Genomic DNA, 57,671 nt, shown 5'->3' with positions numbered 1-57,671 from the left:
TTGCGATCTTTAGCTTAACGACCTTCCTCGGTATGCTCGTCTTTGCCTTACTGATTGGAACAGAGACGATTCTGCCGCTCTATACGCAGAATGTCAGAGGGTTATCAGCCCTTGATACAGGGCTGATCTTATTGCCAGGGGCTCTCTTTATGGGATTCCTATCGCCGATTATCGGACGAATTTTTGACAAAGTAGGCGGTAAAGGGCTGGCTCTAGGCGGATTTACGATATTAGCTGTCACTTCCCTGCCATTTATGATGCTCAGCCTTGATTCATCGATTACCCTCATTACAGTGGCCTACACACTTCGCTTAATCGGGGTTGGAATGATCATGATGCCGCTGACAACAGCCGGTATTAACTCGTTACCACCGCATTTGATTCCGCACGGGACAGCAATGAATAATACGATGAGACAAATGGGCGGCTCTATCGGGACGGCTGTGCTTGTCTCCATTATGAGCAGCTCTGCTGCCAATGCAGCATTATCCGATCCAATGAAGTCAGCCGTTCATGGCATGAATACGTCATTTATCGTGTCTGGTGCTATTGCGGTCATTGGACTCGTCCTTTCATTCTTCTTAAAAGAAAAACGTAAAAACAAAGTGATGAAGCAGGAGTTATCTTCTTCGTCCTCTTCTTCATAAAGACAAAGAGCTCGGCATATCGCCGGCTCTTTTTTCATCTATGCACACATAACGTCTTCCCCAAAAATACATTTGTTCATTCAGAGAAGAAAAACCTTGATAATTTGAAGAAAAGAGTTGATAATAGAAACTATTCAATTTGTGAGAAAATTTTTACTATAGGAGATGTATGCATTGAAGGTCGTTAAATTTGGTGGCAGTTCTCTTGCTTCTGGCAAGCAACTGCAAAAGGTATTTGACATTGTCACAGCAGATCCAGCTCGAAAAGCAGTCGTTGTTTCCGCACCAGGAAAACGGCATTCAACGGATACGAAGGTCACCGATCTATTAATTAGCTGCGGTGAACAATATTTACGTTTAGGTGAAGCACACGATTTACAAGAAGCTGTCATCGAGCGATATGCCTCGATTGCGGATGAGCTGGGGTTAGGTCATGACATTATTGACACCATCCGGCAAGATGTAAACACGTTATTACAGGCTGATTCTTCTCATCCTGAGCGTTATCTTGATGCGATTAAAGCAAGCGGTGAAGATAATAACGCAAAGCTGATTGCAGCCTACTTTCAGCATCAAGGCGTCGAAGCGCACTATGTGAATCCAAAAGAAGCCGGTCTATTTGTCAGCGACGAGCCTGGTCAAGCGCAAGTCCTTCCAGAATCGTATGATCATTTGTACAAATTAAGAGAACGCTCTGGCATCATTGTGTTCCCTGGCTTTTTCGGTTTTAGTCTAGCGGGTGATATCGTCACTTTTTCCCGCAGTGGATCAGACATTACCGGTTCCATTTTGGCAAATGGACTGAAGGCAGATGTGTATGAAAACTTTACGGATGTGGATGCAGTCTACGCCGTCAATCCAACGATCGTTCATGAACCAAAGGAAATCACAGAGCTGACATATCGTGAAATGCGTGAATTGTCCTATGCGGGTTTTTCTGTATTTCATGATGAGGCACTTATTCCAGCCTTTCGGGCAGGCATTCCTGTTCAGATTAAGAACACCAATAATCCAACGGCCAAAGGTACGAAAATTGTAAATCAACGGGATCATACGAATGGCCCTGTTGTGGGAATCGCATCAGACAATGGATTTTGCAGTATTTATATCTCCAAGTATTTGATGAACCGAGAAGTGGGCTTTGGACGTAAAGTGTTGCAAACGTTAGAGGAATATGGACTTACGTATGAACACGTGCCTTCTGGCATTGATGATATGACCATTATTTTAAGACAGGATCAGCTGGAGGAGCAGCAGATTGAACAAGAGCTTTTAGACCGATTAAAGCTTGTACTTGATGCAGATGAAGTCGTTCTAGAGCGGAACCTCTCGCTTATTATGGTCGTAGGAGAAGCGATGCGTCATAATGTTGGTACAACAGCAAGAGCGGCAAAAGCGCTGTCAAAAGCCAAAGTGAATATTGAAATGATCAACCAAGGCTCTTCAGAGGTGAGCATGATGTTTGGCGTCAAAGCGGCTCAAGAAAAAGAAGCCGTTCAAGCCTTATATGAGGAATTTTTCTCTATGTCCACGGTGCCTGTCTCCATTTAATCAGCAGACTGTCAGATCTCCGGATCGGCAGTCTTTTTGATCTCGCACGATTTGCGCATTAAAGTATATCTATTTCTCGTTTGATTTTGTATGATAGAGACAAATCAACTATTGTTCCGGCCATTGATCGGAGCTACAAGGAGTCCTAATCCATGCCTCGTCAACAACTATTAAAACAGTTTCGCAATTTTCATGATGCTTCTACAAGTATTTTAAACATGATGAGTCAATTCATTCATGTGAATACACTGTTTATTGCTAAAAATGATCAAAACACCAATCAGATTGTGAAAGTGCTAAATCAAGACGAGCAGCTTCTTGAAGAAGGGGAAGAAAATCCTTACGAGAAGACATTTTGCAAGCTGGCGGTCGATCATCGCGATACGCTGTTGATCCCTGATATCCGCTTGGACGAGCGTTCAAAAAACTTAGACGTCACGAAACAGCTGCAAGGCGGATCATTTATTGGGGTTCCCATCGATTTTACTGATGGTACGAACTATGGAACCATTTGTGGACTTGATCTAAGGCCGCAGCAATTTACAGAAGAGCATGTTCATATGTTTGAAACGATGGCATCTTTGTTGAGTTACGTCTTAGAACTCGACCAGGCCAATCGGCAGATTCAGCAATTATCTGTACCGATCGTACCTGTTGTTGACGGTGTCGCCGTGCTCCCTCTTCTTGGTGATATCGAAGAGACACGTGCGCAGCATATTTTAGAAACCATTTTACAGGAAAGCTACAGGCTGTCGCTCTCTCATTTGGTCATTGATGTTTCAGGGACAAAACGACTCAATGAACAAAGCATTCAATACTTGGTCAGCTATGCGCAAACGTTAAGACTTTTAGGCATTTCAGCTGTTTTAACAGGAATAAAGCAAGACCTTGCGCTAAATGCGATTCAATCGAATATTTCATTTAAAGACATCACCATTCGTAAGGATTTACCGCAGGCACTTGCTCATATCGGCCTAACGTTCTCCAAAACAGAATAAGTGATGATACACCAAAAAGGGCTAAACCGAGTTTAGCCCTTTTCTTCTTTTCAGCGTGATAGAAAACCTTTGCAGCCCTAGGAAAGACGAGTACCGGCGCGGAGCGAATTTCACATTCGTGAGCACCGGCACGCAGGACTGACACCGAATGCGAGGGTTTTTCTACACGCTGAGGCTAAACGGAGTTTAGCCCTTTTCCTGTGGGAGCGGTAAACGAATGATAAATGTTGTTCCTTTATGTTTTTCGCTTTTTAAATCAATCTGTCCGTCATGCAAGTCCACAAGCTGTTTGACAATTGACAGGCCAAGTCCGTATTCTCCGTATGGTGTATTCGTTCTCGAAATATCCGCTTTATAAAAACGTTCCCAAATGTGTTTGACTTCTTCAGGTGCGATGCCGATTCCCGTGTCTTCTACTTCAATGATCGTTTCCCCATTCTCTTCTTTCCCTCTCAAAGAAATACGGCCGCCTTCTGTAAATTGAATGGCGTTCTTTGTGATGTTGACGAGAATTTGAATGAGCCGGTCATAATCTGCGTATACCTTTTGTTCAGGGTGAACCTCTACCATGAGCTGATTGTTTTTCTCTTCAGCCATTCGGCTCAGCTGCTCCTTAATCACTTCAAACGTATCAATGAGTGGATAGTGAAATTTTTGAAGAGTGATTTGATTCGACCTGATTTTCTCATAATCCATATTTTCATTGACGAGACGCAACATTCGTTTTGTTTCATCAGTGATGAGCGCATAGCATTTCTCTTTCTCTTCTGCCGGCACATCCGCAGTATTCAGCCATTCGACCAATCCTCGAATGGTCGTCAGCGGTGTTTTCAATTCGTGAGACACATCCGCAATGAATTGGCGTCTCCGTTTTTCAAGCCGGTCAATTTCCTCTCTTGACCGTTGAAGACGATTGGCCATCATATTAAAATCCTCACCTAGTGTGCCAATTTCATCAAGGTGTTTGTTTTCAAGATGAATGTTGTAGTCACCATGCGCAATTTTCTCAGTTGCCTCTCTCAATTTTTTGATACGATTCACATGGAACTTCGACAGAAACAGACTGAGAATAAAGGTAATCGTCAATGCCACAAACACGATGATATATAAATACCGGTTCATTTGAGCAATCAACTCTTCTGCTCCTTGAATAGGAGCTATGAGCACCACCCCGCCCTTCAGCTTTCCGTCTTCCATGACAGGAAGTGCCACAAGTGATGCTTCTTGATCAAGCCGGCGTGAATCACTCCGCTTGACTATGATTTCTTCTCCTTTTGAGAGCTTTGCCCACAAATCCTTTGTGAGTAACGCTTCATGCGGCGGCATCTCTTGCTGCTGAGACAGCACAGTCCCTTTTTCATCAAAGACGAAAAAGCGAATTTGTCTTGTCGAGAGAATGTCTTCAAATGGACGAAGGCGGAAGTTCATCTCGGCTTTCGGCAGCTGCTGAAAATTCTGCAAAATTTCATTCCCATAAGATTTCATTTCATCCACTCTGTTTTGATAGGCCATATCTTTTACAAAATGAGACATGAGGGTGCTGATAATAATGATGGCGATGAGCAATAACCCAAGGTGACTAATCAGCAACTGGTAAAAATATTTAATCTTCATCGAACTTATACCCTACGCCCCATACCGTATACAGAAAGGGCTTAGGTCCGTCTCCGATTTTTTGGCGCAACCGTTTAATATGAACATCAACTGTTCGTTCATCACCATAAAATTGGTATCCCCAAATTTGCTCAAGCAATTGTTCTCGTGAAAATACTTGCCGAGGATGCTGTATAAAAAAGCACAGCAGATCGTATTCCTTTGGCGTTAAATTTTCGATCCGTTTCCCCTCTAGAAACACTTCTCTCGTTTTTTTATCTAACTGAAAATGTTCGGTCTCTAGCCGTTCACCCTCTTTCGCTCCTTCTTGAGTAGATGTTGTTTGAGCAAAACGTCGTTTCACTGCTTTGATTCTTGCCATTAAGGTGAGCGGACTAAAGGGTTTTGTCACATAATCATCTGCCCCAAGATCGAAGCCCAGCACCTGATCAGATTCCGTTTCCTTTGCTGTCAGCATAATAATCGGAACATCACTGATCTGCCGTACTTTTTGACAAATGGTCAGACCATCCATTGAAGGAAGCATGACATCTAAGATGAGCAGATCCCAATCCTCCTCTTGCTTAAATCGATTCAATCCTTCTAATCCATCATGGACGAATTCCGCTTGAAATCCTTCTCGTTGAAAAAACATATCCGTCATTGTACAAACACTCTGGTTATCTTCAATCATTAATATTTTCATCATCAGCCTCCGCTGTTGCCTTTGTTTTTCTTTATGTAGCTTTATTTTACATGTTCCTTCTCAAATCTCAATTGGATTGATACGATTTCATGAACTTATCATGCTTTGGTCATCTTTTATTCATACTTTTTGATGGAGTTGACATTTTGGGGAATCACATTGTTCTTTTTTAATATAGTAGAATGGCAAAATGAAGGAATTGCAGAGGATAGTCTAAGATGAGGACAGTGTCATTTACGTTCTTTCAGATGAAGAAGTCTCCCATTTAGTAAAAGAATGAAATGACACGCTTCCTGATCGTTATAAATGGTCTATATAAAACAGTTTGGAACTGGACATGCATATCGAGGGCGGTGTGCCCTAACGAAGCTAATTGTGATTTTCTATAAGGCACCCCATTTCGATGCGAATTTCCTTTTTCTTTATATCTTCATTTGAATAAGAGTTGACATTTAATCCAATCAGTTGAAAGCCATTTTTCAAATAAAACTGGATAGCTGGAAAATTGGATGATTGGGTTTCTAATACAATCATTCTAACTCTCAATTCACGAGCGCGTTTTTTTGCCATTTTAATGAAAGTGCTGCCAATACCTTTTCTTTTAAATTGTTTATCCACATATAAATCATGAATGAGTAATGTATTATTCCATTTCATGTGTTGAATGACTATAATTCCAGTTTCTTCACCATTCATCTCTGACACGTAAACCTCTGAATCCTCTTTATATGGATCGAAAATCTCCTCTTTTAGATTTTTTTTAACTGGCGCTTCAAATTCTTCTTCTGTAAGGGAGATGTTCCAACCATTGTGACTGGTTTCCAAATGAATATCATAGTATTTTTCAGATGTATATTGATAATATACTTGTTTTCCTTTAGGATAATTTTTTTGATAGATACGACGAATCGTTAACATTTCATACTCCCTTCATATCAATGATTTAAATCTTTAAACGTACTACTAAATTCGTCGATTTGCGATTTGATACCTTTAAAAATACATCTAAAAGATAAAACTCGTTTTGCCTCTGTCATAGAATAGGGTCGTTTTTAAATGTGATTGTTGTAGATCAAGATCAATTGTTACCTGACGAAGAGAATATCTTCTTTGACGTCATAGAGTGTATTCACTCTTATAAGAATAAAGACATTTAAAAAAGCTCATCTCCAAAGATGAGCTTTTTTCATATCACACGAGCAACTTCAGATAGGCAGCGTCATTTCCCTCTTCAACCGCCTGTAAAAGCTGCTTTGCCTTTGATGTGCTGGTGACGCTGCTTAACTTTTGTATGATGTCTTCTGTCGATAACGCACAGCCTGGTGCTCCCCGAGGAATATCGACTCGTTTGCTGATGATGGTGCCGTCAGATAAGGTGAGCTTTACAATCGTAAAACGTCCTTTTGGCACTGCGTCTGGATGGGGTTCTATCGTTTGATCATATACTCTATTCACCCGCTTCATCCATGTCCGCAGCTCTGGTGAAATGTTTTTTTTCGTAAAAGCATCCAGTGATAAAGGTTGTCCAAACACTGCTAGTGCGATGACATACTCGACACTAAATCGTCCCTCTTCTCCCGTCAAAGGTGTCCGCTCCGTGAGTGCGGCATCTCCGCCAGGCGGAAACATGACGTCGACCTGTACGATCTTCTTCTGTAAGGAAGAGTGTTCTTGTACTAATGACTCGATCGCATCGGCTGCATGATGCGCCGCTGAACAGAACGGATACACTTTAAACCATAGACCTGGCGACACGATACGCCATGCAGTGCCATATTCCTCTAGCAGACGTCTTTCCGCCAGTTTCTGATCCCCATAGAGAGAAAAGAAGCCCAGCTCCCCATCTAGAAGCGATTCACTCCCGCCAAAACCTGAGCAAGCTAAATCCATGGACCATACGGCGGTTTGAGCGGCGAGTCCAGCTTGTAATGGTTTCATATCAGTCCCAAACTGCTTTCGCATTCCAGCTGATTGCGCACCAGCAAAGCCGATCGCTTTCGCCAGCTCTTTCTGTGAAACTTGTTTCAAATAACCAATCGCACAGACCGCTGCAATGGCTCCGAGCGTTCCGGTATTATGCCAGCCCCGCTCATAATGCGACTTACCGATGGATTCACCTAGCCTTGCCATCACTTCGACGCCAGTAATGTAGGCTGCTAAAAATCGATCACCATATGCCTCACCGTCTGTCAGCTGGGAAAGCAAGGCCGGAATGATCACCGCACTTGGATGTCCTCTCACATCTGAATGCACATCATCATAATCAAGGGCGTGAATCAAGTAGCCATTTAGCATGGCTGCTGCTTGGCGGCTGACCTTCTTCCCTTGTCCAATGACGGGAATTTGAGCCGCGCCGCCTTCTTGTTCCACCAGCGCCATGAGCTTCTGAATCCCTTCATCCTCTTTTGCAGCAAGCGCTGCTGCCGCAGCGTCTAACAGACCGTTTCGAGCCATTTGAACGGCCTGTTGATCTTGCAACGGATCAGCAGAAAGCACTGCCTCTGCGAGCTGTTTCGTTAGTTCCATGTTCTTGACTCCAACGCCCGAACCGCAAGCTCGGAGAAGAAAGCAGCAGCGACTGGGAGTGCGTCTTCATTTAACGTAAAGGCAGGGTGATGCCATTCCTCGGTACCGCTTGTCCCCATCCAGACGAAAAAGCCTGGAATGCGTTCTTGGTAAAGAGCAAAATCTTCTCCGCCTGGTGACTGCTCTGCCTCCACTACTGCGAGATCAAGCGCTCCTGCCGTTTCTTCCACAACCTTTGTCAAACGCTCGTCATTCATCACAGAAGGCAAATACGGATGCCATTTCACTTCTGCCTTTGCTCCAAACCCTTCTGCGATACCGCTCACGATTTGTTTCATGAGATCTGGAATCATCGCTCTCACTTCAGGTTCAAACGTCCGAACGGTCCCTTCCATCTCGACGCGATCAGGTATCACATTCCATGATGTGCCGCCTTGAATACGTGTGATGCTGACAACCGCATGATGCAAAGAACTAATGCGGCGGCTGACAATTTGCTGTAGGGCGCTTGTGATCTGACCGCTGATGGCAATCGGATCAATTGTGTGATTTGGAATTCCAGCATGACCACCCGTTCCTTGAATGTCAATTTCAAAGCGATCGACGCTCGCCATTAATGCTTTTTCTCTTATCCCGATGGTGCCAACTGGCAGGTTAGGTTTATTGTGCATACCAAATATCGCATCCACTCCATTTAAGACGCCTGCCTCTATGACGTGTTTCGCTCCTTGCGCCACTTCCTCAGCTGGCTGGAACAAAATGCGCACTGTTCCCTTGAGCTCATGTTTCCGTTCATTTAATAGGACGGCCGCACCAAAAATCGAAGCGGTATGGAAATCATGACCGCATGCATGCATTTTTCCTTGTATCTTTGAAGAAAATGGTTCGCCAGATGCTTCTTCAATTGGAAGTGCGTCAATATCGGCTCTCAGAGCAATCGTTGGTCCCTCTTGTTCTCCTTTGATTTCACAAACGACCCCTGTTTGAAGATCTGGAAAATCGAGTACAGTGATCCCTTCCTCTTCTAACCAGCCTCGTAGTTTTTTTGTCGTTTCATATTCTTCAAATGCCAGCTCTGGATGCTCATGAAGCGCTCGGCGTATGTTAATTAAACGTTTGTTTAAAGCTTGATTTCCTAATGATTTCACTGATACTCACCCCTCTAAAGAGTAAAAAGCAGCTTATGCTTCTTCAGCCGCTGCTTCTTTTTGGATAAATCGTTTTGTTCGTTCATTCTTCGTTTCGTCAAATAGTTCGGTTGGCGTCCCTTGCTCAATGATATGACCATCTGCCATAAAAATGACATGATCTGCTACTTCTCTTGCAAACGCCATTTCATGTGTCACGATGATCATCGTTGTTTCTTGAATGGCAATGGATTTAATGACTTGAAGCACACCTGAGACAAGCTCTGGATCGAGTGCTGATGTTGGTTCATCCAGCAAAATCGCATGTGGATCAACCGCTAACGCACGGGCAATGCCAATCCGCTGCTGCTGACCACCGGATAGTGTGACCGGGTAGCTGTCAGCTTTTTGTTCTAGCCCTACTTGTTTCAATAGCTCCATGCCGATCTCATTTGCTTGCTGTTTTGTCATTTTTTTCGTCACAAGCAGTGACTCGGTAATGTTTTGCAAGGCTGTTTTGTTTTTGAATAAATTATAGTTTTGAAACACCATGGCCGTTTGCTGACGCAGGTGATGGGCTTCTTTACGTGTATATTTAGACGCATTCAGCTTCGCATCGCCAATTTCAATCGTACCTTCATCTGGCGTTTCTAATAGATTTAGACAGCGCAGCAATGTTGATTTACCGGAGCCAGAAGGTCCGATAATGGCCACAACCTGCCCTTTTTGCACGTCAAGATTAATTCCGTCTAAGACGACAAGGTCGCCGAATGATTTTTTCAAATTGGTGAGCTTGATCATGTCCACACCTCCTTAATTCCGGTAAGGTTTGCTGATTTTTCGTTCAAATAGGTCTTGTAGGAAACTATAAATGATGGTGAGCACCCAATACACAATGCCAACCGCTAAATACGTTTCAAAGTACTTATAGTTGGCCGATGCAATCATTTTCCCTTGCGCAAACATTTCTGCCACCCCAATGGTAAAGGCAAGCGATGTTTCTTTTAAAAGACCAATAAAGGTATTCCCCGTCGCTGGAATGGCATTTCTGACGGCCTGTGGGAAAATAATTCTGACGTAAGACTGCCATCTTGTCATGCCGACAGACAGGCACGCCTCAAGCTGCCCTTCATCCACTGAATTAAGAGCCGCTCTAAAAATTTCTGCTAAGTACGCTGAGTTTTTAATACTTAAACCGATAATGACCGCTGTTAAGGCATCCATTGAGGTCATCGCAGGGAATAGCTGCGGAAGACCAAAATAAATGAGAAAGAGCTGAACCAAAGTTGGAACCGCTCTGAAAAAAGAAATATACAGCTTGGCAAATTGGTATAAGACAGGTATCCGGTTTTTCGTTATAAGCGCGAATACCACACCAATGATAATGGCAAATACCATGGAGACAATCGCCATGAAGATCGTTATCGGCAAGTATTGAATCAAGGTTGGAAAAACCGTCACCATATACTGCCAATCAATGTGATTCATGTCTGCTTTTCACCGCCGCTGTTGTTATTTTTTAATCGGCACTGTGACATCGTCTTTGAAATATTTCTCAGACAATTTCTTCAGTGTTCCGTCTTCTCTTAATTCTTTGATCGCTTTATTGAATTCTTCTCTTAGCTTGTCGTGCTTTTCATCTTTGGCAAATGGGTAGCCGACTTCTTCATATACGATTGGGTTGCCGACGATTTTGAGTGGAAGTCCTGTTTTTTCAATTTGAGCTAACAAGACACTGCGTCCGTTGACGTAAGCATCTACACGGCCATTTGCAACTTCATTTAAGACACCGTCTTGTGTTTCATATGTTTTGATGTTGATTTTCTTGTCTGGGTCTTTGCTCTCTAGGTTTTTGGCATGGTTTGAGCCAAGAACAGCCGCCACCGTTTTTCCTTTTAAGTCGTCAAGTCCTTTAATGTCCTTGTTGTCCTTCTTGACAATGATTTGTGTTCCTGCGTATGCATACGTATCTGTAAAGTTGAACGTTTGTTTACGCTCATCTGTAATCGCAACTTGGTTTGATACGGTATCCAGCTTACCAGATGTCAGCTGGCCCATCAGTCCGCTGAATTCACTCAGCTGCCAGTCTAGTTTGTAGCCTAGCTTTTTCGCAATGGCTTCTGTGACCTCGACATCAAATCCTACTAGTTTGCCGTTTTCTTTATAAGCAAATGGATAGCTTTGGCCTGTAGCGCCCACTTTAAGCACTTTCTCATCTTTGCCTTCACTCTGATTACCCCCGCCGCATGCCGCTAACACCGCAAGCATTGCCGCAAATAGAACAACTAGCCACTTTTTGTTTTTCATGTTCGTACACCCTTCTTTCCTCTTATGGTTGTGTAATATCTGATCTTAATTGTTTTTTAAAGTAAATGGTGATATGACCTTTGCCTAGATCCTTTTCACCTGCTCTGACATAGCCTTTACGCTCATACATGTCCATGAGCCACGGATGCTTATCAGCTGTCCCAAGAGAGACATATGGTACCTTTAGTGTGTCCCTTAGCACTTCCGTTTCAACCCACTCAAGCAAGGCTGAGCCTGTGCCTTTTTTTGCCGCTGGTTCTGAAGCAAACCACCATATATGCGGAACGCCGAATGGTCCTGGCTGTTCTCCCCAAGGCATACGGAGTGATAAGGTGGAGAGAAGCTCTCCGTTTTCTTCCATTACATAGCAAAGGTTCTTTTGTACATTTTTCTGAACGAGGGCGATATCTGCATGTGCTGCTTGGAACTGGATGCCGAGCTCACGAATCGGCTCATAGGCTCTTGTTGTCAGTTCAAGCAACGCTTCTATATCATCCTCAGTTGCCAGACGAAACGTATATCCCAACGTTAGTCACCTCACCTTTATGTCGTGTAGCGATTTTTTGGCTGTTTTAATCCGAGATTTTCTCGTAAAGTTTGTCCTGTGTATTCTGTTTTGAACAGGCCTCTTTCCTGAAGGATCGGAACGACGCGGTCTACGAAGGCATCAAGTCCTTCTGGCAATAATGGCGGCATCACGTTAAAACCGTCGGCTGCTTCCTCAACGAGCCATGTCTCCATCACATCTGCTAGTTGCTCTGGTGTTCCAATGAAGATATGGTGCCCACGGGACCCTGCAACAGATTGGTAGAGCTGGCGAATGGTCAGGTTGTCCTTTCTCGCCATATTCATCACAAGGTCAAAGCGGCTTTTCACGGCATTTGACGCGCTTGGATCAATCTCTGGAAGCGGTCCGTCTAGTGGATACTGCGAAAGATCAATACCCCCTAAGTAGTTTTGTAAAATGCTAAGGCCGATCTCTGGAACAATCAGCTCTTGTAATTCTTCATACTTCGCTTTTGCCTCTTCTACTGTATCGGCAATGATTGGGAAGATGCCCGGCATGATGCTGACATCCTCTCTCGCTCGTCCAGCAGCCTCTACTTTTCTCTTCAAGCTTTGGTAAAATTCCTTCGCTTTGTCGAGATCGTTTTGTGCCGTGAAAATGAGCTCAGCCGTTTTAGCCGCAAGCTTTTGACCATCTTCAGAAGACCCTGCTTGAATGATCACCGGCTGTCCTTGAGGGGTGCGTGATACGTTAAGCGGACCCCGTACGGAGAAAAATTCACCTTTGTGCTGCAGCTCATGAAGCTTACTAGACTCAAAGAATTCTCCTGTTTCTTGGTTTCTGATAAGTGCGTCCTCTTCCCAAGAATCCCACAGACCTTTGACGACATCGACGAATTCTTCAGCTCGCTCGTATCGTTTGTGGTGCGCTAAATGCTCTTCTCCGCTAAAATTTTTCGCTGTTTCTTCAATAGAAGACGTGACCACATTCCATGCTGCTCGTCCACCTGATAAATGATCGAGTGAGGCAAACTGTCTCGCAATATGGAATGGCTCACTGTATGTAGTTGATGCTGTTGCTGCTAAACCAATTGTTGAGGTAGACTCTGCAATCGAAGAAAGCAGGGTGAGCGGTTCAAATCTCGTTAATACATTTGGATGAGATGTATGATTAATTGATAAGCTGTCGGCTAAAAAGAGCAAATCCAGCTTCCCTTCCTCGGCCTTTTTCGCTAATTGTTTAAAGTAATCAAGATTCATGGCTGCGTCTGGTACTGCTTTCGGATGTCTCCAAGAGGCGACATGATGTCCAGTTCCCGCGATGAATACGCCTAGCTTGAGCTTCCGTTTCGGCTGTGACACTTGTTCTTCATCCTTTCTATATCTTCCTTGTATCAAGTTATTATTTTACAAGATACATTTTTCTGATTGAATTAATCGGTTTTATCCATAAAAAAAGGGCAAATGTTGTGAAAAATGAAAAATAATTATTACTATATGCCCTTTTTACATGATTGTCAACCGCCTTCTGAACCTCCAAAAAAAGGGATTTACAGGCGTTTACGGCGGATCAATTTCAATATTTCCGATGAGCCGGTCCGTGGAGTGTGTCATCAATTGACTGCGCTCCAGTACATTATGGGCAATCACCGAATGAGTGGAAGATACGGTGCGGACGGCAATCGCTTTTTGAGGAGAGAGATTAATGATGTTATTCCGCAGCACACGTGCTGAGACAACCTCATCAAGAAAAACGGCTGTCGGCTGTCCGATCGAACGATTTAAATAAAAGCGGTTATCTCCAATTTGGGGTGAGCCATTTTTAATATACATCACCACATATAAGGACGTTTCTTCAAAGGAATTGTCTTTAATCTCTAAAGGAGCGGTCGTATTGCTGTAGACGGCATAGTTTTGATAGTGCTTAAAACGATTCTGCCATATGAAAGCCTTTGCATCTCCTGTCACGCTGATCGTATACGAAGATGCGAGCTGTGAATGTCCTTCTTGAATAAAGTGATTGCCGTTGATCCCTGCTTCTCCCTCCTGCACCCATATCCCTCGGCTGAATTCCTTGAATTGATTATGCTGAATGAGAATATTCGTTCCTCTGACCATCGCCGCATCGATGACAGAGTAGACGGTATTGTTTGAAAAGACAATGCTGTCTGATTGATAAATACGCAGCGATGCACTTCTAAGCCGTGTGTTTGTCCCTGACTCAATATGATTTCCTTCTATTAAAATACGATTGGCCATATAGACAGACACAGCCGCATCTTCAAAAAGACTGATTTTATTACCTGTGATGTGCACGCTGTCTCCCCTCACATCAATCCCCTTTTCAAACCCTTCAATCATATTGCCAATAATGATCACATTGTTTTCCGATTGATCAAGCGGCACGCCTAAGCTCGTAATCCCTGCTTTTGTCACGCCCCCACCCACTGCACGAATCAAATTATTCGCAATGATCATTTCAGTGGCGAAGCCATAGGAGATACTGCTGTCCGTTTGATTACCTTCAATGATCACACCATAGCCATTGAAATTATAGATAGAGCTGGCTGCGCCGCCTCTGACTATGTTGTTTCGAATTTGAATATTCAGCGGTTCCTCCAAGTTGACCGCATTTTCTCCGTATCCTTCAATATCAATGCCCATTTTTGGCTCGACCCCATTTACCCCTGCCCTTTCAAGCAAACAGTCTTCCACAATGACACCATCACAGCCTGTAATAGACATATTGTTTCGCCTTGAGTCAGTGATGGTGCAGCCAGAAATATGAATAGACGAAGCAGGCGAGTACGATTCGATATGGGTCAATAAACCGTGCGGACTGACAATGATGCCGTCTCCCGTACAATTGTTGATTTGAACACGATCGATATTCACATGGGAAGCACCTTCAATACACACCCCGAAGCCCCATTCATGTGTTTTTCTTTCTGGCGGGAGTGCCTTGTACACATGCTCATCACGGTCGCCTTCAATCCGCCCGCCCCGAATGGTCACATGCTCTACCTCTCCTATATAAAAGGCTGCATATCCCCACGAATCATTTGGTTTCACTTTGATAACGGCATCTGATGCCATCTCAATACAAATATGACTTGGCACTCGTATGCCGGCATGACGAAAAGGAAAAAATTGATCCCCCCTGTACACCGCATCTATTAGATACGTTCCACTCGGCAGCCAGACGTGGGAGTAGCCCTGTGCTTTTGTCCATTCCAGGCATTCGTTCAGTTTCGCTGTACAGTCCGTTTTCCCGTCAGCAATCACGCCAAAGTCTAATACATTGACAATGGGTTTCTTCAGATCAGATTCATTTACATCCCCCAATGAAAACCCCTCCTTTTTACACATGTCCTCTTGTCATCCTATGCATGTGGGAAAGGTTTGCTTGTACGATATTTCAAATTTTATATAAATTCTTCTGGAATAACTTTCCGATGATTTATACTTGAGCGAATTTTCCATCTTTTTGAGTCTTTACGCCTATTGAACTAACATTTTCCTGTTTTAGAATAGTTTTATATTGACACAAGAACTATACAAGAATATCATTTTTCTCATATCTCTTTTTTTAAGAAAGGATCTATGCCATGTCTACAATTGACCACGATAAAATTGTTAAAAGTGTTCCTCAAAAAGGGTTTTTTGGACATCCTAAAGGACTTTACACACTGTTTTTCACTGAATTTTGGGAGCGTTTTTCTTATTATGGCATGCGTGCACTGCTTATTTATTATATGTACACAGAGGTGACAAAAGGCGGTCTTGGCTTCGACCAGACAACCGCTAATTCGATCATGTCTGTCTATGGTGCGCTTGTCTACATGTCAGGCATTATTGGCGGATGGCTTGCCGACCGGGTATTTGGTTCATCCAGTACGGTCTTTTATGGCGGGGTATTCATTATGCTTGGTCATGTCATTTTGGCACTACCTAGCGGTGCAACAGCGCTCTTTATTAGTATGGGGCTGATTATTATTGGGACAGGCCTCCTAAAGCCGAACGTATCAAACATAGTCGGTGACCTGTATACAAAAACAGACCCTCGAAGGGATTCTGGATTCAGTATTTTCTATATGGGGATCAACATGGGTGGTTTTATCGCCCCATTAATTGTCGGAACACTCGGTCAAAAAGTGAATTTCCACCTTGGTTTCTCACTCGCTGCCGTTGGTATGCTTGTTGGACTGATTACGTTTGTCATCACGAAAAAGCCGAATCTTGGACTTGCCGGCACTTATGTCACAAATCCACTATCAGCTGCTGAACGCAAGAACTTCAAAATTTTCGGTACATTGATCGTGATTGTACTTGCTGTTTTTGCTGTCATCGGCATTCAAACAGGAGCGCTCACGATTAATCTATTCACTTGGTTTGTCAGTGTCCTTGGTGTGCTGATTCCAATTGTTTATTTTATTGTGATGTATTTTAGTAAAAAAACGAGTGCAGTGGAGCAGTCGAGGGTACTCGCTTATATTCCATTGTTCCTAGCTGCGGTGATGTTCTGGGCCATTCAAGAACAAGGCTCAAATATTTTAGCCACATATGCAGATCAGCGAACAAACTTGAATTTCCTTGGCATGACATTAGCCTCTTCTTGGTTCCAATCATTGAACCCAATCTTTATTGTGCTCCTGTCACCAGTATTTGCTTGGTTATGGGTCAGACTCGGTAAGAAACAGCCGTCTACCCCGATTAAATTCTCACTTGGCCTTCTGTTCGCAGGATTATCCTTTATCATTATGATCATTCCTGCCTACATGTCTGGACCACATACACTTGTAAGCCCACTATGGCTCGTTCTAAGCTTCTTCCTTGTCGTCATCGGAGAGCTTTGCTTATCACCAGTTGGGCTGTCAGCCACAACAAAACTGGCACCTGCTGCCTTCTCAGCGCAAACGATGAGCCTTTGGTTCCTTTCAAATGCAATGGCACAGGCGATCAATGCGCAAGTGGTCAAGCTGTTTGATAAAGTGCCAGAAACCGTCTATTTCGGGATCATCGGCATGCTCGCCATCATTTTATGTGGTGTCATGCTCCTGCTTACACCGGTGATTAAGAAAGCGATGAAAGGCGTGCATTAAATTGAAAAAGAAGCCTCCCAAATGGGAAGGCTTCTTTTTTTGAATTAAAACCGAATCTCATCATCTCCGTGGATTTGCAGCTGGAGCGGTTCACTTTTCACCTGATGTTTTTTCACATAGCGGTGATAGACAACATATCCAATGATCATGAGCGGTACGCCGACATACAGCCCAATCCGCTGCTCCGCATCAAAGGCAAGACTAATTAGCACAATCGAATTCAGCGTGATCGCAGTGATCGGCAGTACCGGATAAAGAGGGGTTTTAAATTTTAGGTTTTCCAGCTTTCCGCCTGCTTTCAAATATCTTCTGCGGAAAAGCAGCTGTGATAATGTAATCGTAATCCAGCCGGTTTGGGCACTCATGCCCGCAATAGACACGATCCAAGCAAAAACGGTTTTCTCTGCAAAGAATCCTGATAATAACGAAATACCTGTAAACAGGAAAGTGAGCAGTAAGGCATTCATCGGGATGCCCCGCTGATTGACTCGTCTAAACGCCTTCCCTGCCATTCCTTCCTTCGACAAAGAGTACAGCATTCTCGTAGAGGCATATAGGCCAGAGTTCGCCACAGATAATAAAGCAATGATAATGACAAAGTTCATGATATCTGCCGCATAAGGAATGCCCGTTCTCTCAAACACAGTGACAAATGGGCTTTGCAGCACACTCGCTTCTTTCCAAGGCACCATACCCGCTAAGACAAAAATAGATAAAACGAAAAAGACGAGTGTACGCCATACGGTCTGATGGATCGAACGGGGAACGGTTTTCTCAGGGTTTTCACTTTCTCCTGCCGCAATCCCGATCAGCTCTGTTCCTTGAAACGAAAAATTCACCGTGATCATCGTGACGACAACGGCAAGCAAGCCATTCGGAAACAGACCATCACTCACAAAATGACTAAAGTAAGGAGCTGGTTCCCCGCTCGTCGTTTGAATAAAACCAAACATCGCCGCTCCGCCTACGCCAATAAATAGTAAGATGGCAACAATCTTAATGGTTGAAAAGAAAAACTCGGACTCCCCGAACGCTTTCGCTGATCTGGCATTTAATAAGAACAAACACAGCCCAAATATGAGACACCAAATCCACACATCCACTTGTGGAAGCCAGCGTCTCATCAGCTGCCCTGCTGATAAAAATTCCAGCGCCACGGTGGCTGCCCAGCCAAGCCAATAAATCCAGCCAACCGCAAAACCCGCTGCAGGACTCACAAATTTCGTCGCATACGTATGAAACGACCCCGACACAGGAAGCGCGACTGACAGCTCTCCCAAACACAGCATGGTTAAATACATAATCAATCCGCCCACTATATAGGAAAGAACAGCTCCGACCGGCCCTGCTTGTCCAATCGTATAGCCTGTTCCAAGGAAAAAGCCTGTCCCAATGACACCGCCAAGAGAAATCATAAATAAATGGCGGGAGGTCATCGCCCTTTTCAATTGTTCGGGCTGATTTTGTCCAACATCCACAATGATGCCCTCCTTCTTCTAAGATGTTCTGTTATCAAAACATGTCTCCATGTGATTATTCCATTTTCAAAACAACCTACTAATTATACATCTTTTATAATAAATATGCTTCCTTCTATCGTCACTGTTTCAAAGTCTTTATTTTAGTAATGTTCGCACAACTATACGGTGATTCTGATCATTTGATAGGATGCCTTATATCCAAAAGAATTGCACGAAAAAACCAGCATGCAAACTTACATGACACACTGGTTTCATTTCCCTCTATTCGAGTCTCATTTCAAACAGTCATGAGTCATTTTTCTTTTGTAGACACTCTTTGATAAAACCATCTATATCTTGAAAGCAGCGATTTTTAGATTCAGCGTGAAAAGTCGTAGAATCTGGATTGGCGAACCCATGCTGCCCCTTTACTATTTTCACGCAAAGCTTTTCCTTTTTCTCCAAAACATTCGCAACCTCCCGAGGGTTAAAAGATGCTTCAACTTCCGGGAAAAATAACAGCGTATTGCAGGCAGGCGTCATATCGAGAAAATCTCTTATCCGTGAACCATAAAATCCAATCACTCCGGTAAACAACTGATCATATTGGCTGCATTGCCAAGCAATTGTTGCCCCCACACTAAAACCTATCAGACATATGTCTCTCTCTGCATTTTTCGTTTTTAACTCTTTTGCCACATTCAATACGATCTTTACCGATTCATCAAAACCAACTTTATTCATAAAGTAGTCATATGCCTCATTCTCACTGGCATAAGGGAAGTGTTTAGCCTGTCCTAATAAATGAGGACAATAAACCTCAAAACCAGCTTTGTCAAAATGATCGATCATACTCTTCATATGATCATTTATTCCATATATTTCGTGTACTAAAATCATGACAGGTTTTTGTTTCAATGTATGCAAATGATCACACTTCCCTTTTATTCCGTTTGTTCACTGGAGGATCTTGTACTTTAGAAAGTCATTTAAGTCGACTGATCAACACCCACATAAACTTCTTTCGATGTGAAAATCATAGCATATTTTGCCATTAAGTAGTCTATCTCACATTCTCATCAATCGAACTCTCTTCATCATCGTTTGAGAATGCGTTTGGTTTTATCCACCTTTTGTTTTGGGTATAGTTCTATCGTTTATCCGTTCAACCAGTTCAAGGCATAAAGTTGGTGAGATTCGCTCAAGCTAGTTTCAAATGCTTTACTTTTAGGTTGCTTCTCTGTAAGATCATATGTTGTAAATACCAACAAGAAAAGTGGGGAATAAAATGAAAAAAATGTTCTTTGCCATTATTTTAGGCGCTTGTGTTGCATTGATCACAGCATGTGGATCAGCTGCAAACGACAGCGCAAATAAACAATCTGGGTCTAAGGAATCAGGTGACCTTTGGAAGTCCATTCAGGATAAAGGCGTATTAACCATCGGTACAGAAGGTACATATGCTCCTTTCACCTTCCATGACAAAAAGACAGATAAATTAACTGGCTATGATGTCGAGGTCATCACAGAAGTCGCAAAACGTCTTGACTTAAAACCAGAATTCAAAGAAACACAATGGGACAGCATGTTTGCTGGTCTGAATTCAAAACGTTTTGATGTGGTAGCGAACCAAGTTGGTAAAACTGGACGTGAAAATCAATATGATTTCTCTGATAAATACACAACATCTCAAGCCATTGTTGTGACAAAATCAGATAACAATGACATCAAGAAACTTTCTGATGTGAAAGGCAAAAAAGCAGCACAATCATTAACAAGTAACTACAACAAATTAGCTACAGATGCTGGCGCTAAAATTGAAGGGGTTGAAGGTCTTGCACAATCCATTCAATTGATTCAGCAAGGACGTGCTGATTTGACGTTCAATGACAAATTGGCTGTCTTGAATTACTTGAAAACAAGCGGTAACAAAAACCTAAAAGTTGCATTTGAAACAGGAGATCCACAAGAAACGTATTTTGCCTTCAGAAAAGGCAGCGGCGAAGTCGTTGACAAAGTGAATGGCGCACTAAAAGAAATGAAGAAAGATGGTACACTCGCTAAGATTTCTAAGAAATGGTTTGGTGAAGATGTTACAAAATAATATCCTCGGAGTCGTCATTCCGTGGGATCTTCTTCAGCAATCTTTTTGGCCAATGGTGATGCAGGGAATTTATTATACAATTCCCCTCGCCATCATTGCTTTTATCATTGGTCTTTTTATTGCGCTTGTGACAGCTCTTGCTAGAATGTCTAAAATCAAAGCGCTCAGATGGATTTTTTCTATCTATGTGTCGGCTGTTCGGGGAACGCCGCTTTTTGTGCAATTGTTTATTATTTTCTATTTCTTTCCGACATTTAATATCACACTTGATCCATATCCAAGTGCTATCATCGCTTTTTCTTTAAACATAGGTGCGTATGCTTCGGAAATTATTCGTGCATCCGTCCTCTCTGTTCCAAAAGGACAATGGGAAGCGGGGTATTCGATTGGGATGACCCATCGCAAAACGCTCGTCCGCGTGATTTTACCGCAGGCAGTGCGTGTATCGATTCCGCCGCTGTCTAATTCATTCATTAGTTTGGTGAAAGATACATCGCTTGCCTCCCAAATCCTCGTGGCAGAGATGTTCCGTAAATCACAGGAAATTGCTGCGGCGAACTTGGATCAAATTTTATTTATTTATATGGAAGCAGCCCTGATTTATTGGGTATTCTGCTTCATTCTATCGCTCGTTCAACACCAAATTGAAAAACGACTTGATCGATATGTCGCAAGGTAAGGAGGGAACGACATGCTAACAGTCAAAGGCTTAAACAAATCCTTTGGTGAAAATGAGATTTTAAAGTCGATTGATTTTACGATCAACAAAGGGCAGGTTGTGGCGATTCTTGGTCCATCAGGTTCAGGAAAAACAACGATGCTTCGCTGTTTAAATGCACTTGAAATTCCAAATGCCGGCTCCTTTACCTTCGATGATTTCTCGATTGATTTTTCTAAAAAAAATAAACAAGCTGATTTGCTCAAGCTTCGCCGGAAGTCAGGCATGGTGTTTCAAGATTATCATCTGTTCCCGCATCGCACTGTTCTTGAGAATGTGATGGAAGGTCCAGTCCAAGTCCAGCGCCGTCCGAAAGAAGCGGTGCGAAAAGAAGCGATTCAGCTCCTGCAAAAGGTAGGACTTGAGGATAAAAAAGATTTGTATCCCTTCCAGCTGTCAGGCGGTCAAAAGCAGCGTGTCGGCATTGCCCGTGCACTTGCCATTCAGCCAGAGCTTATGCTTTTTGATGAACCAACCTCTGCGCTTGATCCTGAGCTTGTCGGGGAAGTCTTAAAGGTCATGAAAGATTTAGCGAAAGAAGGCTGGACAATGGCGGTTGTCACACATGAAATCAAGTTTGCCCAAGAAGTGGCGGACGAAGTGATTTTTATTGATGGCGGCGTGATCGTCGAACAAGGTCCTCCTGAAGAAATCTTCAAAAGGCCAAAGGAAGAACGAACAAAGCAATTTTTAAACCGGATTTTGAATCCAGTATGATCAAAAAGGCTGCTCTCACTTGATGAGAACAGCCTTTTTTTATATCTCTTTTTTCAGGCGAAGCGCCAATAAGTCTTGAAGGAGCAGTCTCGCTCCCTCTGGACTGATGACCACTCCACCCGATAGCACTTTGTTGGAGTTTGTCACTTCTCCTGTGACGATACAGGGCTTGTCCTGCCAATACGGCTTCATCACAATGTGACCTTCTTCTTGATAGATCTCCACCATATCTCGGGGATGAATTTTCAACCTTTTTCTTATATCTGTTGGCAGGACAATTCTTCCGACGTTATCTATATACTTTACATAGTCTTTACTTAACAAATTGACCCCCCCTGCATCTCTAGATATGATATAGACGATTCCCTGTTTATCTAGGGATTAAGCGCTCTAATCGGTTAATGAAAGAAGGAGCTGCAGGCTGATCCAATGGCTAAACACGCTTCCCATATATGATATATCTGTTTGGTGCAGGACCAATGAAAGAAAAAGGATAACATGTGGTGAGGATAAGTTCTTCCTTTTCCTGTTGTAGTGTAATAATACTTTGATCATCTTTTTTCACAATCTTTGTTTTCTCAATTTCATAGGTAAATCGACCGTATGAAAGCTCAATAACGAGTTGATCCCCTTTCACAAGTTCTCCTGTTCGTCTAAACACAGTATCACGATGCCCAGATAAAACGATTTGTCCCTGTTCATTAGGAAAATAGCTCTCGTGATAATGACCAACCCCCTTTGCCAAATCCTCCGCCGCTGTTCCTTCTACAATTGGTAACTCAGCTTTTAACTTTGGAATGTGCAATAGCCCAATGGTTTCACCAGCCTTCGGCACAAAAGGGGAATCCGCTTTCCCCTTTTGCTGGATGGCTGCTTGTGCAGACTGGAATGACTGATCTACTTGTCTTTGTCCATCAACGATTTTCATATATCCTACAATCACAAGACAAATACCTGCTGTAATCAATAGAGCTGAGATGATTTTTTGAAACATGGACGATTATCCGTTTCTTTTTCTTCTTTTCCATACAATAAGGGATGCACCTATTAGTACAAGTGCAAATCCTGCTAGTAAAAGGTTGTACATCTCTGTTGCAGTGTTCGGAAGATGATGACCAGGTGTATCCGGTTCTGAATGAGAAGGCTGCTCTGGATTTGCTGGCACCCCTGGCACATGCGGCGGCGGTACTACCGTTGTTGAGTTTTCAGGTTTGTCTGGTTCGTCAACATTATCACCCTTCACAACTGCGATATTTTGAATGGTTTTACCTTCAGATCCTTTCGTGACCTTCGCTTCAAAAGTCACCGTATGCCAGTCTGTGTCTTTGATATCACCAAATTGTCCGGTGACTGTGCCTTTTGTGTAGTCTCCGTTGTCGTCATCTTTTGCATCTGTGACAGCTTGTCCATCTACTTTTAATGTCCCTTCGACATATTCAAGACCTTCTGGCAGTCGATCTGCGATGACTAAATCTTTGATGATACTGTCTTCTACACTATTTTTTGTTTTGATGGTGTAAAGAAGGGTGTCGCCTACCTGAACTTGTTTTTCATTTGTATTGCCTTTTGCTTTTTGAGAGATTTCAGATATTTTTTCTGATTCAAGCTTTGGATCTCTTGGATCAATGTTTGTTTCCGTTGTCGGCTCATCTGGCGGCGTGTTTTCGCCTGTTACTTTCGCTGTGTTTTGAATGCTTTTACCTGATTGGCCTTTAGCAACCTTCGCTTCAAAAGTAACCGTATGCCAGTCTGTGTCTTTAATATCACCAAATTGACCGGTCACTGTGCCTTTTGTGTAGTCTCCGTTGTCATCATCTTTTGCATCTGTGACGGCTTGGTCATCTACTTTTAGTGACCCTTCGACGTATTCAAGACCTTCTGGCAGTTGATCTGCGACGACTAAATCTTTGATGATACTGTCTTCTACACTATTTTTTGTTTTGATGGTGTAAAGAAGGGTGTCGCCTACCTGAACTTGTTTTTCATTTGTATTGCCTTCTGCTTTTTGAGAGATCTCAGATGTTTTTTCTGATTCAAGCTTTGGATCTCTTGGATCAATATTTGTTTCGGTTGTCGGCTCATCTGGCGGCGTGTTTTCGCCTGTTACTTTCGCTGTGTTTTGAATGGTTTTACCTGCTTGTCCTTTGGCTACTTTCGCCTCAAACGTCACAGTATGCCAGTCCGTGTCTTTGATATCACCAAATTGTCCGGTGACTGTGCCTTTTGTGTAATCTCCGTTATCGGCATCTTTTGCATCTGTGACAGCTTGTCCATCTACTTTTAATGACCCTTCGACGTATTCAAGACCTTCTGGCAGTTTATCTGAAATCACGAGATTTTCGACGATGCTGTCCTCTTCAAGATTCTTTGTTTTGATCGTATAAAGAAGGGTATCGCCTACCTGTGGTGTTTTTTCATCTGTGTTCCCTTCTGCTTTTTTCTGAATGCTCGCTGTCTTTTCTGATGCTAGTTTTGGATCACGAGGATAAATTTCTGTCTTCGTTGTTGGATCATCTGGCGGCGTGTTTTTACCTGTTACTTCGGCAGTGTTTTGAATGTCTTGACCAGCCTGTCCCTTTTCAACTGTCACTTCAAACGTCACGGTATGCCAGTCTGTGTCCTTCACATTACCAAAATAACCTGTGACCTTTCCATCTGTGTAGTCACCGCTATCGTCGTCTTTCACATCTGTAACGGATTCTCCATCAATTTCAAGAGACCCAGCGACATACTTCAGCCCTTTTGGTAATTGATCTGAGATCACTAGATTTTCCACAAGGCTGTCTTCTATCGTGTTCTTTGTTTTAATTGTATAAAGCAGGGTATCTCCCACTTCTGGATGCTTCTCATCTTTGTTACCTTCTGCTTTTTTCTGCAAGACGGCTGATTTTTCAGAAGTCAGCTTCGGGTCTCGAGGATAGATTTCTGTTTTTGTTGTCGGATCGTCTGGAGGTGTGTTGTCACCTGTGACACTGGCTGTATTTTGAATATCTTTACCAGATTGTCCTTTTTCAACCGTGACCTCAAAGGTCACTGTATGCCAGTCTGTATCTTTAATGTCACCGAATTGTCCTGAGACGGTTCTGTTTGTGACATCACCATTGTCTTGATCTTTCTCATCTGTGACCGCTTGTCCGTCTACCTCAAGGGAATTCGGCACATACGCTAATCCTTCCGGCAGTTCATCCGAAATCACTAAGTTTTCAACGAGACTGTCTTCTATCGTATTCTTAGTTTTAATCGTATAAAGAAGGGTATCTCCGACCTCTGGATGCTTCTCATCTGTATTACCATCTGCTTTTTTCTGCAAGACGGCTGATTTTTCAGAAGTCAGCTTCGGGTCTCGAGGATAGATTTCTATATTCGTTGTCGGCTTGTCTGGCGGTGTGTTGCCGGTTGTGACATTGGCTGTATTTTGAATGTCTTTGCCTGCCTGACCTTTTTCAACTGTGACTTCAAACGTCACGGTATGCCATTTCACATCTTTCACTTCACCGAACGTTCCAGTGACAGTTCCATCTGTCATATCACCGTTGTCGTCATCTTTTGTATCTGTGACTGGATTCCCATCTACCTGTAGAGAATTTGGTACATAAGATAATCCTTGAGGTAACTTATCAGAAATCACAAGGTCTTCTATTACACTATCTTCAACAGCGTTACGGGCTTGAATGGTATACAGCAATGTGTCGCCTACTTCTGGATGCTTCTCATCTGTATTACCATCTGCTTTTTTCTGTAAGACCGCTGATTTTTCCGATTCAAGCTTTGGATCACGAGGATAAATTTCTATATTTGTTGTTGGTTTGTCTGGTGGTGTATTATCCCCTTCGACATTCGCTGTATTTTGAATATCCTTGCCAGCTTGACCTTTTGCTACTTTCGCTTCAAATGTCACGGTGTGCCAATCAGTGTCTTTCACATCACCTATTTGACCTGTCACAGTGCCGTTTGTATAATCACCTTTGTCTTGATCTTTGGCATCAGTTACGCTTGTACCGTCTACCTTAAGAGATCCAGAAACATAGGTTAAACTACTCGGAAGATTATCTGATATGGTCAGATTCTTAAGAACGCCGTATTGCACCGTATTTTTTGCTCTAATTGTATAAAGCAAAGTGTCGCCTACTTCTGGATTCTTTTCATCTGTGTTGCCTTCTGCTTTTTTCTGTAAAGCAACCGATTTTTCTGATTCAAGGTTAGGCGGATATGGATCGAATTCGGGCTTCACACGTGAAGCTAAGTCGTAAGATAATGAATCACCTGCAGTGCCCATATATGTTGTACTTAATGTTTTCGCATCAAGTGTAAAAAGAGTAGAATGACCAATAGAGTCATCTTTTCCTGATTGTAATAGCATTTGTCCATTTGGCAAAAAGCTAATTCCTCGTACTCCTCCCTCAATAGGTTTACCATCTGCATTTGTGATTGGAATCACTCGAATGACTTCAGCTGTTTCAGGATTCATTTGCGCAATGGACCCACTGGTATTAGATGCGAACCAAAGATAGCCATCCTTATCGACTACAAGGTCTCCGCCAATGTCTCCGCCAATGCCAGGGCCAACGTCATAACCAACAATTTTCTTGGCCGTTTTTTGACCAGTTGCTAAGTCGTACGTTGCAAGGTAGGGTTCTCCACCAACCTCATACGAATGAATATATTTACCGTTATAAACAACGGCATTAGGCGCTCTTCCGCCTAAAACACCTACACGCTCTGCTTGTCCAGTGGTCGCATTTATTTTATAAAGAACTGGCTCTCCACTTGCTGTCGTAGTTGCATACACAGTGTTTTCTTGGTCATTCACAGCAACACCGTTCACTACAGTCGAATTAATTCCCTTCACCTGTACACTAGCCTTTACGTTTGTTGGATTTTGCCCATCAAGCTGATAAAGAACTAACTTCCCATTTCCAATCATGTAGGAATCTGCGTTATTGACAACCACCGTCCCAGCGGCTTTCGTAACAGGTGGCGAAACTGTTAATAAATTCCCAGCAATCAGCACCAATATAAGAAATAATTGACTCGTTCTTTTTAATATGTTCATTTTTTTTAACATCCCCTTTTCCCTGCTCTAAATCATAATGGTATGTACCAGTTCACCTCCCACACTTTGGTAAAGAATATCAGTAACATTTCAGAACCCTCAACATGACCAAAAGACTATTTTCGACAAAAATAGCCCTTTGGTCATATACAGCTTTCGACATCTGATCCATCTATGTTTTTTCCAATAAAACAAGTTTTTTTATCGTGTATCAAATATTTTATCTATCAATAAAAACAGGCCTAACGACGCAATTTACATACAATCTATTCTATTTTATCTTGAATATTCTTTAATTGGATAAAGGTTGGTTTTTTGTCATTTTATATTGAATTTTTTTCTTGTTTTCATAAAAATTGTTAATTATTGGTTCGCTTTGTTAAAAAAAACAATTCAAAAGTCTTGCTCCAACATTTGATGTTTTCTGCTCTTTTTATGGAAAAAATTCTTTTTATCGAGTAAGCGATTACAATTGAGCAAAGCCATTTAAAGGGGCGTGCGAGTATGTTACGATTGAAATCGAGTGTTTAAGAAAGAAGGGAAAGCTTTTGAAGCGGGAACATCTTTTACGTTGGTTTTTTTATTTTGTTGGATTGATTGTACTTGCTTTTGGACTATCGCTGACAGTGAAAGGAAAAATCCTTGGCATTGGTCCTTGGGACGCTTTTCATTATGGACTGTTTCAGCATTTTGGTTTAACCATTGGACAATGGTCCATCATTATTGGTGCACTCATTGTGACACTGACATCTGTTTTCACGAAATCTTTTCCAAAGATCGGCGCCCTTCTCAATATGGTGCTGATCGGCGTGTTTATTGATTTCTTTAATGCAGTATTACCTGCACCACATGGGTATTTACCTGCTTTATATGTGTTTATTACGGGCGTGATTGTGTCTGGGTATGGCGTTGGCATTTATGTCTCAGCTAATCTTGGCGCTGGGCCAAGGGATTCATTAATGCTGCTCATCTCAGCAAAAACGGGGCTGAACGTACAGTGGGTTCGAAATGGTATTGAGTTAACCGTGCTTCTATTTGCATGGATGCTCGGCGGACCGATTGGCATTGGAACGATTCTGACCGCCATCTTTACAGGACTCGTCCTTCGCTTTTCCTTGCCGCAATCAACTCGGCTTCTGCAGCTGCTCATTACAAAAACAGCGGAGAAACCTGTTCAAACCCTTACCCGATAAGAACAAGCCATTCTACTAAATGAATGGCTTGTTTTGTGCTAAACTAAATAGACGCAATATTCTAAAAACAGGAGATGATCCTCTGATGCAGCTTTTCCATTATCATTACTGGACACCATTTGTTGAGGAGATGGAGAAGGCGTACACCTCATTAGACTTTGAAGTAAAGGGGCGTTTCGCAAAGGAAGGTTCCTTTCCCCCTCCGCTTACATGGGATGATTTTAGAGAGAAGAAGCCCTCTTTCCGAATCATTGAGATGAGAAAGGGACAGATCAATATCACATTTGGTTATAGTAAAAAAGTCCTTTTTGATCACATCGGCTTTCTAGTGACTGATGATGAATATGATCAGTTGCTGGTACAAGCACAAAAGAGAAACTGTGCAATCCAGACTGGGGAGCGAAGAACGTTTCTTTCTACACCTATGCGCTTAAGGCTTGAATTGCAGCGGCGGACAGATGTGATTGAAACTGGTGAAGAAGCAATTGCCGAGATGACGATCGCAGTACCTGATTTGACTCATACACCTGCGGTCGATCAGTTGCTGGACGGTCTGACACAACCTATTCATTGGAAAAAGGGAGAACGTCTCTCTTTACTTGAAGTGAAGATGATGGATTCTCATGGGATGAATACGACCGATCCAAACGGTGTTCACGTCCTCACACAAGGATAAAAAGCAGCGAGATACGCTGCCTTTTTTATGATTGTTTACGGATTGGAATCCAAATCAATGTCACATGATCTGGAGAATTTATCTCTCCATCTAAAGGATACGTTTCCATCTCCATTCCCCCAGCATGCTCATATCCTGAGGCAGGAAACCATTCTGTGAAAATACGTGTCCATGTTGAATGCACAGCGGTTTCGACAGGCCCCTTTGACTGAAATACAGCCCACGTACTGGCCGGAATCTGCTCGACTGTCATGGTCGAATCTGGTTCTTCCTCACCTTGCTCAATCCCAATGATATAGTCAAATGTTTCAAGCGTTTCATCAAAATGCGCACATACACCGATATATCCGAGTTCTCCAGCTGCATGAGCCAGTGAATCCGTCCATCCTTCTTGATTGACACGCTTCCAAAAGGCGGGAATATCCTGTTTGTTTTGGCTATTCTTTGTTGTTGTCTTTAGTCTTCTGCCCATGATTAAAAATGAATCCTTTTCCACAATTCGATAATGCATCGGTTCGACTCCTTTTATTTGAAGTTCGAAGGAGAGACGGGGGTAGGCTTTCACTGTATACTCGCCTGTTTTCACTGCTGCCGGTGTATATCCGTGATGCCGCTTGAAGGCTTTCGCAAACGACTCTGGGGTTTCATAGCCATACTTCACCGCCGCATCAATGACTTTCACTTGCTTGGTCATGAATTCTTCTGCCGCAAGGGTTAATCGTCTTTTGCGAATATATTCTGCTACTGCAATTCCCGTCAGCATATGGAATAGCCGCTGATAATGAAATTTAGACATACAGGCGGCCTCTGCCACTTCTTCGATCTGCAAAGGCTGATCCAGCCTCTCTTCCATATAATTGATACTATCCATGATCAAGTGAATCATTTTTCCCTCTCCTTCCTTTTCCACTATATCGAGAACCGCCCGCACCTTCCTGTCATTTTGTGCTTTCATTGAACAGGATGTCTGTTTCTCTTTTGCATGTGTTCATCCAATGGTACAATAAATGTAAAAAATTGAGGTCCGTTATGAAGATTTTCGCTATTCAATTACAACCTTTAGATGATAAAAATGCACGAAAACAAATAGAACAGCTGAAGCCTTTTGTGTCACTTGAAAAACGCGCCGCCGCTGAGCGCTTTCGTTTTTTGATCGATGCAAGAAGAACGCTTTTAGGTGAGGTACTGATTCGTCACATCATTCATGAGATGTACGCACTGCCAATGGAACAGATCATTTTTGAAACAGAAGGGAATGGAAAGCCTGTTGTCCGGCAAATTCCTTCTTTTCATTTTAATCTTTCTCACTCTGGTGATTGGGTCGTGGGCGCAGTAGATGATGCGCCTGTTGGCATTGATATTGAAGAGATCAAACCGATTGATTTAGCCATTGCCGAGCGATTTTTTTCAGCTGACGAATATCAAGATTTACTCTCACAGCCGGCAGAACGGCAGGAAGCCTATTTCTTTCATTTATGGTCCATGAAGGAGGCTTTTATCAAGCTGACAGGGAAGGGAATATCCTATGGTCTTTCATCCTTTACCGCTCGCTTGTCAGAGGATGGACAGGCTACTTTGAGATTACCTGATCACGAAGCCCCTTGCGTTGTCCAAACATATTCACTTGATCCTGCCTACCAAATGGCGGTTTGTACAAGAAAACCCGCTGCGGCTGAGCACGTCGAGATACTCACTTGTGAGAACATGCTGTCTCGCCTTAATAACGTGTGATTTGTTGAAGTGATGACTTTAACAAACCGACGCCTCGTGCGATTTCCTCTTCTTTTACATGCCAAATGTTCAGCTGAAGTATAGGCTCCTTTTGATAAGTAGAAATGAAATGGCGGTCAATCGGCTGAACCATCACAGAAGCCTTTTTTAGCTGCTGAATGAGCTGATTCATCGGAATGGACCGGTCGACACGAATGTGGGTATGGGTCGCTGGCTCCTCTTCTCCCAGCTCATAAGCGCCTTGATCATTTTTCAAACAGGCCACAAGTTGTTTGGATCGAGCTCTATAGGTCGCCTGCATCCTTTCTCTATGACGCTCAAACATCCCGCTTTTCAAATAAATTTCTAAAGCAGCCTGCGACAGCATCGAGCTGTCGATATCAATCAGCCGTTTATGTTCACTGAAGGGGCCAATCAGCTCGTTTGGTAAGACGACAGCACCTGTTCTAAGCCCTGGAAAAATGATTTTTGAGAAGCTTTTTAAATAAATGACCTTCCCCGCCTGATCATATGAATAAATCGGGTCTCTTTTTGTATCGAATTCTAAATCAGCCAAATAATCATCTTCAACGATGTAGACATCATATGCTTCGGCAAGGGCTGCAATCGCTATTTTTTCTTGTTTCGACAGACTCGTTCCAAGCGGGTTTTGAAACCTTGGCATCGTATAGAAAAAGCGAATATCCTCCTCTCGGAAGATACGCTCCAATTCCTGAAGATCGAGTCCTTTTTCCTTACGCTGAATCCCCCGGACAGGCAGCTGGTTTTTCTCTAAGTATTGGAGGAATAGGTGATAGCCTGGCTGTTCGACCAATATGGTCTGTTTTCCATTTGGAAACGGGATGGTGCTTAAAATCGATAAAGCCAGCTGAATACCAGAGGTCATAACGATCTGTTCTGGAGAGGCAAACACTTGATAATCCGTTAAACGCTTTGAAATGATTGGCAGTAAAGATGGTAATCCATTGGTGGTGCCATAGATAAATAAATCATTTTGATACAGATCAATCGCTTGATTGATGCAGTGCTGAAAATCGACATATGGAAACACAATGGGATCAGGCGCAGAGGAAGCAAAATCAATCCATGTGCTGCCCTTCTTAACGGCTGACTGATTGGTTTTCACGACAAAATAGCCACTTCTTTCTACAGAGTACAGCAAGTGTTCACGCTCTAATGTGTCTAGTGCTTTTATGACAGTGCTTTTGCTCACAGCATATTCAGCCGCTAAGTGACGAATGGATGGAATTTTCATTCCAGCATTGTATTCACTGCTCTCGATTTTGTTTTTTATATTCAACACAAGCTGATCATATTTCCTCACAGTACTACCCTCCTTGTACCGGTACAGATATCAATAACTCTTATTGTACACTTTACTTGATCCGTTTACGATAAAAAGACAGAACCGGTCAATTCAACTGAAGCATGCATGCTCTTGTAAGGAGAATTCTGATGGATATGTCAAAACAAAAAGCGTATGCTGCCTCGATCGCATACGCCTGTATAATTGGTTTTTCATTCTTGTTTGTCAAAGTGGCTTTAGCATCAGCGAATCCGATTGATGTATTGGCACACCGATTTACCGTTTCTTTCGCAGCCGCTCTTTTGTTATTTCCATTTTTACGAAAAAAGTACCGTTTTTCCATTCAATGGCGTGATCTTATTTACATTGTGCCATTTTCCTTGCTTTATCCTGTGTTGTTTTTTGCATTTCAAGTGTGGGGGCTGATGTTCACCTCTTCATCAGAGGCTGGCATTATTCAGGCGACCATCCCCATTTTGACAATGGTGCTGGCAGCATGGTGTTTAAAAGAACGTCCTACCTCGATTCAGGTGCTGTTTACCATTCTTTCTGTGTCCGGCGTGATGCTCCTCTTTGTGGTGAAGGGAATTGATGTGAAACATTCTCATCTCATTGGTTATGTGCTAATCTTACTTTCAGCCTTATCATCCAGTGCCTATAGCGTATTTGCCAGGGTGATGACACGGCGATTCCATGTCATTGAACTGACTTTCGTGATGACATTCTTTGGATTTGTCTTCTTTAATGCTGCTGCTCTCATTCGGCACTCGGTAAATGCTACACTACCGCAGTTTTTCAGTCCGTTTACGCAGCCATCCTTTGTATGGTCTATGCTCTTTTTAGGCATTCTCTCATCACTGCTCACAGCGTATTTATCAAACTATGCTCTTTCCCACCTTGAAGCAGCAAAGGTGAGTATCTTTAACAATCTTTCTGCTTTCATTACCATTGCCGCTGGCGTGCTTATTTTACATGAAACGATTGATATGGTTCACCTCATCGGGGCTGTGCTCGTCATTGGCGGAGTGATTGGCGGGAATGTGGTGAGGAAGGGGAATTCTTAAAGAAAACGGCCCTCGTTTGACGGGGCCGTTGTTTTCTTTTATTGGCTGATGAATTGCCTTTTTGTTGTCTGCTCAATGACATGCCTCATATGTTCTGCGAACTGCTCGAGGTGTGTGTTGATATACATGTGGCCTCCTTCGAAATCAGTGCGTTCGATGGAGTTTGCCCATGTTAGCCAGCCGGCTGCGTCTTCCATGCATTTTTTATCTTGCTTTCCGTTCAATAAATAAACGGGTGATTCAATGATCGTTTTGTCCGTATGCTGGAAGGATTCTAATGCTTGATAGTCGGCACGTAAGGATGGTGTAAAGTAATCCATCATTGGCTTGTTCTCTAACAATTCCTTTGGAATCCCGCCCATTTCAGCGATATGCTGAACAAATGCTTCATTCGATAAATGGGTCAATATTTGTCTTTTTGTTTGTGGCGGCTGAATGGCAGAAATGACAACTGCTGCCGGATCGATGCCTTCCTTTTCTAGCAGCTGAGTCAGCCTGTACACCACAAGTCCGCCCATGGAATGTCCGAACAAAATAAATGGACGGTTTAATTTGCCTGTCAGTCCTTCTTTATACAATTCAGCCAGCCGGTCAATGCTTGTTTCAAGCGGCATGAGGTTCGTTCCATGACCCGGAGGCTCTGCTGCTGTCACTTCGGCCGTGTCCTTCAGCTGTTCAAAGAGCGGACGGTAAGAGGCGGAATATCCGCCTGCAAAAGGAAAACAAATAAGCTGAATCAGATCTGATTTTTTTTCAAAGGTTTTAAATAATTGGTTCATACGTCCTTACCCCTTTACGATCGTTTCAAGAATCTGCGCAAGTTGATCTGCCTGCGGTCTTTTCATCATGGTCACATGGTCGCCTTTTATCTGAAAATACGAGCACGTTTCTCTCGTGTAAGCTTCCCAATCGGCAAATTTCTTCTGGAAATCTGTGGCGTGATCGCTGCTTTGTATAATATAAAACGGCACAGAGAATGGGTCTTTTTCTAATTCAATGGCTTGTGACATGATGGTATTATGTGTCTGCATTTGCAAGTATTTATCTAAATAGTGATCATTCATAAATTGATGAACGACTTCATCCTTTTCTGCTTCTTTGAGAATTTTCTGCTTCACTTCTTGGAAGCTGAGCCCTTGTAATGCTTCTGGTTTGATGCCGACGAGGTTCCCCATACCCAGAACGAGGGCCAGCATTTTCACTTCTTCTTCGTTCATATCGGCATGAAGCGCTTGATCTGCCTCATCTCTTAATACCGGAACCGTATCTAAAATGATCAATCCTTTTGGCGCTTTTCCTGCATGACAGAGTCTCTGATTCATTCCGTAAGCAAGATGTCCGCCCATGGAATGCCCTGCCAAATAATCAATGCCTGGTCGATAGAATGTTTCAATGGCTTCAATAAAAATGGTGACAAGCTCTGTATAATGAAGGAATTGTGGTTCTTCATCCTCATACAAGCCTGGAGACTGCAAGGCGTAAACAGCTCCTTCATGTGTCATGAGCTTGGCCACATCGATATACCCCATCACCGTTCCACCAGCAGGCGGTGCAAAGAAAATTCTCGGTTCAGCCGGATCCCCTTTTTTCAACTCGATCACATAGTCTTTCGGCGCTCTTTCGACAGGCTCGCCTGTTTCTGGCACTGTGTCCAAATATGCCGCTAACTGCGCTGGCGCTGGGTGCATGAAAATCCATTTTGGATCAACACGGACACCCTTTTCTTTTAATTTGGCAACGGCTTGAATACTCATAATCGAATCTCCGCCTAAATCAAAGAATGAATCATGAATTCCTACTCGTTTGACACCAAGCACTTCACTGAAAGCTGTCACAATCAGCTGCTGTGTTTCTGTTACCGGTTGATCGTCTTCATGTGAGGATGAGACTGCGTCTGTCGGCTCCGGCAATGCTTTTTGATCGACCTTCCCATTCGTTGTGACGGGAATTGCGTCAAGTACGATAAAGTAACTTGGAATCATATAGCCTGGCAGGCTTTCCTGTAAAAATGCTTTCCATCCGGGAACAGGCTCTCCTCCATCTGTGACAAGGTAGGCTGCCAGCCGTTTTGAGCTGCCGTACGTTTTAGCAATGACGGTACATTCTTTTACTTGTGGGTGTTTGAGCAGGGCTGTCTCAATTTCTCCACATTCAATTCGGTAGCCTCTAATTTTGACCAAGTTGTCTTTTCGGCCAAGGTATTCAATACTGCCATCAGACCGCCATTTCCCTAGGTCACCGGAACGATACAGTTTGTCCCCTTTTAATGCCGGGAATGGATTGTCAATAAACCGCTCCTGCGTGCGCTCTGGGTCATGCAGATATCCTTTTGCCAGCCCTGTTCCGCCGATATAGATTTCTCCTTTGACGCCTGTAGGTACTGGATTGAGATGATCATCTAGTATGACAACCGTTGAGTTGGCGACTGGCACACCGATTGGCACTGATCTTGCATCCTCGGGTACGTGTGTGACTTGATAAGTGGTCGCTAATGTTGTGTTTTCTGTTGGACCGTAAGCATTGATCAGCACACCCTTCATATGTGGCAATGCCTTTCGTGCATGCTCACTAGACATGGCTTCTCCGCCAACGAGTAATGTACGGTATCCAGCCACACTTTTTGGATCATGCTCAATCAGCCGGTTGAATAATGCAGTTGGCAAACAGTTGGCTGTGACTTGATGCGTTTTGATTAACCGAGTTAATTCGTCCATATTCAGAGCAGCATATTTCGGGATCAGAACCAGCTGACCGCCATTGAGCAGCATTCCCCATAATTCAAAGGTAAAGGCATCAAATGCATAGTTAGACAGCTGAAGCATTTTATCTTCTGAACCAAGCTCAATATAGTTTGTTTCTTTCACTAAGCGGACCACACCTGCATGAGGAAGCATCACGCCTTTTGGTGTGCCTGTTGAGCCTGAAGTGTAGTTAACATAGGCAAGCTGGTCTTCTCCTACAATCGATTTTTCCCTTTGATACACTGCGTCTGTTTCTGGTAACGGCTTGTCCATTTCAATTTTTGTGCCGCTCAGATCGTCTAAACGATTGATCAGATGCGACTGGGTTAAGATGATATCGCTTTGTGTATCGCGAACGATCAGACCGATGCGGGCATCTGGATACTCAGGTGACATCGGTACATAAGCAGCACCCGACTTGACGATCCCTAGAACTGAGACCATCATGTCAAACGAACGATCAAACAGCATCGGGACAAGTGAATCTGGTCCAACGCCCTTTGACTGTAAATAGGCAGCCAGTTTTGTCGCTTTCTCGTCTAAATCTTGATACGTCATATGCTCTTCCATATAAGATACAGCAATCCGGTGCGGGTCACGCTGCACTTGTTCTTCAAATAATTCTTGCAGCGTACGCTTTGGATAAGGCGTGTCAGTTTGATTTTTCCCTATGATCATGGCATTCTGTTCTGTTTTGTCCATGACGCAAAAGTCAGCGAATGTCCGTTCAGGCTGAGCCGTCATGCCATCTAACAAATTGAGATAATAATTCATCAACCGGTGGATCGTTTCTTGCTCAAATAAATCCGTATTATATTCCACATGGATAGACAGCTTGTCCTCCTGCTCAAATACATGCAAGGTGAGATCAAATTTAGAGACGGTATGATGGACCATCACTTGTTCCGATGTCAGTCCTTTTAGGTTGATATCCAGCGAATCAGTGACATACCCCATGGCGACTTGGAAAATTGGTGAACGACTTAGGTCTCTATCAATTGAAAGGTCATCCACAAGCTTGTCGAATGGATAATGCTGATGCTCAAAGGCTTTTAACGTCATTTCTTTCACCTTTGCCAGTAAATCGGCAAAGGTATCGGCTTTTGAAACGTCCTGTCTCAGCGCCAACGTATTGACAAACATGCCAACGAGCTTCTCTGATTGTTCGACATCACGGCCAGCGATCGGCGATCCAACAATGACATCTGTTTGTCCAGACAACTTGTGAAGCAGGACATAATAGGCTGACAACATCGTCATAAATAGTGTTGTCCCCTGCTGCCTCGACAAGGCATGTAAACGACGAACAAGCGGTTCATCTATCACGATTTGCTCTGTAGCCCCATTAAATGTTTGAACCGGCGGACGAGGACGGTCAAACGGGAGCTCTAATACCGGCAACTCTCCTTGTAACGTTTCAAGCCAATAGCTCTGAGCCTTCTGGTGGTTCTTTAATTGCTCATTCTCCCAATGAACATAATCGGTCCATTCAACCTCAAGTGCAGGTAGCTCAGGCGTTTTCTCTGATAATAGCGCACCATACACGACTTGTAATTCTTGAATAAGCAGGCTGAGCGACCATGCATCGGAAATGATATGATGCTGCGCACAAAGCAAGTAATATTCCTCTTTCCCCATATCAACAATTGTCCACTGCGCAAGCGGTCCCCGTTCTAAGTCATAGATGCGGTTCGCCTCTTGCTGAATCAGCTGTTCCAGTCTTCTCGCTCTTGTTTTTTCATTAAATAATGAGAAGTTCGCAACGGTTACTGATGGCGGAAGGTCTTCACGGATGACTTGAACCGGCTTGCCGCCAATGGTTTGAAATGTTGCGCGCAGTGCTTCATGACGTTTTGTTAAGAGACCGATCGCCTTTGTTAACGTTTGGATGTGTAATTGGCCCATCAGCTTCCAAGCACCTAATATATTGTAATGATGGCTCTTTTCTAATGTAGATAAGAACCAAATTCGCTGCTGAGCGTGTGACAGCTCATAGCTTGTTCGTTTTTCCAGCTTTGGAATGCTGGCTTCCTGAATGGCTGGTGCTCCATTGATGTCATCGACCATTTGTGCCAAGTGTGCCAGATTCTTGCTTTCAAATAATATTTTTAGCGGCGCCTTTAGTGAAAACTCATGATTAATACGTGAAATCGTTTGAGTGGCCTTTAATGAATGTCCACCAAGGTCAAAGAATTGATCCTCTTTGTACACACGATCGACTTCTAAAATATCCTCCCATATGGCCGCAAGCACCTGCTCTGTCTTCGTTTCTGGCAATTGCTTTTCAAACGGCTGTGCGTGTTTGTGATGGAACTGTTTGAGGGCTTCATGATCAATAGAGCCATCTTGTTTTTTCGGTATATCTTCCACTTGCCTGATGTCCCATTTCCCCTCTATGATGCCTGTGATCTTGTCAGCATCCACTTCTTTGCCTGATTGCACCGTATAGTACAGTTTCTTTTCAAAAAATGGTATTGGTGCTGGTTGAAGATGTTCAGCGATTTCTTGATTCGCCCCATCTAGGCCGATAAATAGATGCGCTTCATTCAGCCGAACACCTAGACATAATGAATGGAGTCCTTGTTTTTTTCCAATCAATTGAAAGCCCTTGCGAACGGTTAGCGCGGCCCCAGTATGTCCCTGAGACAAACCAAGATTATCCCACATGCTGAAATTCAAGGAAATCGCTCTTCTTCCCTCATGATAGGTAAGGGCATGTGCGAGTCCATCTAAAAAGCTGTTTGCAGCAGAATATGCACCAAATGTTGTGCCGCCAAAATAGCCATTCACTGATCCAAAAAAGACGAGTGGAACTGACGGGTCATGCTTGAAGGCTTCTTGCAGCACCCAAGCGCCATCTGCCTTCCCTGAAAGTTCTTTGACGAAATCTTCTTCTGTTGTATGAGCCAATGTGTACGTATCCACATGCTGAAAGTGCTCAGATACATTGCCAGCACCGGCTAAATGAAGCGCTCCTCGGATCGACTGTCCGAAATGCTTTTCTGCTTCATAAATCGCCCGCTCGACGTCACATAAATTCGTCACATCGGCTTGTACATAAAGGGCGTCTCCCAGATCTTTCAGTTGTGAGAATGACGCCTCTTTTTCTCTGTCTTCTTCAAGGGATGTCCGTCCAATTAACACGAGCTTCAAGCCAAATTGGAGCATTTGCTTAGACAGTTCAAATCCAATACCGCCAAGCCCGCCAGTCAGCAAGTACAAGCCTTCATATTCTAAAAACCCTTCTGTCTGAGGTGCCGTCATCATATTCACTTTTTCCAGCTTTGGTACGAGGCGCTGGCCATGCCGGTAAGACACTTCTGCTTTCAAATGAATCGCACCTAGTTCGTCCGCAATATGCTTGGCATCCTGTTCCACATTCTCCGCTTCAATATCAAGGTGAGACACTTCTGCCCCTTCCCATTCTTGCGGGATGGTTTTTAATAATCCGGCAAGAGACGTTTTCTCCACATGAAGCTCATCTTGCGGTTTTACAAATTGACCACCTTTTGTGACAACAACGAGACGCATCGGCTCTTTATTTTCTTGTCTCAATGCTTGATACAAATACAAAATGGATTGGCTAGTGCTTGCATTCAGTTCTTTGAACTGCGCAGGGCTCGCCATCATCTCCTTGTCTGATACATTCCACAAGTGGAGCATACGGCCAATTTTTAATTCATCGGCTTCAAGCGCCGCCACAAGTCTGACGTAATCCCCCTTGATTCGAGGGTTCATCTGATACATCCCTTTTGACAGGCGTAAAAATTCATAACCCTTTTTTACAGAAACATAAGGCAGGTTCATTTGTTCAAATTGTGTATAAAGCGATTGATAAAGCCCTTTTTCATCCTCAAATACGAGTACATGATCAGTGGATACTGGCTGAGATGGACCGATATTCTCTTTTACCCAAATACGTTTAAAGAACCAATCTGGGAGGGTTTGTTCATTTTCTGAAGCAAGATCAAGTGCACGTTCAATGTCATGAAATACCCCATCTTTCAGTGCCGCACCTAGTTGGGCACGTTGGATTTTTCCGCTTTCTGTTTTCGGAAATTGGTCTTTTTTCACCGGAATGATATGGTCAGGTTCGATTCCCATTTTGCGAATGATGCTCTCTCTAATCTGCTGAATCATTGTGATTTGATCCTCTATCGAATCCTTCTGGGTGACAAAAAAGACGGCGAGTGTGTCATTACTTGATTCGGGATTGTAAATGCCGTACGCAGCGGCAAAGGTGACTTCAACCCCCTCAACTTCTTCCACAACGGCTTCAATTTCGTAATTCAAATAGTTCGCTCCGTTGATAACGATGATATCCTTTTCTCGTCCTGTGAGGACTAGGCGCCCTTCATGAATAAATCCTAAATCTCCTGTATGAAACCAACCGTTTTCCGCAAATACTTCTTCATTGGCTTCCTCATTTTGATAGTAGCCCATCATAATCGTTGGACTCTTCACCTGCAAGCGGCCGACTTGATCTTCTGGCAACACTTGGTGATGCTCATCTACAATCCGAATCCATACAGAAGGGATGGGTGCACCGACTTCTGTAAAAGTCATCTTGTGCGGATGATCGTGCGTCACATATTGAATCTCACTTGTTAATGAGGTCTGATCAATGGTCAGCTGTCCACCCTGATCATCATGACGCATGAATTCTTTTGACTGGACAATGGCTGATGATGTTTCTGACATGCCATAAGCCGGCACCATCGCATGGCGGCTTAATCCGTGCTCACCCATGATGTGCATGAAACGCTGCGTCACTTTAGGAACAACTGCTTCGGCGGCGTTCATGATATAGGTCAAGGTGGAGAGATCCCAGCTCCCTTTGCGAATGTCGTCTTCATATTCATTCATCATCGCAAAGGCAAAGTTTGGCGCCCACGTCCTTGTGACACCGTATCTTTCTACCCAATCCAGCCACACCATCGGCCGTTCGATAAATTGATCAATGGATGGACTAATTTGCTGGCAGCCGAGGTACACATCATGTACATGAAACATGACAATGCCCCCTACATGATCAAGCGGCATCCAGTTCATTGATACATCCTCATGCGTGAAACCATTTGCCTGCTCAAAGGAAATGATTCTAGATAAAATGCTTTGATGGTTGTGCCGGATACACTTTGGCACACCCGTACTTCCTGAGGACAGCAGCTGAAGCACAGGCTCATCCGGCTCTGGCTCATAATGCTGTTCATCTGGATCACAGGCAAGTAATGTTTCGATTGTTAAAATCGGAATCGCTTTTGATTCAAATGTTTCACGCAGCCCTGCAATGTCCTCAGCACTCGCTTCGTTTGTAATAATGAATGGCTCATTTTGCAGCTGAAACACGCCCTTGAGCTTGTTCACGCCTTGATTCATTTCATCATACACAGGCGGTACAGAGACTGGGGTTGGAATGATTCCACCGAGAATACAGCCCCAGAATACCGTGATAAAATCTTGATGATCTTTCAATTGAAGCAGCACTTGATCGCCGTTTGAAAGTCCGGCTGCCCTTAATCCAGATAGGACACGTTCCGCTCCTGTGAGCAATTCCGGGTAAGTCTGGATCACCTCATGACCGCCTTCTTTGAGATACGTGACTCCGCGATTTGGTGACATAAAGGCGGCTCGGATCAGTACCTCTGTCAATGTGACTGGTGTACCAGGTTTTCTAATCACATCACCTCCATAAACAAGAGCTGGTGGTTTTTCTTGTGCGGAGGATTGTATGGTTTGGCTGACTTCATCTTTTGAAAACGATTCGTTTCCATTTGTACGCTGTCTATCTGGGAAGAGGTCATCTAAATGATAGGGTGTTTGTTTTTCTGTCTGACTCTCTATCAAAACGGCTGCTTCCTCTACTCCATCTATGGCTTTCGTGCGCTCTTCTATCTTTCTTCGTTCCTCTTCATCTAGTACATCAATGGCAAGCAGCGCCTCGGTATCGACCGCTCCACTTTCTTTTCGCGGCAAGGAAGGGACTAGGACGAGTGTGGCTGGCACTTCATCAGGATGAAGCGGGCCTTTCATCAAATCCTCTCTTGTCAGCGAAGGGTCCTTCGCTTGTGCAAAAAGCACAAGCGATAGGCCTCCTTCTTGATTTTTCTTCGGGATGAGCGCACATTCCTTTAGTGGAAAGTGAAGCATGAAGACTTTCTCTAATGCTTTGAGATCGATTCGTTTTCCATTGATCCTGACAATATGATTTGCTGCATTTCCTTTTCGTCTACTAACTAGCATTCTTCTTCTCCTCCTACATCCAATCCAAAATCTGAATCTTGCTTTCTTCTGTCCAAACGCCGACATCCCCTGTCGGATAAAGGTATTCGCCTGTTTGATGTTTGAATGGATGCGGAATTTTATGCGCCTCCATCCAATCGGCTAGCTCTCCAAAAAGTGCTTTGATCTCTTTTGCGCCGATAAAAATATCTCCAGGAAATCCAACCGGCATGAGCTGATGTTCTTCATTCAGGACATATATTTCCGTTTCATAGGCAGGATCATGTACGCCTGCATAGACTTCTTCTTGGTCTGGGTATAGCACGCTGACATGTGCGTTTTTCGCCCAATCACTGATCATCCGCTCTTTTTCCTCATTTGTCACAATTGTGAAGGAAGATAGCGGCGTATCCACTTGTTCTGTCATGGCTTCAAGTGTGTGAATCAGCTGCTGCATCAGCGTTTGTATTTGCTTTTCTGTATATTGATGTAAGTTGTATGTGATCCGAAGCTCCAGTGTATCTCCCGGCACTGCGACAAGGGTTAAGTCATAATTTGTTTCTTCATGACTGGCGATGTCTAAAATGCGTACGCCATACGGCTCAATGGATTCAATCGGATAGTTTTCAAACACGACAATGCTGTGAAACAATGCCTCTCCATTTGGAATTTCCGTCATCTGCTGAATATCTGGCAGTACGGTATACTCGTATTCTCTCATCTGAAAAACGGTTTCCTGTGTATGGGCGAGCAATCGCGCAATCGTCCAGTCCGAATGGATCGAAAGACGAAGCGGCAATGTGTTAATAAAGAGCCCTGTCATGCTTTCCACTTCTGGTAAGTCGGCTGGCCGGCCAGATACGGTCACCCCAAATATGACATCCTCTGCGCCTGAATGAAGGTGCAAGAGCAGTCCCCACGCTGATTGAATCAGTGTGCTCAACGTGACCTTCTGCTTGCCTGTCATCTTCTCCAGCTTCTGCTGCATCTCTGGCGTCAATTTGATGCTGGACTGCGCCATGCTTGCTTCTTGGTCTAAAGCATGTTCTTCGCCGTCTCCTGGAAGCGGTGTCGCTTCCTCTACGCCTGACATATAACGCTGCCAGAACTCTTGCGCCTTCTCTTGATCCTGCTTTTGCAGCCATTCGATAAAATCTTTATATGGACGGACTGTAGAAAGACTGATCTCTCGTTCGTCCACAAGAGAGCGATACAGCGCAAAGGATTCCTGAATAAAGCTGAACAAACTCCATCCATCGATTAAAATGTGATGAAAACTAAAGACAAACGTGCATCTTTCCTCATCACAACGGAATAAAGCAATCCGAATCAGCGGTTCATCTATATGGTCTAAATTGAAATCCTTTGAACGATCAGATACTAAAAAGTGTTCGATTGTCTCTTCTTGCTCCTCGTCACTCAGGTGGCGCACATCGTGCTGAGTGAGGTGGATGCTTCCTTCTGATTGAATGAACTGAACAGGCTCCTTCAGCCCTTCCCAAGCGAATTTTGTTCTCAAAATGGAATGACGTTCTACAAGAAGATTCCAAGCTTGTTCATAGGCATCGCCGTTTGTTAAGCCTTGGAGCGTCATATGCACCTGACCAAAATAAGCTTGTGAGGCTTGATCTAGCAGTTCATGAAACAGCATTCCTTGCTGCATTGGAGACAGCGGATACACATCGACTACATTGTCTGGAAGTTCATCTATTTGCTTTTGCGTGAGCTGAACCATCGGAAAATCAGATGGTGTAAAGCCGCCGCTCGTTTCAACACAATGCGTCAAGATGATCTCCATTTTTTCTTTAAAACGCTCAGGTAACAACCGCACCTCTTGATCTTGCAGCAGTTCTCGATTGATCATAAAATTCATCTGCAACTGACCATCTGTCACATATCCATACACATCGATCAAATGCTGTCTTTCTGCTTTCGGATCGTGAACATGTCCATTTCGTTCGTCTGCTATATAAAGCTTGGCTTCGCCATCTGCCTGATCTAACTGACCAAGGTAATTAAAGCTCATCTGCGGCGTTACCGTTTTGAGTAAACGAGATTCTGTCATATATTGAAGCAAACCGTAGCCGATTCCCTTTTGCGGCACAGCACGTAAGGTTTCTTTGACGTCTTTGATTTGTCTTGCAACATCGGTTTGAATAAAAGGAATAAAAATAGGATAAGAGCTTGTAAACCAGCCGACTGTCCGTGACAAATCCATCTGTTCAAATAAATCCTCGCGTCCATGCCCTTCTAACGTGATGAGCATTGGCTTTCCAATGGCTTGCGTGAGTCCTGATAACAGTAAATCGTTAATCTCTGTTCGGTATGCTTGTGAGGCCTGTCTAAGTAACCTATCTGTTTGTTCCTTTGTGAGCTGAACCGACAGGATCTCTGCATGTTCTTCTATATTAGAAAGCGCAGGCAGTTGGAAAGGAGAACCTTCTTCCTCTTGATCCTTGATTTTTTGCCAAAAAGAGGCCTGCGCTTGTAATTGATCTGTTTGTGCATATTCATATAAGGCATCTGCCCACTGCTTATAGGAGGCGGTTTTTTTCGCAAATATGATGTCCTGCCCCGTAGCAAGCTGTTTCAATCCATTTAGTACATCTTCTTGTATCATGCGCCATGATATGCCATCCATGACGAGATGGTGTGCAGCAATAAAGAGCTCAGACGTGTCTTCACCTGTATGGAAAAGAATCGCTTTGATCACTTCTCCGCGCTCTAATGACAATGTTCCTTGACAGGCACTTGTCTCCAAGCGGATTTGTTCCCGTGCTTCCTCTTGAGACACATCTGTCACATCAAAGAATGTGACACAAGGTGTGACACCAGGCTCACGAATGGTTTGAATCCATGTGCCATCTGCCTCTTTTGTATATATAGCTCTCAGCATATCGTGATGATCGACCAGTTTTGAAAGAACCTGTGTTAACTGTTCATGTGGAACAGATCGCTTCATTTCAATATGCGCCGATAGATTCCAATAATCTTGATTGGTCATCGATTGCTCAAAGAACCATGATTGAATCGGGAGAAGACGAACCTCTCCTGTCACAGGTGATTGATCATAGACCGTAGAGACCTCTGCCTTTCTCATCGCTTGTGCGAGTTGTGAGATGGTCTGTTTTTCAAATACATCTCTCGGCTGGATGACGTAGCCTTCCTGTGCTAAGCGTGCCACCATTTGTATGACAATAATGGAATCTCCGCCAAGCTCAAAGTAGTTATCATGGACGCCAATAGAAGGAGCGCCAAGCAGCTGAGACCACACTTTTTCTAACACACGTTCTTCCTCAGTAGCTGCTTTGTCAATGGCTGTTTCTACTTCTTCTTGTCTCCACTCTGGCGGCGGAAGACGCTTTTGGTCTACCTTGCCATTTGGCGTGAGCGGTAATTCATCCAGCTCTATTAATAGGCTTGGTACCATATAATCTGGCAGAATGTCTTTTAAGTTATGGCGAATGTCTTGCGTGGTCATGCCGCCTTTTTGGACAACATAACCGATCAATCGCTTATGACCACTCTCGTGCTGATGCGGGATAACGGCACATTCTTTGATGTCATCAAATGTCAGCATAGCGGCTTCAATTTCTCCGCATTCCACGCGGTGTCCACGAATTTTCACTTGATGATCGATTCTTCCAAGACAGTCAATGATGCCATTTGACAGCCAGCGGCCCATATCGCCTGTTTTATATAAACGCGCTCCTTCTTGGAAAGGATGCGGGATAAATGATGATGCTGTTTTTTCTTCATCTCCAAGGTAACCAAGTGCTAGCCCTGTGCCGCCAACATAAATTTCGCCGATGACGCCTTGCGGAACTGGCTGCATTTGGTCATCTAATACATAAGCTTGTGAATAAGCAATAGGCTGTCCAATCGGGACCGTCGCCTGATCTTCTTCCAGTGCCCGAATGTGATGTACACAGGAGAATGTTGTATTCTCTGTTGGTCCATAACCATTTAAAAGCCCTTCAGGCAAATACGGCAGTGCTTTTCGGATATGAGCGGCTGATAAGGCATCTCCGCCGACCAATAATGCATGAAGTCCAGATAAAGCTTCTGGATGTTCTTCTGTTAAACGGTTGAACAGCGGAACAGTCAAGAACCCTGTTGTAATCTGATGAGTTTTTAGTGCTTCCGCTAATGTATCCATTGATAAAATGGTATTTCGATCCGTCAGTATGAGCCTTCCCCCGTTTAAAAGGGCACCCCATATTTCATACGTAAAAGCATCAAAAGAGAAGCTGGCGATTTGTAAAATGCGCGTTTGTTCATTAAGGGTGACATAGTCTGTTTCACACACAAGCCGGACGACCGCTTGATGCGGGATCAGTACTCCTTTTGGCTGTCCAGTTGACCCCGATGTGTAATTGATATAAGCAAGTCCATCAGGTCTTAGTGCAGCGGGCATGACCTCTGCTTCTGGTAAAAATTCTTCATACCCTTGATCAAGACAAATGAGTTCCGTTTGATGGATGGATACTTTTTTCAGCCATTCATTTTTTGTCAGTAAAAGCTGAATCCCTGTATCTCTCAGCATATAATCAATGCGGGCATCTGGATATTCAGGATCAATTGGCACATAAGCCCCGCCTGCTTTCACAATGGCCAGCACCCCAAGAATCATTTCAGGCGATCTGTCGATGAGCAGTCCAACTGGTTCATGCGGCGTCACGCCTCGCTGCTGCAAATAGGCTGCTAGACGATCGACTTTCTCATGTAACTCTTGGTACGTCCACTCATCTCCCTGGAACTCGAGCGCCACTGCATGAGGTGTCTTTTTCACTTGCGCTTCAAATCGTTCCGTCATGAGTAGCGGACCTTTTGGTTGATCAGTCTTTCCGCTCCATTCATAGAGCAATTGATGCTTTTCTTTCTCTGGCAGGAAATTCACTTGTCTGATCGGCTGCGCTGGATTTTCACAAATGCTTTCAAGCAGGTGCTCGTAGTATGCGAGGAATCGCTCCATCGTGTCATCAGAAAATAAATCTGCTTGATACTCAAGTTTTAACTGAAGACCTTCAGCTCCTTCAAACACAAACAGGGAGAGATCAAATTTCGCTGTATCATTATCTTCAATGGCTAAAACCGACGTCGCCTCCCCCATTGGAGATGCTTCCAGCGGTAAGTTTTGCAGAACAAACATGACCTGAAACAGCGGCTGCTTACTGGCATCACGCACAATATTCAATTCATCGACCACCATCTCAAACGGCACATCCTGATGTGCATAAGCACCGACAGTTGTCTCCTTCACTCGCTCTAATAATTCCGTAAAGGCTGGATTCCCGCTATGGTCGATCCGAAGCGCCAATGTATTCACGAAAAATCCGATTAAATGCTCCATTTCCGTTCGATTTCTCCCAGCAATGACCGAGCCAATGACAAACTCATCCTGTGAAGACAATCGATGTAAAAGCGTAGAGAAAGCCGAGAGCAAGGTCATATACAGTGTGCTGTCTGTTTTCTTGGATAGCGCCGCAATCTTTTTAGACAGTGACTTCGACAGCTGATATGTTTTCGTCTTCCCTTTGTAGGATTGAACGGCCGGCCGCGGATGATCATACGGCAATACCAAATCTTCAACAGGTGCCGCAAATTGCTCCTTCCAATAGGCAAGCTGCTTATGCAATGGCTCTCCTGTCAAATACTCCTTCTGCCACAGTGCGTAATCCGCATATTGAATAGGCAATGCCGGCAAGTGAGGCTCCCGTCCTTCGATCGCCGCTGTATACCACTCAGATAATTCTCTTGCAACAATGCCAATCGACCAGCCATCTGACACGATGTGGTGAATGGACATAAGCAAGATATGCTCTGCGGATGAAAGTCGAATCAGCTTCACTCGAAAGAGCGCTTCGTGTTCTAATTGAAAAGGTGTGGATGCCTCTTCTTTCGCCCATTCAGTCGCTTTTTGTTCTTTCTCTTCCTGTGACGCTATGCCTGAAAGGTCCATCACCTCAAGCTCTGGCAGGGCCATCTGTTCATGAATGACCTGTACCGGTTCATCCCCGCTCATCGTAAAGGACGTTCTGAGCGATTCATGTCTTTTCACCATATGATGCAGACTTTCCTGAAGCACCTTGATATCTAAAGGCCCATTCATCCGAAACGAAATTGTATTATTGTAAAATGGCAGATCCGGCTCTAATTGATAGAGGAACCACTGTCTTTGCTGGGCATAAGACATCGGAATTTCCTGACCCTTCTCCATTTTTCTCATCGGAATCACTTCATCTGCTTTGGCATTTGAATCGATCCAGTCTGCTAATTCTCCGAGTCTCGTATGTTCAAACAACACAGCAAGCGGCACGTCAAACCCTGTTTTTTGTCTAACCGCAGACAGCATTTGCGTCGCCTTCAGCGAATGACCTCCTAGTAAAAAGAAATGATCGCCGCAGTTGACATCTGAGACACCGAGCAGCTCTGACCAAATGTGTGCGAGCAGTTTCTCCGTTTCTGTGTGAGGTGCTCTGTTGTCTGAATCCATTCCGCTTTCCTCTATTAATTCATGAAAATATGCCTCGTCTGGCGATCCATCTTCTGTTTCTTTCCAATATTCCTCAGGAAACAAATGTACGGCATATTCACCAGATAGACGGGACTGTAAACATGTATGAATCGATTGATACAGCCGCTCTTCCACCGCCTTTGTTTGATCAGTTTTGAAAAAGACGTAAAAGGTCTGCTCTGTTTGCATCTCCGCATCCGCATGGACCATCTCGTGAATCTCTTTCTTCGATCGATCCAATCCCGCATAAATGAGCGGAGCATCTGTCATCAGACATGCGAGCATCGTTTGGAAGCCTGCCTGCTTTGAAATTGGAAGATAACCTCTTTCTTTTAACATGCCTTTTATCATGGAGCCTTCACTCATGCCAATCTCGTCCCACATGCTGAAACTAAAGCAATATGGCTTCACTGTAGATGTCAGCTTCTGATAATGAGCAAATTGTTCCACGAACTCATTGGCAGCGCAATAGGCGCCGACAGTCATACCGCCCTTTAGCGTTCGGGCTGACGAGCTGGAAAGAAATAAAACATTCCTGCGTTTGGAGGCAGCTTCATGAAGCGCAATCGTTCCATATACCTTCGCTTCGTACATGTCATTCAGAGACACAGATGTCATATCAGCAAGTAGTTCTTCTTGAATGATACCTGCGAAATGAATGATGCCATCCAGCCTTTGATTTCCAGCGACCTCATGTCTAGAGATGATCGCTTCCACCTCTTTTTCAGCCGTGATGTCTGCTTTCTCATACAGAACCTTGCCGCCATGCACTTTTGCCTTTTTTTCTAGCAAAGACAATGTCTCTTGCTGGTCACTAGAAAGTGCCTCTCTCTCTTTCCTTCCAAGCAACACGAGATGGGCTTGATAAGATGTCAGTAGGTGTTCACTGACTAAACGTCCAATTCCGCCTAGCCCGCCTGTTATGACATAAAGCCCAGATGATTCAAATGGCGGCTCTTTCCTTTTCTGTTCCTTTTCCAAATGAAGAGGTGCTAAAAAGGGAATATAACGAACACCTTGACGATAAGCAGCGACATGACGGTCTTGGTCATGTGTGAGTTCTGCCATCATCGCCATTGCATGGGAATGACTAGATACCGATTCTGCTAGAGAAAAATCAAGACATTGCACCTTGATAAACGGCCATTCATGCTGAACTGCTGTCATCAGTCCGGCTGTCGTTGCTTTTTCTACATCGTGGATGTGATCCTCCGGCACATTCATCGCATGGGTTGAGACAAAAGTGATGGCCACCTGCTCCTCATAGACGGAAATGGCTTTTGTTAAAAATAATGCACTCATGCTGCCCGTTTTCTGCGCTTGTTTCGCCTTGGCCACATAAAGCTTGTCTTCTTGGTTTGTATAATTCCAAAGGTGAATGATGTGTTTCACCGAAACGCCATACGAACGGAGCGTCTCAAAGAGTTGTTCGTAGTCAGACGGCCGATTCGGGTGGATGATGAAGTGAGTGTGTGTGAGTTGTTTGAACGCTTGACCCGGTTCAACCGTAATGTATGTTTGTTCACTGTTTGCAAAAGATTTCAATTGATCTGCCAGTCCTAATGGATCTGCAAAGATCACAACGTCCCCTATGATCTGCTTGTCAGCTGCATCAAGTGGAGCAGGTATCCACTTCTTTTGATAACTCCAATCAGGCAAGGTATGTTCATTTTCAAGTCTCATGTCCATTTCCATGATCATTTCATCAAATTCGCCTTCTTGCCATCTTGTCTTGAGCTGTGCCCTTTCTATTTTTCCAGAGCTGGTTTTGGGAAATGCATGCTTCTGGACAGGAATGATGCGAGATGCAGACAAGCCCATTTTTGTTGCAATATGGGATTTAATGTGCTGACTTGCCCTCATAATATAAGCCGGCTCATACAGCTTCGGTGTAAAAAAGAGAATCAGTTCATCGGATGCAGAAGCCTCCATTCGGACGGAACAAGCAGCCACAAAGCTCGTTTCTACTCCCGGTACTTCCTCTGCTATGGCTTCAATTTCATAGTTGTGATAGTTTTTCCCGTTGATGATAATCATGTCTTTTTCTCTACCGGTTAGTGTCAGCCTTCCTTCGTGCAGGAAACCTAAATCACCCGTGTGAAACCAGCCATCCGCTTGAAATACTTCTTGATTCGCTTCGTCATTCCGGTAATAGCCCTTCATGGTGGTTGGACCTTTTATTTGCACACGGCCAATATGATCTTCCGGAAGAAGCTCATACTGATGATTGACGATGCGTATCGTGATACCTGGAATCGGTTTGCCTAGCTCTGTAAAACTGACGGTTCCTGTCTCACGTGCTTCTGCTGGTCTTAGCTGCTCTGTCAGCGATGTTTCTTCAAAGGTCAGAACCCCGCTGTTTTCATCTCCACGCTCAATCGCAAAGGAAAACACAACCGCTGATGAGATTTCAGACATGCCGAAAGCCGGTCTAATCACATCTCCCTTTAAGCCGTGCGGAGCAAGCAGGTGTAGAAATCGGTGGATGGTTTTTGGAACGACCGCCTCTGCCCCATTGATCATGCAGGTCATCGCCGACAGATCCCAAGACCCTGATGAAATCTCTTTCTCATAATCATTGATCATCGCAAATGCAAAGTTAGGTGCCCATGTCTTCGTTGCACGGTAGCGGTCCATCCAGTCAAGCCACCGCAGCGGCTGAGCGATAAAGTCATCTGTTCTTGCCCGAATCTGCTCGCAGCCTGTGTACACATTGACAAGGTGGAACATCACGATGCCACCAATATGATCTAAAGGCATCCAGTCTAACGAGACATCCTCTTGTGTAAATTGATTCGCTGCCACTGTTCCTTTGACGTTCGCCAGCACACTTCTATGGGAATGCTCTACACACTTTGGCATCCCTGTACTTCCAGACGTTAAGATAAAGAAGACGGAATCATCCGGCGCGGCAGGGTGAGCGGCTGTATCTCTTTCTAATGTCAGCATCGGCTCAACTGCTGCGACACGTAATTGGTCTGTATGCCACAGTAAGGCTAACCCTTGCACCTCCTCGATCAGTGAGTCATCTGTTAGGATGAGTGGATGCTCGAGCAGCTTCCAAGCATGATGAAGCTTCTTCACTGCAGCATTCATCTCCCGATAGGTTGGGGCAGCCGACACAAGCGTTGGAACAAATCCGCCTAATACACATGCCCAAAAGGCAGTGACCATGGCATGATTCGATGAGAATTGAAAGAAAACAGGATCGCCTGCCTTAAGCCCCAGTGCCCTCAACCCAGTCAGAACCCTCTCGGCGTCTCCTTGTAACTGCGCATAAGATTGTGTGAGTTCGTTCTTGCTATTCACGATATACGTAAGCCCATTTGTCGTTTTTGCAGCCTCTGTTAAGACGTCCTGTAAGGTCTGTGCGCCTTGTGTGACGTCGAGATCCCCTCCATAGGAAAGAGCGGGCGGCATATCGGCCAAAGCAGGTACAGCCGTTTGCGTCTGTATCGCTTCCGCTGCGGCCTCCTGCTCAATGTGCTTGTCGAGAAATAAATGAGAGAGGTGATACGGCCGCGGTCGAATGGTTTTTTCAAGTGAAAAAACAGCGAAGCGTTCGATTTCGTTGGTTCGTAAAATGGTTGTCTTTACATCTTGTAAAATCGCATCCATTGATTCATGTCTACTCGTTTGGTTAATGGTTGATGGTTTCATATGAGTTCCTTTCCTTTTTTGTTAGGCAGGACTGCAAGACTGCATCCTGCCTAATCTAAAGTTTACAAGACTCGTTCTCTATTTGTTTGATTGACAATATGTTTGATCAGCTTTGCATTTTGAGCTGCACATTCTTTATGTTTGAACATATCAGCATGCCGGCCATAGCCTTGGTATTGGGTAAAAGATCCGGCCGTTGCCTGTGTCCACTCTTCCATCCAGTCCGGGATCGCTATTTGTTCTTCAGATTGGATGAACGTAATATCTGCCTGTATTTTGCCTTGATTCACCCCCTTAACAAACGTTTCATAGTAGGCGCGCGTCTTTTGGGCAAGCGCTTCTTGAACGATCTCCCCTTGAGCAAGTTCGCTTTGTTTCGTTTGATGAACAATCGCTTCAATATCATCATCAATGGATCGTCCTTCTAAATCACTTTCTCCAATTTTCTTATAGGAATCGATCATGATGACCTTCTCGACTGTCCGTCCTACTTGTTCAAGCGCTTGAACAAGCTCAAAGGCGAGGTAACATCCGCCTGAGTACCCCATCAACGTCAGCGGCCCTTTTGGCTGAAGGTGCTGAATATGCTGAACGTACTGCGCCATTCGGTTATTCGTTTCAATAAAATCAAAGGCGACTAGCCGAACATCATCAAGCGTTTTTGCTGCTTCCTGATAGATAAAGCCGTAGCCTGGTAACGGCGGAAGAGCAAAGACTGTTGATGTTTGAGATTCATTGAATACAAGATAGCCAGCGGTTTCCCCGTCCTGATGCTGAATATAATGACTAAGCGCTTCAATCGTCGGGGTCTCAAACAACAAATGGATCGGCACCTGAACCTCAAACTCTTTTGATACTTTGGACAAAAGAGACATCGCTTTTAAAGAATGTCCGCCAAGCTCAAAGAAATGGTCATCTGTGCTAATATTCTCTCGTTCAAGTACTTCCCGCCACATCAAAAGCAGCTTTTGTTCCACTTCATTTGCGGGCAGTTTCACACGGCGGTTTCCTTGCGGTGCCTCTGGTTTTGGTAGCTGGCGTTTATCAACCTTCCCGTTTGGCGTAAGTGGGAGGTTCTCCAGTTCAATCAGCTCATGAGGCAGCATATAAGCTGGAAGACGCTCTTTCAGCCTTGATTTGATGTCATCGAGTTTGCCTTTCCATGCATCATCACACGTGATATAGGCAAGCAGCCTTGTATGATTGGTTTCATCATGATCCGCTAGGAGTACAGCTTGTTTTACACCTGGGTGCATGAGAAGGTTGGCTTCAATTTCTGTCAGTTCAATTCGGTGTCCTCGAATTTTCACCTGATCATCCACTCTGCCTGCATACTCAATCAGACCGTCTTCTCGAAAGTAAGCTAAATCCCCTGTGCGATACAGGCGCTCACCCGAAGCGAAAGGATGAGGAATAAACACTTGTTTTGTCAGATCAGGACGATTCAAATATCCTTTTGCCAGTCCTTTGCCGCTCAGACAAAGCTCGCCAACCATACCAATCGGCTGAAGCTGCCTGTGCTCACTCAATATATAAGCGCCCGTCTGGTTGAGCGGCTTCCCAATTGGAATAGAATGTGACTCTAAAGGGATCGCTTCATCTATCGGATAATACGTGGCAAAAACCGTTGATTCGGTTGGTCCGTATACATTCAACAATCTGCCTTTCCCCATCACATCAAAGGCTTTTCTCACATGCTGAACCGATGCCCTCTCTCCCCCAAACAGCACCTTACGCACACCGCGCATCCAGTCTGTTCCTTCATCAACGAGAAGATGGAATAAAGCGGTTGGAACAAACATGACAGAAATATGCTCTCCTTTTATCAGCTCAGTGAGCTTCCCCATATCTAAAATGGTTTCTTTTTGCGGCAGGACAAGCTTTGCTCCGTTTAAAAGCGCACCATATACATCAAATGTAAAGCCATCAAATACGCTATTTGATAACGACAGCAATGTATCTGTTTCTAAAATGGTTAAATAATTCGTATTTTTGACCACCCGGGCAATATTGGAATGGGTCGTCATGATGCCTTTTGGCTGTCCGGTTGTTCCAGATGTATACATGATGTATGCCGTATCATCTAAACCTGCTTCAAGTGGCAGATTCTCTGAGCTCATCAGTAAAATTTCTTGATCATCTGCAAAAAGATACGTGCCATCAAATGCGAGTGACCTCGTCTGACTGATAAAGGATGAATGAGTCAGAAGATGCGTCGCTCCGCTGTCTTTCAGCATATATTGGATACGGCTTTCTGGATAATCTGGATCAATTGGCACATAGGTGGCACCTGCTTTTAAGACAGCGAGTAAGCTGACAATGAGTTCAGGTGTCCGCTCTGCTAAAATGGCGGTCACCGTTTGATGTTCGACCCCATTTTTTTGCAAATGCCTTGCCAGTCGATTGGCTTGTTCGTTCAGCTCCGCATATGTCATCGTGTGATCACCTGCTGATAATGCCACTGCATTCGGCTGTTTTCGAACATTATGTTCAAACCACTTTGTCAAATAAAGCTGATCATGCTCCAGCTCAGGTGCATTCCATTCCTCTAACATTCGCTGCTTTTCCTGCTTTGTCACAAGTGTCAGTGTATGAACTGACTGATCTGGATGTTTGATGGTCCCTTTGATCAAAAGGGTCAGCTGATCCTTTAATTTATGGACAAATGCAGGATCAAATGCACGCTGATTAAAGGCCAGCTTCAGCTGCAATTGTTCCCCAGGTGATGCAAGTAAATTGAGATCATAGTTCGATTTTTCATAGACATTCATGTCTTCTACTGTAAAGCCAAGCAGTGACTCCTGCTCGTCTTTCTTTGCAGCAGGGACATTCTCAAACACCACAATATGATCAATGAGCTGCTGCTGACCTGCTTTAGCCTGAATATCATAAATCGGGATATATTGGTGCGGTTCAGCCGCTAAAGACTGCTGCTGCGTCTCTGATAATAGAGAACGGAACGTCATTTGGTCTGTCAACTGAATTCGTCTTGGAATGACATTGATGAACAATCCCACCATTCGGTCCACACCAGCCAAATCTGCCGGACGTCCTGACACAACCGTTCCAAACAACACATCGTTTGAGCGCTGATACCTGCTGAGTAAGATAGACCAAACCGATTGAAGCGCACTACTTAACGTGGCATTCTGCTGCAAGGCTAACTCTGATAAAGCAGCTGTTTCTTCTTTACTCATAGCCCATTCGATTTCGCCTAATTCATGCTCATTTGTTTGCTTTCGCTGTTCTTTAAAAGTCGATTGCCCCTCAAAGCCCGCCAAAGATTGCGTCCAATATTCAAGTGAGGCTTGTTTATCTTGTTTTTCCAGCCATTGAATATATTCTTTATATGGCTTGACTGGCTCCAGCCTGTAAGGGACGTCATGCAAAAGTGCATGATAAATCGAAAACAATTCCTGCACAACTAGACCAAAACACCAGCCATCTAGAAGGATATGGTGATAGCTCCATATCCAGCGATAGCTTGAAGGACCCGTTTGAAAAACAGTGGCCCGCATGAGCAGATCCTTCGAGAGATCAAATCCTCTCAGCTGATCCTTTTGTTTAAAACGATCGATACGTTCAAGCTGTTCACTTTCAGAAAGATCCTGTATGTCCACAATATCAAGCTGGAAAGGTCGATTCTTTAATACAACTTGGACAGGACGATTCACTTTTTCGTGGAGGAACACGGTACGAAAAATATCGTACCGTTCCACAATGATATTCATGCTTTTCTCAAGCAGATCAGACCGAAGTGTGCCTTTCACGTTCATATCCATTTGTTCTACATAAAAACCTTTTTCTTGATGATGGAGGGTATGAAACAGCATTCCTTCTTGCATCGGTGACAGATAGTACATATCTTGAACTTGATCCCTTTTAAATTGACTCATCTATTTCATTCCTCCTTTCCCTTTTTCATGACTGATCTAGTGGTGTTAGGTCAATTTCTCCTCAAGCATGTCAAAGATATCGTCCATTTCATCCATTTCAAGGTCTGCCGCCGAGAAGTCACTTGGCGTAAATTCTCGCTCTTGATGCGCTAAGCAATGGGTGATGATAGATCTGATTTTCTCCTTCAACAATGCGATGAACTGCTGTATCGTTTGTTCTTCATATTCACTTGCACAATATGAGCACGACAGAATGAATTGATTGTGCTGAACAAGACCGCTGAGGTTCAGCTTATAAACAGCTTCGGATTCAAGGCTTGCTTGACGGCCCATATCATAGGTTGAGGGCCCAAAGAGTTCTGTCGTCACTTCCTGATCAATCTGCCCAAGATAGTTCAAGCTGATTTCAGGCTGCACGTGTTTGACTGACGGTTCGGATGGTGTCATGTATCTTAAAATACCGTAACCAATCCCTTTATTCGGTACACGCCGTAGCATCTCTTTCGTTCCTTTGATAGCGTCTGCAATGGTCTGATTCGGTTTCGCTTCAAGAACGACTGGATACATGCTCGTAAACCAGCCAACTGTGCGGGATATATCTAATCCTGATAAAATGTCCTCTCTTCCATGACCTTCAAGCTGTACATGTACATGAGATTGACCTGTCCATTCCTGAACGGCCAGCCCGAGCGCACATAGAAGAATATCATTCATTTCTGTTGTGTACGGAAGATGGATATTCGTTAACAGATGCTCGGTTTCTGCTTCTGTCAGCTGCATTTTGACCGCTTTCGTATCCGCGACTTTTCTTTCTTTTACTTCATGGTCAACAGGTAAAGTCGTAAACGGTCTATTTTCAATCACTGCCCAATACTCCTTCTGGTTTTTTAGCAGCTGCGACTGCGCGTATCGTTCAACCGCTTCTGCCCATTCTTTGAAAGAGTGCGTTTTTGGCGGCAGAACCATCGTTTCTCCTTTTTCTGCCTGATGATAAAGAGACATAAAGTCTTCTAGTAAAATCCGGCAAGAAACGCCGTCAATCACAAGATGATGTGTGATGATGAGTAAGTGATCACCGTTTTCTGTATGGAAACAAATCACTTTCATCAGCGGACCTTTTTCAAGATTCAGTTGACGCTGATACTCATTGGCGTATGTTGAAATCGCCTGTTTCACATCTTGCGCTTTTGAAACATCACAAGAAATAATTGAAAATGGTTCTGTCAGCTCCCGCTGATTGTATTGCAGAATGTCATCACGCTCCTGTCTGAACACCATGCGCAGTGCATCATGATGTGAGAGCAGTCTTTGTAGAACTTGTTCTGTGACAGCCAAGTCAAACCCTTTTGGCGCATGAAGCATCATTGAGAGATTCCAGTGGTGCTGGTGATCAAAGTTACGTTCAAAGAACCAGCGCTGAATCGGTGTTAAAATGACTTCCCCTTCGACAGGTGATTGATCAGCTGTGAGAATATCCGCTTCTTCGATATATGGGCGAAGCTCCGCAATCGTTGGATATTGGAAAAGCAGTTTCATATCGAGCTTCCAG

34 protein-coding genes (1 of these 34 running past the window's edge) are annotated in these 57,671 nt (G+C 43.9%); 11 read left to right on the top strand and 23 right to left on the bottom strand.

All coding sequences use genetic code 11. The features are described from left to right. The 3 genes from ACTJJD_RS14015 to ACTJJD_RS14005 all read left to right on the top strand — a co-directional run. On the top strand, window positions 1-647 hold the final stretch of the coding sequence (locus ACTJJD_RS14015) for an MDR family MFS transporter (RefSeq protein WP_007498149.1). Its footprint begins 787 nt before the window's first position; 647 of the gene's 1,434 nt are visible here — the last part of the coding sequence; its start codon lies off the left edge, out of view; it ends in the stop codon at window positions 645-647. A gap of 174 nt (window positions 648-821) precedes the next feature. Continuing rightward, complete coding sequence (locus ACTJJD_RS14010) at window positions 822-2,198, top strand: aspartate kinase (protein WP_008347247.1); 1,377 nt, start codon at window positions 822-824, stop codon at window positions 2,196-2,198. Between the two features lie 152 nt (window positions 2,199-2,350). Then, the gene (locus ACTJJD_RS14005; protein WP_025206746.1) at window positions 2,351-3,196 is read left to right on the top strand and encodes a GAF domain-containing protein; all 846 of its coding nucleotides are present in this window, start codon (window positions 2,351-2,353) and stop codon (window positions 3,194-3,196) included. Window positions 3,197-3,382: 186 nt separating this feature from the next. On the opposite strand, the gene ACTJJD_RS14000 is transcribed toward ACTJJD_RS14005, so the two are convergent. The 11 genes from ACTJJD_RS14000 to ACTJJD_RS13950 form a co-directional block, all read right to left on the bottom strand. Beyond that, window positions 3,383-4,810, bottom strand: a complete 1,428-nt coding sequence (locus ACTJJD_RS14000) for a sensor histidine kinase (protein WP_017358522.1) — start codon at window positions 4,808-4,810, stop codon at window positions 3,383-3,385. Continuing rightward, window positions 4,800-5,495, bottom strand: coding sequence for a response regulator transcription factor (locus ACTJJD_RS13995; protein WP_017358523.1), 696 nt, complete (start codon window positions 5,493-5,495; stop codon window positions 4,800-4,802). The genes ACTJJD_RS14000 and ACTJJD_RS13995 overlap by 11 nt, the downstream gene beginning before the upstream one ends. A 369-nt stretch (window positions 5,496-5,864) precedes the next feature. Beyond that, on the bottom strand, window positions 5,865-6,413 hold the full coding sequence (locus ACTJJD_RS13990; RefSeq protein WP_008347257.1) for a GNAT family N-acetyltransferase: 549 nt from the start codon (window positions 6,411-6,413) through the stop codon (window positions 5,865-5,867). A 273-nt stretch (window positions 6,414-6,686) separates the two neighbouring features. Continuing rightward, complete coding sequence (locus tag ACTJJD_RS13985) at window positions 6,687-8,021, bottom strand: MmgE/PrpD family protein (protein ID WP_079919131.1); 1,335 nt, start codon at window positions 8,019-8,021, stop codon at window positions 6,687-6,689. After that, window positions 8,012-9,169 (bottom strand): amidohydrolase, encoded by a 1,158-nt coding sequence (locus ACTJJD_RS13980; RefSeq protein ID WP_440600329.1) that lies wholly within the window; start codon window positions 9,167-9,169, stop codon window positions 8,012-8,014. The genes ACTJJD_RS13985 and ACTJJD_RS13980 overlap by 10 nt, the downstream gene beginning before the upstream one ends. A 33-nt stretch (window positions 9,170-9,202) precedes the next feature. Next, entirely contained in the window at window positions 9,203-9,949 is a 747-nt protein-coding gene (locus ACTJJD_RS13975) for an amino acid ABC transporter ATP-binding protein (RefSeq protein WP_008347264.1), read from the bottom strand. 12 nt (window positions 9,950-9,961) lie between these two features. Further along, window positions 9,962-10,636, bottom strand: coding sequence for an amino acid ABC transporter permease (locus ACTJJD_RS13970; RefSeq protein WP_007498163.1), 675 nt, complete (start codon window positions 10,634-10,636; stop codon window positions 9,962-9,964). A gap of 24 nt (window positions 10,637-10,660) precedes the next feature. After that, window positions 10,661-11,455, bottom strand: a complete 795-nt coding sequence (locus ACTJJD_RS13965; RefSeq protein WP_008347268.1) for an amino acid ABC transporter substrate-binding protein — start codon at window positions 11,453-11,455, stop codon at window positions 10,661-10,663. A gap of 22 nt (window positions 11,456-11,477) precedes the next feature. Continuing rightward, entirely contained in the window at window positions 11,478-11,981 is a 504-nt protein-coding gene (locus ACTJJD_RS13960; protein WP_007498165.1) for a GNAT family N-acetyltransferase, read from the bottom strand. 17 nt (window positions 11,982-11,998) lie between these two features. Then, window positions 11,999-13,324, bottom strand: a complete 1,326-nt coding sequence (locus tag ACTJJD_RS13955; RefSeq protein ID WP_048001283.1) for an LLM class flavin-dependent oxidoreductase — start codon at window positions 13,322-13,324, stop codon at window positions 11,999-12,001. A 198-nt stretch (window positions 13,325-13,522) separates the two neighbouring features. Continuing rightward, complete coding sequence (locus ACTJJD_RS13950) at window positions 13,523-15,307, bottom strand: right-handed parallel beta-helix repeat-containing protein (RefSeq protein WP_440608556.1); 1,785 nt, start codon at window positions 15,305-15,307, stop codon at window positions 13,523-13,525. 263 nt (window positions 15,308-15,570) lie between these two features. Between ACTJJD_RS13950 and ACTJJD_RS13945 the strand changes: the two genes are divergently transcribed. Then, window positions 15,571-17,064, top strand: coding sequence for a peptide MFS transporter (locus ACTJJD_RS13945; protein WP_039166246.1), 1,494 nt, complete (start codon window positions 15,571-15,573; stop codon window positions 17,062-17,064). A 44-nt stretch (window positions 17,065-17,108) separates the two neighbouring features. Here the strand turns inward: ACTJJD_RS13945 and ACTJJD_RS13940 are convergent, their stop codons facing one another. Both ACTJJD_RS13940 and ACTJJD_RS13935 read right to left on the bottom strand, forming a co-directional pair. Continuing rightward, a complete protein-coding gene (locus tag ACTJJD_RS13940) occupies window positions 17,109-18,542 on the bottom strand; it encodes an amino acid permease (protein ID WP_440600327.1) in 1,434 nt (477 codons plus the stop codon). Window positions 18,543-18,830: 288 nt separating this feature from the next. After that, window positions 18,831-19,451 carry a dienelactone hydrolase family protein gene (locus ACTJJD_RS13935; RefSeq protein ID WP_061417899.1) on the bottom strand — a complete coding sequence of 207 codons (621 nt, stop codon included), beginning with the start codon at window positions 19,449-19,451 and terminating at the stop codon, window positions 18,831-18,833. Window positions 19,452-19,812: 361 nt separating this feature from the next. Between ACTJJD_RS13935 and tcyA the strand changes: the two genes are divergently transcribed. From tcyA to ACTJJD_RS13920, 3 genes are read left to right on the top strand one after another with little or no spacing between them, the layout of a single operon-like run. Continuing rightward, complete coding sequence (gene tcyA / locus ACTJJD_RS13930; protein WP_007498178.1) at window positions 19,813-20,628, top strand: cystine ABC transporter substrate-binding lipoprotein TcyA; 816 nt, start codon at window positions 19,813-19,815, stop codon at window positions 20,626-20,628. Further along, entirely contained in the window at window positions 20,615-21,307 is a 693-nt protein-coding gene (locus ACTJJD_RS13925) for an amino acid ABC transporter permease (RefSeq protein WP_285529191.1), read from the top strand. Before tcyA ends, ACTJJD_RS13925 begins: the two co-directional genes overlap by 14 nt. Before the next feature lie 12 nt (window positions 21,308-21,319). Then, complete coding sequence (locus ACTJJD_RS13920; RefSeq protein ID WP_007498183.1) at window positions 21,320-22,063, top strand: amino acid ABC transporter ATP-binding protein; 744 nt, start codon at window positions 21,320-21,322, stop codon at window positions 22,061-22,063. A 39-nt stretch (window positions 22,064-22,102) separates the two neighbouring features. Here ACTJJD_RS13920 and ACTJJD_RS13915 read toward each other — a convergent pair whose 3' ends face one another. The 3 genes from ACTJJD_RS13915 to ACTJJD_RS13905 all read right to left on the bottom strand — a co-directional run bounded on the left by ACTJJD_RS13915 (window position 22,103) and on the right by ACTJJD_RS13905 (window position 27,116). Then, window positions 22,103-22,387: an AbrB/MazE/SpoVT family DNA-binding domain-containing protein gene (locus ACTJJD_RS13915; RefSeq protein WP_008347289.1), complete on the bottom strand. Its 285-nt coding sequence runs from the start codon at window positions 22,385-22,387 to the stop codon at window positions 22,103-22,105. A gap of 109 nt (window positions 22,388-22,496) precedes the next feature. Then, on the bottom strand, window positions 22,497-23,057 hold the full coding sequence (locus ACTJJD_RS13910) for a class D sortase (RefSeq protein ID WP_008347291.1): 561 nt from the start codon (window positions 23,055-23,057) through the stop codon (window positions 22,497-22,499). Window positions 23,058-23,063: 6 nt separating this feature from the next. Continuing rightward, window positions 23,064-27,116 (bottom strand): isopeptide-forming domain-containing fimbrial protein, encoded by a 4,053-nt coding sequence (locus tag ACTJJD_RS13905; protein ID WP_440608555.1) that lies wholly within the window; start codon window positions 27,114-27,116, stop codon window positions 23,064-23,066. Window positions 27,117-27,664: 548 nt separating this feature from the next. Between ACTJJD_RS13905 and ACTJJD_RS13900 the strand changes: the two genes are divergently transcribed. Together ACTJJD_RS13900 and ACTJJD_RS13895 are read left to right on the top strand one after the other, a co-directional pair. Next, complete coding sequence (locus ACTJJD_RS13900) at window positions 27,665-28,309, top strand: YczE/YyaS/YitT family protein (RefSeq protein ID WP_007498187.1); 645 nt, start codon at window positions 27,665-27,667, stop codon at window positions 28,307-28,309. A gap of 85 nt (window positions 28,310-28,394) precedes the next feature. After that, complete coding sequence (locus tag ACTJJD_RS13895; RefSeq protein WP_440608554.1) at window positions 28,395-28,985, top strand: hypothetical protein; 591 nt, start codon at window positions 28,395-28,397, stop codon at window positions 28,983-28,985. A 25-nt stretch (window positions 28,986-29,010) separates the two neighbouring features. On the opposite strand, the gene ACTJJD_RS13890 is transcribed toward ACTJJD_RS13895, so the two are convergent. Beyond that, on the bottom strand, window positions 29,011-29,871 hold the full coding sequence (locus tag ACTJJD_RS13890) for an effector binding domain-containing protein (protein WP_284564878.1): 861 nt from the start codon (window positions 29,869-29,871) through the stop codon (window positions 29,011-29,013). 143 nt (window positions 29,872-30,014) lie between these two features. On the opposite strand from ACTJJD_RS13890, the gene ACTJJD_RS13885 reads away from it, so the two are divergent. Next, entirely contained in the window at window positions 30,015-30,716 is a 702-nt protein-coding gene (locus ACTJJD_RS13885) for a 4'-phosphopantetheinyl transferase family protein (protein ID WP_282834093.1), read from the top strand. Here ACTJJD_RS13885 and ACTJJD_RS13880 read toward each other — a convergent pair. Then, complete coding sequence (locus ACTJJD_RS13880; RefSeq protein WP_284564877.1) at window positions 30,703-32,040, bottom strand: aminotransferase-like domain-containing protein; 1,338 nt, start codon at window positions 32,038-32,040, stop codon at window positions 30,703-30,705. The two genes, ACTJJD_RS13885 and ACTJJD_RS13880, sit on opposite strands and share 14 nt — an antisense overlap. 131 nt (window positions 32,041-32,171) lie before the next feature. On the opposite strand from ACTJJD_RS13880, the gene ACTJJD_RS13875 reads away from it, so the two are divergent. Continuing rightward, window positions 32,172-33,086: a DMT family transporter gene (locus ACTJJD_RS13875; RefSeq protein ID WP_024720178.1), complete on the top strand. Its 915-nt coding sequence runs from the start codon at window positions 32,172-32,174 to the stop codon at window positions 33,084-33,086. Window positions 33,087-33,124: 38 nt separating this feature from the next. Here ACTJJD_RS13875 and ACTJJD_RS13870 read toward each other — a convergent pair whose 3' ends face one another. From ACTJJD_RS13870 to ACTJJD_RS13850, 5 genes are all read right to left on the bottom strand, one after another. Continuing rightward, window positions 33,125-33,865, bottom strand: a complete 741-nt coding sequence (locus ACTJJD_RS13870; RefSeq protein WP_440608553.1) for a thioesterase II family protein — start codon at window positions 33,863-33,865, stop codon at window positions 33,125-33,127. Between the two features lie 6 nt (window positions 33,866-33,871). Beyond that, window positions 33,872-42,070 carry an amino acid adenylation domain-containing protein gene (locus ACTJJD_RS13865; protein ID WP_440608552.1) on the bottom strand — a complete coding sequence of 2,733 codons (8,199 nt, stop codon included), beginning with the start codon at window positions 42,068-42,070 and terminating at the stop codon, window positions 33,872-33,874. A 13-nt stretch (window positions 42,071-42,083) separates the two neighbouring features. After that, entirely contained in the window at window positions 42,084-52,226 is a 10,143-nt protein-coding gene (locus tag ACTJJD_RS13860) for an amino acid adenylation domain-containing protein (protein WP_440608551.1), read from the bottom strand. A gap of 62 nt (window positions 52,227-52,288) precedes the next feature. After that, window positions 52,289-56,122, bottom strand: coding sequence for a non-ribosomal peptide synthetase (locus ACTJJD_RS13855; RefSeq protein ID WP_440608550.1), 3,834 nt, complete (start codon window positions 56,120-56,122; stop codon window positions 52,289-52,291). 45 nt (window positions 56,123-56,167) lie between these two features. Continuing rightward, window positions 56,168-57,671, bottom strand: a 1,504-nt coding sequence (locus tag ACTJJD_RS13850; protein WP_440608549.1) for a condensation domain-containing protein, incomplete at its 5' end; no start/stop codon positions are given.

The sequence above is a fragment of the Bacillus sp. 22446 genome (assembly GCF_052044955.1).
GTDB classification, from domain to species: domain Bacteria; phylum Bacillota; class Bacilli; order Bacillales; family Bacillaceae; genus Bacillus; species Bacillus altitudinis.
This window is presented reverse-complemented; position numbering and strand designations above follow the sequence as displayed.

Bases quoted from the DNA above. Each gene is read 5' to 3' on its own strand.
- ACTJJD_RS13995 (WP_017358523.1), bottom strand. From the start codon at position 5,495: ATGAAAATATTAATGATTGAAGATAACCAGAGTGTTTGTACAATGACG.
- ACTJJD_RS13870 (WP_440608553.1), bottom strand. From the start codon at position 33,865: ATGAACCAATTATTTAAAACCTTTGAAAAAAAATCAGATCTGATTCAG.
- ACTJJD_RS13905 (WP_440608555.1), bottom strand. From the start codon at position 27,116: ATGAACATATTAAAAAGAACGAGTCAATTATTTCTTATATTGGTGCTG.
- ACTJJD_RS13970 (WP_007498163.1), bottom strand. From the start codon at position 10,636: ATGAATCACATTGATTGGCAGTATATGGTGACGGTTTTTCCAACCTTG.
- ACTJJD_RS14005 (WP_025206746.1), top strand. From the start codon at position 2,351: ATGCCTCGTCAACAACTATTAAAACAGTTTCGCAATTTTCATGATGCT.
- ACTJJD_RS13945 (WP_039166246.1), top strand. From the start codon at position 15,571: ATGTCTACAATTGACCACGATAAAATTGTTAAAAGTGTTCCTCAAAAA.
- tcyA (WP_007498178.1), top strand. From the start codon at position 19,813: ATGAAAAAAATGTTCTTTGCCATTATTTTAGGCGCTTGTGTTGCATTG.
- ACTJJD_RS13895 (WP_440608554.1), top strand. From the start codon at position 28,395: ATGCAGCTTTTCCATTATCATTACTGGACACCATTTGTTGAGGAGATG.
- ACTJJD_RS13965 (WP_008347268.1), bottom strand. From the start codon at position 11,455: ATGAAAAACAAAAAGTGGCTAGTTGTTCTATTTGCGGCAATGCTTGCG.
- ACTJJD_RS13910 (WP_008347291.1), bottom strand. From the start codon at position 23,057: ATGTTTCAAAAAATCATCTCAGCTCTATTGATTACAGCAGGTATTTGT.
- ACTJJD_RS13875 (WP_024720178.1), top strand. From the start codon at position 32,172: ATGGATATGTCAAAACAAAAAGCGTATGCTGCCTCGATCGCATACGCC.
- ACTJJD_RS13855 (WP_440608550.1), bottom strand. From the start codon at position 56,122: ATGAGTCAATTTAAAAGGGATCAAGTTCAAGATATGTACTATCTGTCA.
- ACTJJD_RS13865 (WP_440608552.1), bottom strand. From the start codon at position 42,070: ATGCTAGTTAGTAGACGAAAAGGAAATGCAGCAAATCATATTGTCAGG.
- ACTJJD_RS14000 (WP_017358522.1), bottom strand. From the start codon at position 4,810: ATGAAGATTAAATATTTTTACCAGTTGCTGATTAGTCACCTTGGGTTA.
- ACTJJD_RS13925 (WP_285529191.1), top strand. From the start codon at position 20,615: ATGTTACAAAATAATATCCTCGGAGTCGTCATTCCGTGGGATCTTCTT.
- ACTJJD_RS13990 (WP_008347257.1), bottom strand. From the start codon at position 6,413: ATGTTAACGATTCGTCGTATCTATCAAAAAAATTATCCTAAAGGAAAA.
- ACTJJD_RS13860 (WP_440608551.1), bottom strand. From the start codon at position 52,226: ATGAAACCATCAACCATTAACCAAACGAGTAGACATGAATCAATGGAT.
- ACTJJD_RS13920 (WP_007498183.1), top strand. From the start codon at position 21,320: ATGCTAACAGTCAAAGGCTTAAACAAATCCTTTGGTGAAAATGAGATT.
- ACTJJD_RS13985 (WP_079919131.1), bottom strand. From the start codon at position 8,021: ATGGAACTAACGAAACAGCTCGCAGAGGCAGTGCTTTCTGCTGATCCG.
- ACTJJD_RS13975 (WP_008347264.1), bottom strand. From the start codon at position 9,949: ATGATCAAGCTCACCAATTTGAAAAAATCATTCGGCGACCTTGTCGTC.
- ACTJJD_RS13890 (WP_284564878.1), bottom strand. From the start codon at position 29,871: ATGATTCACTTGATCATGGATAGTATCAATTATATGGAAGAGAGGCTG.
- ACTJJD_RS13885 (WP_282834093.1), top strand. From the start codon at position 30,015: ATGAAGATTTTCGCTATTCAATTACAACCTTTAGATGATAAAAATGCA.